We start from the raw sequence: 57,671 nt of genomic DNA, 5'->3' as shown, positions 1-57,671 counted from the left end.
GGCTGGGACCTGGCGGCGTTGTTCGACCCGGACAAGGACAAGGAAGGCACGTCGCACACGCGCGTCGGCGGCTTCCTGACCGGTGCAACCGACTTCGACGCCGACTTCTTCGGCATCTCGCCGCGTGAGGCGCTGGCGATGGACCCGCAGCAGCGGCTGTTGCTCGAGACCGCCTGGGAGGCGTTCGAGAGCGCGGGCATCGACCCGGGAACCTTGCGCGGCACCGCGACCGGCGTGTTCGTCGGCGGCGCACCGTCCGGCTACGGCGTCACCAGGTTCGCCTCCGGCGACGGCCTCGACGGGCACCTGCTGACCGGCAACGCCAGCAGCATCGCGTCCGGCAGGCTCGCATACACGTTCGGGCTGGAAGGCCCCGCCGTCACCATTGACACGGCCTGCTCTTCGTCGCTCGTCGCCCTGCACTTGGCGGCGCAGTCGCTGCGTTCAGGGGAGAGCACGCTGGCCATCGCGGGCGGCGTCACTGTCATGCCTGACCCAGGATTGTTCGTCTCGTTCAGCCGTCAGCACGGCTTGGCGGAGGACGGCCGCTGCAAGGCGTTCTCGGACAGCGCGAACGGAACCGGCTTCGCCGAAGGCGTCGGCCTAGTGCTGGTGGAACGGCTGTCCGACGCCGTGCGCAACGGGCACCGGGTGCTGGCGCTGGTCCGGGGCTCCTCGGTGAACCAGGACGGCGCGTCGAACGGGTTGATCGCGCCGAATGGTCCCGCCCAGCAGCGGGTGATCCGCACCGCACTGAGCGACGCCGGTCTGGCGGCTGCCGACGTGGACGTGGTGGAGGCGCACGGCACCGGTACGGCGCTGGGCGACCCGATCGAGGCGCAGGCCATCCTGGCGACGTACGGCCAGGACCGGGACCGCCCAGTGCTGCTCGGCTCGGTGAAGTCCAACCTCGGCCACACCCAGTCGGCGGCAGGCATCGCCGGGCTGTTCAAGATGGTGCTCGCGATGCGGCACGGCGTCGTGCCCGCCACCCTGCACGTCGACCGGCCGACCACACAGGTCGACTGGACGGCCGGGGCGGTCGACCTGGTCACCGCTTCCGTGCCGTGGCCGGATTCCACGACCCGCCGGGCCGCCGTGTCGTCGTTCGGCATCAGCGGCACCAACGCCCACGTGATCCTCGAACAGGCACCCGAAGGCTCAACGGACACCGCTCCCGACGGGGATCCGGAGCACGGGGTGCTGCCCTGGGTGTTGTCGGCACGGAACCCGGCCGCATTGCGTGCACAGGCAGAGCGGCTCAGCGAGTTCGCCGCGTCGGACGTTCCGGTGTCCGGTGCCGCGTGGGAGCTGGCATCGGCCAGGGCCGCGCTGGCACACCGGGCGGTGGTGCTCGCGTCGGACCGCGCAGGCTTCCGCGGCGGGCTGGCCACACTCGCGTCAGGCTCAGCCGGCTCCGAAGTACTGACCGGTGTCGTGTCGGAGAACCGCCGCATCGCGTTCTCGTTCGCCGGCCAGGGCAGTCAGCGGGCCGGTATGGGTCGTGCCCTCATGGCGCTGCCCGCGTACCGGGACGCCTTCGACGAGGTGTGCGCCGAGTTCGCCCGGACCGGGGCGGCGGTGCGCGAAGCCGTGCTCGGTGACGACGTGCCCGCGGACACGCTGCTCACCCAGGCGGGCCTGTTCGCCTTCGAGGTGGCGTTGTTCCGGCTGATGGTCGGCAGCGGGATCGTGCCCGACTACCTGATCGGCCACTCGGTCGGTGAGTTCGCGGCGGCCCATGTGGCCGGCGTGCTGTCGCTGGCCGACGCGGTCCGCGTCGTCGCCGCCCGGGGCCGGCTGATGCGGGAACTGCCCGAGGGCGGCGTGATGGCCGCGATCCAGGCGGGTCCGGACGAGACCGCCGAGTGGGTGGCCCGCGACCCCGAGAATGTCGCGATCGCCGCGATCAACTCGCCGACGTCCGTCGTGGTCTCCGGCGCACGCGACGCCGTGCAGCGGGTACTGGACCTCGCCGCGGAGGCAGGCCACCGGAACAAGTTCCTGTCCGTCGCCCACGCCTTCCACTCGCCGCTCGTCGAACCGATGCTGGACCGGTTCGCCGAAGTCCTGGCCGACGTGACCTGGCACGCCCCGCGTATCCCGATCGTGTCGACGGTGACCGGGCAGCCGGTCGAGGACGTCGGCGCGGACTACTGGATCCGGCACGCCAGGGACACCGTCCGGTTCGCCGACGGGCTTACGTGGCTGACCGGGCACGGCGTCACCGACATCGTCGAGATCGGCCCGGACGCCACCCTCACCACACTCGCCGCCGACCGGCTCGACGCGGTGGCCACCACGCGTCCCGGCGACGACGAGATCACCACCGTCACGCGTGCTCTCGCGCACCTGTACGTCCGTGGTTCGGCGGTCACCTGGCCGACGTTGCGTCCCGCTCCGAGGGTCGACCTGCCCACCTACGCCTTCCAGCGTGAGCGCTACTGGCCCACCCGGTCGGTCCTGGCCAGCACCGACGCGGCCGTGTCCGCGGTCGGGCTCGCCGCGACCGGGCACCCGCTGCTTGGGGCGAGCGTCGCCCTGGCCGACGGCGGCGGCACGATGTTCAGCGGCAAGATCGCCATCGTCGAGCAGCCCTGGCTAGCCGACCACATCATCCTCGGCACGGTCGTCCTGCCCGGTGCGGCCATGGTGGAGTTCGTGCTCCTGGCGGGCGAGGCGGTGGGCTGTTCCGTCGTCGAAGAGCTGACGATGCACACGCCCCTGGTCCTGTCCGCGGACGAGCCGGTCTTGGTCCAGGTCGTCGTCGGCGCCGAAGACGAGGATGGCCGCCGTCCTGTGTCTGTCCACACGCGACACCCAGACGCGCCACAGTGGACAAGCCAGGCGTCGGGCGTGCTCACCGGAGCCACCCCGCCGCCGCCCGCCGAATTCGTGCAGTGGCCGCCGCCCGGTGCGACCCCGGTGGACGTCGACAGCTTCTACGACCAGCTCGCGGCCACCGGAACGACCTATGGGCCCGTGTTCCAGGGCCTGTCAGCGGCGTGGCGCCGGGACACCGAGCTTTTCGCCGAGGTCGTGCTCCGCGACCAAGCCGGGGATCACGACCGGTTCGGCCTGCACCCGGCTGTGCTCGACGCGGCGTTGCAGGGCGTGGGCATGCTGCTCGGCAGCGACGTCCGTAACGGCCTGCCCTTCTCGTGGGCCGGGGTGCGGCTGCACTCGGTCGGAGCCACCACGTTGCGCGTACGCCTGGCTCCCGCAGGCCCCGCCGCCGTCAGCCTCACCGCGACCGACGAGCACGGCTCCCCGGTCATCACCGCCGACAGCGTGGCGCTGCGGCCCGCTGACCCCGACCACCTGCGAGCCGACCAGCGCGGCGCCCTGTTCTCGGTGGCCTGGACGGACTTCGTCGTTCCGGCCGATGCGCAGGCGGTGACGTGCGCCGAGTACCGGCCGGACGAGCCCGCAGACGGTCCAGTGCCGGACGTGTCTATCGCCAGGTGCCCACGGTTCGATGGTGTCGGCCCCGAAGCGGCCCGAGCAGCCACGCACTGGGCGCTGGACGTGCTGCGGTCGTGGACTGCCGACACCCGTTACAGCGCAGGCAGGCTGGCTGTGGTCACCGTCGACGCGGGCACCGACCCGGCAGGCGCTGCTGTACAGGGCCTGGTGCGTGCGGCACGGGCGGAGTACCCGGACCGGATCACGCTCATCGACGTGGACACCGAGCACGAACTGTCGGTGCTGGGCAACCTGGTGAGTGCGGCCGTGGCGCGGGACGAACCAGAGCTGGCGGTCAGCGGCGATGTCCTGCGCGTGCCCCGGCTGACGCGCGTGACCACACCTGAATCCCTTGCCACGCCGTGGGATCCGGATGGCACGGTGCTGATCACCGGCGGCACGGGTGCACTCGGTGCGGTGGTTGCCCGGCACTTGGCCGAACGCCACGGTGTACAGCACCTGCTGCTGGTGAGCAGGCAGGGCGAGGCGGCCTCTGGCGTGACCGAACTGGTCGCCGACCTCGCGGCGTCCGGATGCGCGGTCACCGTCGCGGCGTGCGATGTCGCCGACCGGGACAGCCTGGCAGGCCTGCTGAACAGCATGCCCGAGGACCGTCCCCTGCGCGGGATCGTGCACGCCGCAGGCGTTGTCGACGACGGCGTCGTGTCCGTCCTGACAGATGAGAGGGTCGACACCGTCCTGCGTCCCAAGGTCGACGCCGCCTGGCACCTGCACGAGCTGACCGCCGTGCTCGACCTGACGGTCTTCGTGCTGTTCTCCTCCGCCGCTGGCGTGCTCGGCGCCGCGGGCCAGGCGAGCTACGCGGCGGCGAACTCGTTCCTCGACGGACTCGCGCGTCACCGCGCAGGCCTTGGGTTGCCCGCACGGTCGCTGGCCTGGGGCATGTGGGAACCGCGCGGCGCCATTTCCGCCGGCATGACCGACCAGGACCTGGCCCGTCTGGCCCGTAGTGGGCTGTCGGCGCTGTCCGCTGCGGACGGAGTCGCGCTGCTCGACACCGCGATGGCGGTCGACGAACCGGTGCTGGTGCCGCTGCGAGTCGCCGCGGTGGCTGCCACCGTGCCCGCGGTCCTGCGGGACGTGGTCCGCGCCACGTCCCGCCCGGCGGCCCGGAGGTCGATGCCGGACTTGCGGGATCGGCTGCGTGCGATGGCGGCGCCCGAGCGGGACAAGGAGTTGCTCGACCTCGTCCGGCGGCACGTGGGCGCGGTGCTGGGGCACTCGTCGCCCGTCGACGTCGACCGGGCGTTCACCGATCTCGGCTTCGACTCGCTGACCGCCTTGGAACTGCGCGACCATCTGACCACGGCGACGGGGGTACGGCTGCCCGCGACGCTCGTGTTCGACCACCCCACCCCGCTGGCGTTGGTCGAGCGGCTGCGTTCGGAGCTGGTCGATGAGGACGAGACGCCTGTCGCCCCGGTCCGAACGGCCCCTGTGGACGAGCCGGTCGCGATCATCGGCATGAGCTGTCGCTTCCCTGGCGGGGTGCACTCGCCGGCGGACCTGTGGCGGTTGGTGCTGGCCGGGCAGGACGCGATCACCCCGTTCCCCGCCGACCGCGGCTGGGACGAGCCAGGCGGCACCTACGTGCGTACCGGTGGGTTCCTGCACGACGCGGCCGAGTTCGACGCCGGGTTCTTCGGGATCTCGCCGCGTGAGGCGCTGGCGATGGACCCGCAGCAGCGGTTGCTGCTGGAGACCAGCTGGGAGGCGTTCGAGCACGCGGGCATCGACCCGACCACCGCCAGGGGCAGCCGCGTCGGCGTGTTCGCCGGCCTGATGCACCACGACTACGCGAGCAGGCTGCGTGCCGTGCCCGACGAGGTGGCCGGCTTCCTCAGCAACGGCAACACCGCGAGCATCGCCACCGGCCGTGTGGCCTATGCCATGGGGTTCGAGGGCCCTGCGGTCACTGTGGACACTGCGTGTTCGTCCTCGTTGGTGGCGCTTCACATGGCGGCGCAGGCGCTGCGCAAGGGCGAGTGCTCGCTCGCGTTGGCGGGCGGTGTCACCGTGATGTCGACGCCTGCTGTGTTCGACGAGTTCGACAAGCAGGGCGGCATGGCCGGAGACGGCCGCTGCAAGCCGTTCGCCGCAGCGGCGGACGGTACGACGTGGGGCGAGGGCGTCGGCCTGTTGCTGGTCGAGCGGATGTCCGATGCCATCCGCAACGGACATCAGGTGCTGGCGGTCGTGCGGGGCAGCGCGCTGAACCAGGATGGTGCGTCGAATGGCTTGACGGCGCCAAATGGCCCGTCGCAGCAACGGGTGATCCGGCAGGCGTTGAACGACGCCGGGGTGTCGGCGGCCGAGGTGGATGTCGTCGAGGCGCACGGCACCGGCACGACTCTCGGTGACCCGATCGAGGCGCAGGCGTTGCTCGCTACTTACGGCCAGGATCGTTCGACCTCGCTCTTGCTGGGGTCCGTGAAGTCGAACTTCGGGCACACGCAAGCGGCGGCGGGCGCTGCCGGTGTGATCAAGATGGTCATGGCGATGCGGCATGGTGTTGTGCCGCAGACGTTAAATGTGGACGAACCGACTCCGCACGTGGACTGGACTGCGGGCGCGGTCGAACTGGCGACGGACAGCGTGCCGTGGCCGGAGACCGGCCGGGCGCGCCGGGCGGCGGTGTCGTCGTTCGGGATCAGTGGCACCAACGCTCATGTCATCCTTGAGCAGGCTCCAGCCGTGGAGTCCACTGTAGACATAGCATCGGTGGCCGGGCCTCTGCCGTGGATGCTGTCCGCCCGTTCCGAGTCCGGGTTGCGCGGCCAGGCCGTGCGCATGCGGCCGGTAGCCGGCGGCGATGCGGAGCTGACCGGCATCGGCTGGTCGTTGGCGTCGTCGCGCGCCGCGCTTGAGCGCCGGGCCGTCGTGATCTCGGACGACAGAGACGGTTTCCTGAATGGGCTTGACGTTCTTGCCGCGGGTGAACAGGCCGACAACGTCATCTCCGGCGCCGTCACAGCGGGCCGCTCACTGGCGATGTCGTTCTCCGGTCAGGGAAGCCAGCGCTCGGGGATGGGCAGCGACCTGATGCGCCACCCGGTGTTCCGGGATGCTTTCGCCGAAGCATGCGCTGCCTTCGACGGCAAGCTGGACCGGCCGCTGCGGGACGTCATGCTCTCTGCTCCCGGCTCGGCGGACGCGGATCTCCTGCACAGCACGGCGTTCACGCAGGCCGGCCTGTTCGCCTTCGAGGTGGCGATGTTCCGCCTGCTCACCTCCTGCGGACCTCAGCCCGGTTTCCTGATCGGGCATTCGGTGGGAGAACTGGCCGCCGCCCACGTGTCCGGTGTGTTGTCCCTCGCCGACGCCGCGACAGTGGTCGCCGCGCGGGGCCGCCTGATGGGGGACCTGCCTCCCGGTGGGGCGATGGCGTCGATCCAGGCCACGCAGGCGGAGGCGACCGACTGGATCGCCGGCACACCAGGGCGGGTATCGATCGCCGCCGTCAACGGACCGGCCTCGGTCGTGGTGTCCGGCGACGCGGACGCCGTGCAGCGGATCACTGGCCTGGCGAGGGAGGCCGGGCGGCGGACGAAGGCGCTGAAGGTTTCGCACGCGTTCCACTCCCCGCTGATCGAGCCCATGCTGGCCGGGTTCGCGGCGGTGCTGGATCAGGTGACCTGGCACGCCCCGCGGATCCCGATCGTCTCCACCCTCACCGGTGGCGTGATCCACGCCGAGATCGTCGGCAGCACCGACTACTGGATCCGGCACGTCCGCGACACCGTGCGGTTCGCCGACGGCCTCACCTGGCTGACCGACCACGGGGTCACCGACATCGTGGAGATCGGTCCCGACATGACCTTGACGACCCTCGCCGCCGACCACCTTGCCCAGGCCGTCACCCAGGTCGAGCCGGCTGCGGTGGCCACCTCACGGTCCGGCGAGGACGAGGCCGTGACCTTCCTCCGGGCGCTGGCGCACCTGCACGTTCGTGGCGAGGTGATCGAGTGGCCGGTGCCGTGGCAGGACAACCGGGTCGATCTGCCCACGTACGCGTTCCAGCGGGAGCGCTACTGGCTGACCGATCCCGAGGACAACACACAGGAGGACACTGTGGACACTGCCGTGGCGGACGACCCGTTCTGGGCGGCCGTCGACAGCGCAGACCCCGGCACTCTGGCCGAGACACTGGGCGCCACCGGGGAGGAGGACCGGGCCTCGGTGCTGGCCGTGCTGCCGATGCTGGCGGACTGGCGCCGGCACGGTCGCACGATGGCCGCCATGCGCGACCTGTACTACCGGGTGGAATGGCGCCCGGTGGTCAGGCCGGACGGTGTCCCGGCAGGCCGGTGGCTGGTGGTCACCGATGACGTGCCGATCGATCCGCCCGCGGTCTCCGCATGCCTGGATGCGTTGGCACGCAACGGGATCACGGTGGTCCGGATCGCCGAGGCCGATCCTGTGGCCACGGCGGAACGGGTACAGGCCACCCTTCCGGAGGCACGCGGTGTGCTGTCCCTGCTCGCGCTGTCGGGCAAGCCGTCCCTCGCGGCCACCGACGCGCTGGTGCGGGTGACTGCCGGAACCCGGCTGTGGTGCGTCACCCAGGGCGCGGTCACGGCGTCCGCAGGCGACGTTCCGGACCCCGAACAGGCACAGGTGTGGGGCTACGGCCGGGTCGCCGCGCTGGAGCACCCGGACCAGTGGGGCGGCTTGATCGACCTGCCCGGTGATGTCGACGAGCGTGTCGGCGACCTGCTTTGCGCACTGCTCGCCAACGACGCCGAGGACCAGCTGGCGATCCGTCCGTCCGGTGTCCTCGCGCGGCGGCTGACCCGGACTCGTCTGCCGGCGGCGGAATCGCGGTGGTCCACGCGAGGCGCGGCGCTGGTGATCGGCGGGACCGGCGCGCTCGGCGCACACATCGCGCGGTGGCTGGCCGAACGGGGTGCCGAGCACCTGGTGCTGACCAGCAGGCGCGGCTCGGCGGCCCCGGAAGCGGCCGCCATCGAGGCCGAGCTGAACGATCTCGGTGCCAAGGTGACCGTCGCCGCGTGCGATGTCGCCGACCGGGACGCCGTGACCGCGCTCGTGGCCGACCTGAACGCGGCGGGGATCGACGTCCGAACTGTGGTGCACGCGGCGGGAATCGCACAGACCACACCGATCGTGGACACCACGCCGGACGAGGTCACCGCCATCCTCTCGGGTAAGGCGGGTGGCGCGGACACACTGGACGCGTTGTTCCCCGACGTGGACGCGTTCGTGCTGCTGTCCTCCAACGCGGGTGTCTGGGGCGGCGCGGGCCAGGGTGCCTACGCCGCCGCCAACGCCCACCTCGACGCACTGGCCCAGCGCCGCCGGGCACGGGGCCTGGCCGCGACGTCGATCGCCTGGGGCTCCTGGGCCGGTGACGGCATGGCCGCCCGCGACGGCGCCGAGGAACATCTGCGCAGGCGCGGCGTCCGCCCGCTCGCACCGGACACCGCCCTCGCCGCGCTCGCCGAGGTGCTAGCACACGACGAGACCTTCCTGGCCATCGCCGACGTCGACTGGTCGCGGTTCGGCAAGTCGTTCACGGCGCTGCGGCCGAGTCACCTGCTCGACGAGATCCCCGGTGCGCGGCAAGAGGAAGAACCGGCGCAGCCGGTGGACCAACGGCTGGTCGGGCTGCCCGACGGCGAGCGGCGCCAGGTGCTGGCCGAGCTCGTCCGCACCCACGCGGCCGCGGTCCTCGGCTACTCCGGACCCGGCGCGGTCGAGCCGGGCAAGCCGTTCCGGGACCTGGGCTTCGACTCGCTCGCCGCGGTCGAGTTCCGGACCCGGCTCACCGGCGCGACGGGACTGCGGCTGCCGGCCACAGCAGTCTTCGACTACCCGACACCCAGGGAGCTGGCCGACCACCTGGCCGCGGAGCTCGGCGCGGACGACACCGACGTGCTCGCCGAGATCGACCGGCTGGAGAGTCGGCTCGCGGCGGTCATGGCCGGTATGGACGCGCCATCGGGAGTCGCGGCCCGGCTGACCGCACTCGCGGCCCGATGGGGTGGTGACGGGACCGCCGCGCGCCTGGACGGCGCCTCGCGGGACGAGGTCTTCGACTTCATCGACAACGAACTCGGCATCTGAGGGACATGGGAACGGACATGGCAGACGACGACAAGGTCCTGGGCTACCTCAAGCGGGTGACGGCCGACCTGCACACGGTCCGCGGTCGGCTGCGGGAGGTCGAGGACGCCGAGCGGGAGCCGATCGCCGTCGTCGGGATGAGCTGCCGCTTCGGGGGTGGGATCGACACGCCGGAGAGCTTGTGGCGGCTGCTCACTGACGGGAAGGACGCGGTAGGGCCGTTCCCGACGGACCGCGGCTGGGACCTGGACGCGTTGTTCCACCCCGACCAGGACCGGGCAGGCACGTCGGTGACCGGCCGCGGCGCGTTCCTGACCGACGCGGCCGGGTTCGACGCGGACTTCTTCGGTGTCTCGCCCCGGGAGGCGCTGGCGATGGACCCGCAGCAGCGGGTGTTGCTGGAGCTGGCCTGGGAGGCCTTCGAGCACGCGGGAATCGACCCGCTGCCGCTGCGGGGCAGCCGCACCGGTGTGTTCGTGGGCACCAATGGTCAGGACTACGCGACGCTCGCAACCGGCGACGCCCATGAGGTCGAGGGTTACCTCGGCACCGGGAACTCGGCCAGCGTCGCGTCCGGCCGGGTCGCCTACACCTTCGGTTTCGAGGGCCCAGCGATCACCGTGGACACCGCGTGCTCGTCGTCGCTGGTCACGTTGCACCTCGCCACGCACGCGCTGCGTCGCGGCGAGTGTTCGATGGCGTTGGCGGGCGGTGCGACGATCATGGCGACTACCGGCATGTTCACCGAGTTCAGCCGTCAGCGCGGGCTGGCCCCGGACGGGCGCTGCAAGGCGTTCGCGGCTGCGGCCGACGGCACCGCGTGGGGCGAAGGCGCGGGGATCGTGCTGCTCGAACGCCTCTCCGACGCCGTGCGCGCAGGACACCGGGTGCTCGCGGTGGTCAGGGGTTCCTCGGTGAACCAGGACGGCGCGTCGAACGGCCTGACCGCCCCGAACGGTCCCGCCCAGCAACGGGTGATCCGGGCGGCCCTCGCCAGTGCCCTCCTCGCGGCGTCCGAAGTGGACGTCGTCGAGGCGCACGGGACCGGCACGGCGCTGGGCGATCCGATCGAGGCGCAGGCCCTGCTGGCGACGTACGGACAGCAACGCGGCCAGGGCGGTCCCGCCCTGCTGGGATCGGTGAAGTCCAACATCGGCCACACCGCCGCCGCGGCCGGGGTGGCCGGGGTGATCAAGATGGTGCTGGCGCTCAGGCACGGCGTCGTGCCCGCCACGCTGCACGTCGATGCGCCGACACCACACGTGGAGTGGGCCGCGGGCGAGGTGGAGCTGGTCACCGAGACCCGTCCCTGGCCGGAGACCGGTGCGCCAAGGCGGGCCGCCGTGAGCGCGTTCGGCATGAGCGGCACCAACGCCCACGTCGTGCTGGAGCAGGCTCCGGCCCTCGATGCGCCGGTGGCGCGGGCCCCGGTTGCTCTTGGGACAGAAGGACTTCTGCCCTGGGTCGTGTCCGGCCACTCGGCCGCCGGGTTGCGGCGCCAGGCCGCGCGGTTGCGGCGGTTCGTGGCGGCGTCGGACGCCGACCCGGCCGACATCGGGTGGTCGCTGGCGGCGACGCGGGCAGGCCTGCCGCACCGTGCCGTCGTGTTCGCTGAGGACCGCGACGGGTTCCTCGCCGAGTTGGACGCGGTGGCTGCCGGTACGCCGGGTGCGGTCGAGGGCGTGGCCGGGCAGGACCGGCCGGGTGTCGTGTTCGTGTTCCCCGGCCAGGGTGCGCAATGGGCGGGGATGGCGACCGAGTTGCTGGCGTCGTCACCGGTCTTCGCGGCGGCGATGGGTGAGTGCGCGGCCGCGCTCGCGCCGCACGTCGACTGGGACCTGGTGGACGTGGTGCGGGACGCCTCGTCGCTGGAACGCGTGGACGTCGTGCAGCCGGCGCTGTGGGCGGTGATGGTGTCGCTCGCCGCGCTGTGGCGGTCGTTGGGCGTCGAGCCCGCCGCCGTGGTCGGGCACTCGCAGGGCGAGATCGCGGCCGCATGTGTGTCCGGTGTGCTGTCACTGGCGGACGGGGCACAGCTGGTTTCCTTGCGCAGCAAGATGATCGCCGAGGAACTGGCGGGCAGGGGCGGCATGATGTCGGTCGCCGCACCCGCCGCTGACGTGGCGGACCTACTCGGCCCGGGTGCCTGGGTCGCCGCGCTGAACGGGCCGGACGCGACGGTCGTCGCCGGAGACGTCGAGGCGCTGGCGGCGGTCGAGGCCGCGGCCGCGGAGGCCGGGCTGCGGACCAGGACCATCCCGGTCGACTACGCCTCGCACACCCCGCACGTCGAACCGTTGCGGGACCGGCTCGTCGCGCTCGCCGCGCCGATCACCCACCACGCGGGCACCGTGCCGATGTATTCGACCGTCACCCCCGGCCCCGCCGAGTTCGACGACACCTACTGGTACCGCAACCTCCGCGACCAGGTCCGGTTCGCCGAGACGGTCGAAGTGCTGCTCGCGGCAGGGAACACCACTTTTCTTGAGGTGAGTCCGCATCCCGTGCTGGCGACGGCGATCGCGGGGGACACGGCCGTGGTCGGGACACTCCGCCGGGACGACGGCGGTCCGCGCCGGGTGCTCACCGCGCTGGCCGAGCTGTGGGTCTCCGGCGTCGACCCGGACTGGCGCGCGGTGTTCGGCGACGCCATGACCGTCGACCTGCCGACGTACGCGTTCGAACGCGAGCGGTTCTGGCTCCGCGGCGGCCCAGCGCACGGCGTGCCCGCCGGCGTGTCCGCGCCGGAGCACCCGCTGCTCACCGCCGGTGTCGCGCTGGCGGACGACTCCGCCGTGTACACGGGCAGGCTGTCGCTCGCCACGATGCCGTGGCTGGCGGACCACACGGTCATGGGCGAGTTCGTGGTCGCGGGCACCGCCATCGTCGACCTGGTGCTGCGGACCGGCGGCGACCGGCTGGACGAGCTGGTCCTGCACCACCCGCTCACGCTGCCCCGTGACGGCGCCGTCGACCTCCAGGTTCATGTCGACGCGCCGGACGACGACGGACGGCGCGAGGTCCGGGTGTACTCCGGACCGGGGGAGTGGACCTGCCACGCGACCGGCCTGCTCACGGAGTCCACTGTGGACGCACCGGTGACCGGGCCGGAGAGCTGGCCGCCCGCCGGTGCCACTCCCGTCGACCTCGACGGCCTCTACGACCGGCTGGACGACCTCGGGTATTGCTACGGCCCGCTGTTCCGCGGCCTGCGCGCGGTCTGGTCGGCGGGCGACAAGGTGTACGCCGAGGTGGCGCTGCCGGCCGGGACCGAGACCGAGGGCTTCGCCGTCCACCCGGCCCTGCTCGACGCCGCACTGCACGCCCGGTTCGCCGCCGACGGCCACGACGGGCAAGGCGGGTTGCCGTTCTCCTTCTCCGGCGTGCGGGTCCACGCCTCGGGCGCCACGACCGCGCGGGTCCGGCTGGCGCCGGATGGGTCGGTCACGCTGACCGACACGGCCGGGCAACCGGTCGTCACTGTCGACGCCGTCACGTCCCGTCCCGCCGCAGCGCAACGCATGCCGGATGGTCTGTTCGAGCTGGACTGGACCGAGTTGTCCCTGCCGGACGGACCGGACCCCGATGTCGTCACCCTGAGCTGCCCACCTGGTGAGGGCGACCCCGTCCACGCGACGCGGGATGTGGTGGCGTCCGTGCTCGGCGAGGTGCGCAAGCGGCTGGACGGCGAGGAGACCCTCGTCGTGGTGACCAGTGGCGGCGTCGCGGTGACCCCAGGCGAACGGGTGCGCGACCTGTCTCATGCCGCCGCGCGTGGGCTGGTGCGCTCGGCCCAGTCCGAGCACCCGAACCGGATCGTGCAGGTCGACGTGGACACCATGCCGGAGTCGGCGGCGGCACTGCCGCGCGTGTTCGCCGCCGCGCTGGCCTCGGGTGAGCCGGAGGTGGCCGTCCGCGGCGGTGCCGGCTGGGTACCCCGGTTGCGCCGGGTCGTCGCGGATGCCTTGCCGGTGCCTGATGCCGGCGCGTGGTCGCTGGACCTGAACGCGGCCGGGTCGCTGGACGGGCTGGGGCTCGTGCCCTGTCCCGAGGTGACGCAACCGCTGGGGCCCGGCGAGGTGCGGGTCGGTGTGCGGGCGACCGGGGTGAACTTCCGGGACGTGCTCGTCGCGCTCGGGATGGTGACGATCGGCGACGACGTGTCGTTCCGCAGCGCGGGGTTCGGGTGCGAGGGCGCCGGTGTGGTGCTGGAGACCGGGCCCGGCGTGACGGGCCTGGCGGTCGGCGACCACGTGTTCGGGCTGCTCTCCGGCTCGTACGGCGGCCCGGTCGCGGTGGGCGACCGGCGGCAGTTGGCGCGGATGCCCGCCGGGTGGTCGTTCGCGGCGGCGGCCTCGGTGCCCACGACGTTCCTGACGGCGTACTACGGGCTGGTCGACATCGGCGGTCTCCGGGCAGGGGAGTCGTTGCTGGTGCACGCGGCTGCGGGCGGCGTGGGCATGGCGGCGGTGCAGTTGGCCCGGCACTTCGGTGTCGAGGTGTATGCGACCGCCAGTGAACCGAAATGGCCCGCGGTGCGCGAACTGGGTGTGCCGGAGGAGCGGATCGCGTCGTCGCGGTCGCTCGAGTTCGGCACGCGGTTCCCCACGGTCGACGTGGTGCTGAACAGTCTGGCGCGCGAGTTCGTCGACACGTCGATCGACCTGCTCGGCGACGGCGGCCGGTTCGTCGAGATGGGCAAGACCGACATCCGCGACGCCGACGCGGTGGCCGCCCGGTGGCCTGGGGTCCGGTACCAGGCGTTCGACCTGGGTGAGGCCGGACCGGACCGGGTACAGGACATCCTCGCCGAGTTGGTGCCGCTGTTCGAGCAGGGTGTGCTCACCCCGTTGCCGGTCACGGCATGGGATGTGCGGCAGGCACCCGAGGCGTTCCGCCACATGAGCCAGGCCAAGCACACCGGCAAAGTCGTGCTGACCGTCTCACCGTCCATTGCGGACGGGACGGTGCTGGTCACAGGCGGGACGGGTCTGGTTGGCTCGCTCGTCGCCCGGCACTTGGTGACCGCGCACGGCGTCCAGAACCTGGTGCTGGCGAGCCGTCAGGGCCAGAACGCGCCCGGCGCGGCTGAACTGACCATGCTCGGCGCGGGCGTTCGTGTTGTCGCCTGCGATGTCGCCGACCGGGACGCGGTCGCCGCGTTGCTCGCGGACATCCCGGACCTCCGCGGTGTCGTGCACGCGGCGGGTGCCCTCGACGACGGCGTTGTCACCGAGCTGACCGAGGAACGACTCGACGCCGTGTTCCGGCCGAAGGTCGACGCGGCGTGGCACCTGCACGAGCTGACGAAGGACCGCGACCTCGGCTTGTTCGCGTTGTTCTCGTCGGCCGCGGGCGTGTTCGGCGCACCGGGACAGGGCAACTACGCGGCCGCGAACGCGTTCCTGGACGCGCTGGCAGAGCACCGCCACCGCGCGGGCCTTCCCGCCCGGTCTCTGTCGTGGGGTCTGTGGGCCGACCGCAGCGCGATGACCGGCGACCTTGACCAGGCGGACCTGGACCGCATGGCCCGCAGCGGTGTCCACCCGCTCGGCGCCGACCATGGCCTCGCGTTGTTCGACGCCGCGACGGCCCACCACCGGCCGCACACCCTGCCCGTGGACCTGCGGCCACGACAGTTCACCGGAACCGTGCCGGCGCTGCTGCGTGCCCTGGTGCGCACGACGTTCCAGCCCGCCGCGGCCGAGCCTCGGACCGGGAACCTGGGTGACCGGCTGGCCAATCTGTCCATTGAGGACGGTATGCGGCTGCTGACCGATCTGGTGCGCACCCAGGCCGCGGCGGTGCTCGGCCACCACAGCCCGGACGCGGTGCTCGCCGACCGGCCGTTCAAGGACCTTGGGTTCGACTCGCTCACCGCGGTCGAGCTGCGCAACCGGCTCGGTACCGGCACCGGGCTGCGGCTGCCCGTCACGGTGGTGTTCGACCACCCGACCCCGGCCGCGCTGGCGGGGATGCTGCGACGGGAACTCGTCCCCGAGGTGGACCCCGTCCGGCTGGCGGCGAGCGCGATCGACTCGCTGGCCGCGCTGCTCACCGGTGTCCCCGCCGGCGACGAGGCCCGGCCGGAACTGACCGTCCGCCTCCGCGCCCTGCTGGCGGACTGGACCGCGACAGAACAGTCGGCGGACACCGACCTCGCCACGGCGACCGACGCCGAGCTGTTCGAGCTCATGGACAGCAAACCCTGGTCGGTCTGAGCCCCCGAACCCACCCGTGCCGCGAAAGAAGCAGTGATGTCACACGAGAGCAAGCTCCGCGAGTACCTCCGCCAGGCCATCGCCGAGGCCCGCGAGGCGCACCAGCGGCTGCGCGCGGTCGAGGACGCCGCGGCGGAGCCGATCGCGATCATCGGTATGAGCTGCCGGTTCCCCGGGGGCGTCGGCACCCCGGAGGACCTCTGGTCGCTCGTCGCCGACGGCCGCGCCGGGATCACCGGCTTCCCGGCCGACCGGGGGTGGGACCTCGATTCCCTCTACGACCCCGACGGCGAGCGCCCGCACACCTCGTACGTCCGCAGCGGCGGGTTCATCGACCGCGCGGGCGACTTCGACGCCGGGTTCTTCGACATCTCGCCACGTGAGGCGATCACCATGGACCCCCAGCAGCGGGTGCTGCTGGAGACCACATGGGAGTCGTTCGAGCGGGCCGGGATCGACCCCGGGACGCTGCGCGGCGGCAGCACCGGGGTCTTCGTCGGCGGTGCGCAGGCCGGCTACGGCTCGAATGTCCATAATGGACCAAGCGGTGTCGAGGGCTACCTGTTGACCGGGAACGCGTCCAGTATCCTGTCCGGCCGGCTCGCCTACACCTTCGGGTTCGAAGGTCCCGCCATCACCGTCGATACAGGATGTTCGTCGTCGCTTGTGGCGCTGCACCTCGCCGTGCGGTCGCTGCGTTCCGGCGAGAGCTCGCTCGGCGTGGTCGGCGGCGTGATGGTGATGTCGGTACCCGCCGCGTTCACGGAGTTCAGCCGTCAGCGCGGCCTGGCCCGTGACGGTCGCTGCAAGGCGTTCGCGGCTGCGGCGGATGGCACCGCGTGGGGGGAGGGCGTCGGGGTGCTGCTTGTCGAGCGCCTGTCCGACGCCCGGCGCAACGGGCATGAGGTGCTGGCCGTGGTGCGGGGCAGTGCACTGAACCAGGACGGCGCGTCCAACGGCCTGACCGCGCCGAACGGTCCCGCACAGCAACGGGTGATCCGGCAGGCACTGGCTGACGCCGGAGTGTCGGCGGCCGAGGTGGACCTCATCGAGGCGCACGGCACCGGCACGACCCTCGGCGACCCGATCGAGGCACAGGCGTTGCTGGCGACCTATGGGCAGGACCGGCCCGCGGACCGCCCGGTGTTGCTGGGGTCGGTGAAGTCGAACATCGGGCACACCCAGGCAGCGGCCGGGGTCGCCGGTGTCATCAAGACGGTCATGGCGATGCGGCACGGGATTGTGCCCGCGACTCTGCACGTGGACGAGCCGACTCCGCACGTGGACTGGGACGCGGGCGCGGTGGAGCTGGTCACCGAGGCGCGGCCGTGGCCCGAGGTGGATCGGCCCCGGCGGGCGGGAGTGTCGTCGTTCGGCATCAGCGGCACCAACGCGCACGTCGTCCTCGAACAGGCACCCCCGGCCGGCGAGGACGAGCCCGCTGTGCCCGGAGCGAGCCAGTCCGGCGCTGTCGTGCCATGGGTCCTGTCCGCCAGGACCGAACCCGCGTTGCGTGCCCGTGCCGCGCAGGTGCGTGACCTCGTCGGTGACCGGCCGGACGCCGAGATAGCCGCGGCTCTGGTGCACGCCAGGGCGGCGTTCGAACACCGCGCCGTCGTGCTCGCCACCGACCGGCCCAAGCACCTGGACGCGGTGGCCCGCGGCGAGGTGGACGGGACCGGTGCGGTGACCGGGCTTGCCCGGCCGGACGCCAAGATCGCGTTCGTGTTCCCCGGCCAGGGTTCGCAGTGGGCCGGGATGGCGGCCGAACTGCTGGCGTCGTCGCCGGTGTTCGCCGAGGCGCTCGGCGAGTGTGCGGCGGCAGTGCGCCCGTACGTCGACTGGGATCTGCTCGACGTGCTGCGTGACGCGCGGGAACTGGACCGGGTGGACGTCGTGCAGCCCGTGCTGTGGGCGGTCATGGTGTCGCTGGCCGCGGTGTGGCGATCCCTGGGGGTCACACCCGATGCCGTCGTCGGGCACTCGCAGGGGGAGATCGCCGCGGCTTGCGTCTCGGGGGCCCTGTCGATCGCCGACGGGGCGCGTCTGGTGGCGCTGCGCAGCCAGACCATCGCACGGGAGCTGGCAGGCCAGGGCGGGATGGCCGTCGTCGCCGCGTCAGAGGGCGAGGTCGCCGGGCTGATCGGTGCCCGGTCCAACGTGTGGGTCGCCGCCGTGAACAGCCCCGCCAGCACGGTGATCGCAGGCGCACCTGGTTCGTTGGCCGAGGTCGTCGCAGCCGCGGACCAGGCGGGTCTGCGCGCCCGGACCATCGCGGTCGACTACGCCTCCCACACGCCACACGTGGAGCAGGTCCGTGACCGGCTGCTGGACTCCGCGGCGCCGGTCGCGCCCACGTCTGCGGACGTCACCATGTACTCGACGGTCGCGGCGGCCACGGTCGACGCCACAGAACTGGACGCGGAGTACTGGTACCGCAACTTGCGCGAGCCCGTCCGGTTCGCCGAGGCGGTCGGCGCGCTGATCGCCGACGGCGTGTACACGTTCGTCGAGGTGAGCCCGCACCCGGTGCTGACGTCGGCGGTGGAGGAGATCGCGGGCGAGCGGGACGTGGTCGTCGTCGGCTCGCTCCACCGAGGCAGGCCCGAGCAGGCCGCGTTGCTGCGGTCTGCGGCCGTGCTGTGGACCAGGGGCACCGGCATCGACTGGCCTGGCCTCGACCGGCCGAGCGCACCGGCCGGCCTGCCGACCTACCCCTTCCAGCGCACGCGGTACTGGCTCGACCCGTCCCTGTCCACGGGCGACGTCGCGAGCGCGGGCCTCGACCCGGCCGGGCACCCGCTGCTGACCGGCGTCCTCACCGCGGCCGAGGCCGACACGGTCACATACACCGGTCGGCTGTCCCGGACGTCCCAGCCCTGGCTCGCCGACCACGCGGTCCTCGGTTCGGTCCTGCTGCCCGGCGCCGCGTTCGTCGACCTCGTCCTGCGGGCGGGCCGGGACGTCGGCTGTGACACGGTTCAGGACCTCACGCTGTCCGTGCCGCTGGTGCTTGACGACGAGGCTGGTGTCGCGGTCCAGGTCGGTGTCGCCGCGCCGGACGACACCGGGGCACGGACTGTGACCGTGCACTCCCGGTCCGACGGCGCGTGGGTCCGGCACGCCCATGCCACGGTCGTGCCCTCGCCGGGAGCGGCCGACGGGTTCACCGAGCTGGCAGGCACCTGGCCGCCCGAGGACGCGACCGAGGTCGACGGTGGCGACCACTACGCGGCGCTGTTCGACCGCGGGTACGAGTACGGCCCGGTCTTCCAGGGGCTGGGCGTGGTGTGGCGGCGGGGCGCGGACGTGTTCGCCGAGGTGACGTTGCCCGACGAGGCCGAGTCCCCCGAGGGCTTCGTCATCCACCCCGCGTTGCTCGACGCGGCACTGCACGCGCTGGGCGTGACCGTGCCCGACGACGCCGTGGCGGCGGTCCGGCTGCCGTTCGCGTGGACGGGCGTGCGGTCGTGGGGCGAGGCGACCCGGTCCGCCCGGGTGCGGCTGACGCCTGCGGGCGCGGACGGGGTGCGGGTGCTCATTGCCGACGCCGACGGCGTGCCCGTGCTCGCCGTGGACAAGGTGTTGATGCGTGCGGCCGGGACCACGTCCGGCGGGTCGCTGTACACGCGGGCATGGGAACCGTGGACGCCCGCTCTGTCCGAGGCGCCGACGGTGGCTCAGTGGGTCGGCGAACCGCTCGCCGAGGTTCTGGCCGAGCGGCCGGAGTTCGTGGTGCTGCCGGTGTGGGACGGCGATGTCCGGGACGTGCTGGGCTCAGTGCTGGAGCGGGTACGGGAATGGCTGGCACACCCCGATTCCCCGGCAGCACGCTTGGCCGTGGTGACCCGGGACGGTGGCGCCGATCCCGTCCACGCCGCCGTGCACGGCTTGCTGCGCTGCGCCCAGTCGGAGAACCCGGACCGGTTCCTGGTGGTGGACAGTGGTTCCGGCACCGTCCCGGCCGAACTGCTTGCCGCGGCGGCACTCGCGGGCGAGCCGGAGATGGCGCTGCGGGGCGACCGCGTGCTCGTGCCCCGGCTGCGCCGCGCGGGCCACGGACCGGCCGAGGCCGCCTGGCCCACGTCCGGGACCGTGCTGATCACTGGCGGCACCGGGGTGATCGGATCGGCGGTCGCCCGGCACGTGGTGACCCGGCACGGCGTGACCGACCTGGTGCTGGCCGGACGGCGGGGTGTGGCCGCCCCCGGTGCGGCCGAGCTGGCCGACGAGCTGCGGGCAGCGGGTGCCCAGGTGCGGGTCGCCGCGTGCGACGTGGCGGACCGGGCGGCCGTGACCGGATTGCTGGCCGGGATTCCCGATCTTCGTGGTGTCGTGCACGCGGCCGGGGTGCTCGACGACGGGGTCGTCACGGCGCTGACCGCCGAGCGGCTCGACTCGGTGCTGCGGGCGAAGGCGGACGCGGCCCGGCACCTGCACGAGCTGACCGGCGACCTCGACGTGTTCGTGCTGTTCTCCTCCGCCGCGAGCGTGTTCGGCACCCCGGGGCAGGCGAACTACGCGGCGGCCAACGCGTACCTGGACGCCCTCGCCGAGCGCCGCCGCGCCAACGGCCTGCCCGCGCGCTCGCTGTCATGGGGGCTGTGGGCCGAGACCAGCGAGCTGACGGGCACCCTCGGCGACGTAGACCACGCCCGTCTGGCCCGGGGCGGCGTCCGGCCCCTCGCCGTCGACAACGGCCTGGCCCTGTTCGACCAGGCGATGGCACTGGACGCCGCACACACCGTCCCCATCAACCTCGAACTGTCACGTGACGCCGAGATCCCGCGCCTGCTGCATGCCCTGCTGCCCACGGCGGTGCGCCGCACGACCGGCGGGCGGACCTGGCAGGACCGCCTCGCCGCCGCACCGGCAGGGGAGCGCGTCCGGCTGCTCGTCGAGCTGGTCCGCACCCAAGCGGCGCTGGTGCTCGGACATCCGGACGCCGAGGCCGTCGCGGGTGACCGCGCGTTCAAGGACCTCGGTTTCGATTCACTGACCGCGGTCGAACTGCGCAACCGACTGGCCGGCCTGGCCGGGACCCGGCTGCCCGCGACCGTGGTGTTCGACCACCCGAACCCCGAGGCGCTGGCGGCGTTCCTCGATACCGCGCTGGGCACGGCACCCGCCAGCACCGCGCGGCGCGAGCCCGCGGTGCGCGCGGTCGCGGACGAGCCGATCGCGATCGTCGGCATGAGCTGCCGGTTCCCCGGCGGCGTGGCCTCGCCCGAGGACCTGTGGGCGCTGCTCGCCGCGGGTGGCACCAGTCAGAGCGGGTTCCCCGCCGACCGCGGATGGGACCTCGCGAACCTGTATGACCCGACCGGAGAACGGCCCGGCAGCTCCATCGTGGACAGAGGAGGGTTCCTCCACGACGCGGCCGACTTCGACGCCGGGTTTTTCGGTATCTCCCCGCGGGAGGCCGCGGTGATGGACCCACAGCACCGGCTGCTGCTCGAACTGTCCTGGGAGGCCGTGGAACGCGCCGGGATCGACATGGGCACGTTGCGGGGCAGCCGGACCGGTGTCTACGGCGGGTTGATGTACCAGGACTACCTGTCCCGCCTGCGCACGGTGCCCGAGGACATCGCCGGTTTCCTCAGCAGTGGCAACGCGGGCAGCGTGGCGACGGGCCGGATCGCGTACACGTTCGGCTTCGAGGGGCCCGCGGTGACGGTGGACACCGCGTGCTCGTCGTCCTTGGTGGCACTGGACATGGCGGTCAGCGCGCTGCGGCGCGGTGAGGTCGACCTCGCACTCGCCGGTGGCGCGTCAGTGGTCGCCACCCCGGGCATCTTCACCGAGTTCAGCAGGCAGGGTGGCCTCGCCCGCGACGGCCACTGCAAGGCCTTCGCCGACGCCGCCGACGGCATGGGTGTCGCGGAAGGCGCCGGGATGCTGTTGGTGGTCCGGCTTTCTGACGCGTTGCGGGATGGGCACCGCGTGCTGGCGGTCATCCGCGGCTCGGCGGTGAACCAGGACGGGGCGTCCAACGGCATGTCCGCACCCAACGGGCCGTCCCAGCAGCGGGTGATCCGGCGGGCGCTGGCCGACGCGCGGCTGTCACCGTCCGATGTGGACGTCGTCGAGGCGCACGGCACCGGGACCAAGCTCGGTGACCCGATCGAGGCGCAGGCGCTGATCGCCACCTACGGCCAGTACCGGGACCGGCCCGTGCTGCTCGGCTCGGTGAAGTCGAACCTGGGCCACACCCAGGCCGCCGCGGGTGTCGCCGGGGTGATCAAGACGGTGCTGGCGTTGCGGCACGGCGTCGTCCCGCCGACGCTGCACGTCGACCAGCCGAGCACCCATGTGGACTGGACGGCGGGTTCGGTCGAGCTGGCGACCGCGCCGGTCGACTGGCCGGACACCGGCAGGCCGCGCCGGGCCGCGGTGTCGTCGTTCGGCATCAGCGGGACGAACGCACACGTGGTCCTCGAAGAAGCGCCACCCGCCGACCCGGTCGAGGTGCCTGCCGTGCTCGCCGACACCGCCGAGCTGCCGTGGTTGCTGTCCGCCAAGTCCGCCGAAGCTCTTGCCGCGCAGGCCAAGCGCCTGCTGGAGCGCGCACCTGCCGACGCGGGTGCGGTCGCGGCCGCGTTGATGCGCCGGGCGGCATTCGAGCACCGGGCGGTCGTGCACGGCGACGTCGTCGACAGGCTGACCGCGCTCGCCGACGGGGCACCCGGCGTTGTCGCCCGCCCACGGGACCGGGTCGCGTTCGTGTTCCCCGGCCAGGGTGCGCAGTGGGCCGGGATGGGCCGGGGTCTGCTGACGACCTCCCCGGTGTTCGCCGAGTGGATCGCGCGGTGCGAGACCGCGCTGGCGTCCTGTGTGGACTGGTCGCTGACCGACGTGCTGCGCGGCGTCGAGGGTGCGCCGTCACTGGACCGCGTCGATGTCGTGCAACCGGTGCTGTGGGCGGTGATGGTGTCGCTCGCGCAGGTGTGGCGGGCCGCTGGGGTCGAACCGTCTGTCGTGGTCGGTCACTCACAGGGCGAGCTGGCGGCGGCCTGCGTCGCCGGGGTGCTGTCGCTGCCGGAGGCGGCGCGGATCGTGGTGTCCCGCAGCGCGGTGATCGCCGGTGAGCTCGCGGGCCGGGGCGGCATGGTGTCCGTCGCGTTGCCCGAGAACGAGGTGCGGGCGCTGATCGGGTCGCACGCGGTGTCGATCGCCGCGGTCAACGGGCCGCGTTCGGTCGTCGTCGCGGGCGAGGAGGCGCCGCTGACTGCTGTGGTCGACGGTTGTGCGCAGGCCCGTCGAGTCGCGGTCGACTACCCGTCGCACTCGCCGCAGGTCGACCTGGTGCGGGAGCGGCTCGCGAAGGAGCTGGGCGACGTCGACGCCCGCGACGCCGAGATCGCCTGGCACTCCACGGTCACCGGCACCCTGCTGTCCGGTCCCGAGGCGGACGCCGGGTACTGGTTCCGCAACCTGCGGGAACGCGTCCGCTTCGCCGAGGTCATGACCGCGTTGCTGGCCGACGGCGTGGACACGGTCATCGAGGTGAGCCCGCACCCGGTGCTCTCCGCGCCCGTCGAGGACCTGGCGCAGAACGTAGTGGTGACCGGGACACTGCGGCGCGACACCGACGAGCGCGGGGCGTTCCTGCGGTCCGCGGCGACCCTGTGGACGCACGGCGTGGACGTGGACTGGCGGGCCGTCGTGCCCGCGCCTGCCGTCCCCGTCGACCTGCCGACCTACGCGTTCCAGAAGGAGCGGTACTGGCTGGACGTCCCGTCGGCATCGGGCGACCTGAGCGATGTCGGGCTCGACCCCGGTGACCACCCGGTGCTGAGCGCGGCGGTCGTCCCCGCGGGCACGGACACCGTCCTGTTCACCGGCAAGCTGTCCCCCTCGCCGGCAGGCCAGGTCGTTATGGACGACGCGGTCCTGCCCGGCGGTGCGCTGGTCGACTGGGCGCTGCACGCCGCCCGGCGTGTCGGCCACGCCTCGGTCGCGCGGCTGACGCAGGACGCGCCGCTGCCCGTCGCCGAGGGCGTCCGGGTGCAGGTCATGGTCGGCGCACCGGCCGACGACGGTACCCGCGAGCTGACGATCCACGCCCAGCAGGACGACGGCGACTGGACCCGGCACGCCACCGGCACCCTCGACCCGGCCCCGAGCGCGGAGCGCCCAGCCGGACTGGCGTCGTGGCCGCCGCCGGACAGCGACCCGGTCGACGTGACCGGGTTCTACGAGGACGCCGCCGACCGCGGCGTCGACTACGGCCCGGACCTCCGGGCACTGCGGGCCGCGTGGACGCGCGGGGACGACGTGTTCGCAGAGGTGGCACTGCCCGACGAGGCAGGCACCGACGCGGCGCTCCTCGACGCGGTCTGCCACCTCCGGCAGCTCAGCGCGCCCGAACTGCCCGTGTCCTGGTCGGGCGTGCGGCTGTTCGCGAGTGGTGCCACCTCGGTCCGGGTGTGGCTGTCGCCGACCGGACGCCTGCTGGTGACCGACGACCGGGGCGAGTCCGTCCTGGAGATCGAGGAACTCGGGTTCCGTCCTGTGCCGACCACTGGCCGGCGGCCCGTGCCGCGCTCCCTGTACCGGGTGGAATGGGAGCCGAGCCACCACGCGCCGCAAGCCCCGGGGGCCGACAAGGTTGTGCTGGAGTGCGCGTCGCCGCACGGGAACGTGCCGGAACAGGTCGCGGCCACGATCGCCGACGTCCTCGCCAGGATGCGAGAGTGGCTGGCCGACGATTCCGGCGGCCGGCTGCTGGTGCTGACCAAACCCGGAGACCTCGCGCAGGCGGCGGTCCGCGGCCTCGTCCGCTCGGCACAGTCCGAGCACCCTGACCGGTTCCTGCTCGTCGACGCCGAGGAACCCGTGGTGGTCCCCGACGAGCCGGAGATCCGGGTCCGTGACGGCCGCGTGTTCGTGCCGAGGCTCCGCCGCGCCGCCGTCCCCGCGACCCCGGTCGTGTGGCCGGACTCCGGCACTGTGCTGGTCACCGGCGGCACGGGCACCATCGGCGCCGCCGTGGCCCGGCACCTCGTCACCACGCACGGCGTCACCGACCTGGTGCTGACCTCCCGTCACGGCGCGGCGGCACCCGGTGCGACCGAACTGGCCGACGAGCTGACCGCGCACGGTGCCCGGGTCCGGCTCGCCGCCTGCGACGTCGGCGACCGCGACGCGCTGGCCGCTCTGCTGGCCGGCATCCCCGACCTGCGGGGCGTGGTGCACGCGGCCGGTGTCCTGGACGACGGCGTGCTCACCGCCATGACCCCGGAACGCCTGCGAACCGTGCTGCGCCCGAAGGTCGACGCGGCATGGCACCTGCACGAGCTGACCGAGGGCCTCGACCTGTTCGTGCTGTTCTCCTCGGCGGCGGGGGTGTTCGGCACTCCCGGCCAGTCGGGCTACGCGGCGGCCAACGCCTTCTTGGATGCCCTGGCCGAGCACCGCAGGGCGGAAGGATTGCCCGCGCATTCGTTGTCGTGGGGCCTGTGGGCCGAGGCCAGCGGCCTGACCGCCACGTTGACCGAGACGGACCATGCCCGCCTGACCGCGCGTGGCGTGCGTCCACTCAGGACAGAAGACGGACTCGCGCTACTGGACCACGCCGCGGCGTCGGACGATCCGCACACCGTCCCGGTCCGGCTCGACCTCAGCCGCGCCGACGGGGACGTGCCCGCACTCATGCGTGGCCTGGTGCGGGCGCCACTGCCCCGCGCGGCGAGTGCCGACTGGGTCGCGCTGCCGGACCGGCTGCTCGCCCTGCCCGAGGAGGACCGGCCCGACGCGGCCCTGGAGGTGGTCGGCACCCACGTCGGTGCCGTGCTCGGACACCGGCCCGGCACACGGGTCGCGCCGGACCGGACGTTCGCGGAGCTCGGGTTCGACTCGCTCCTCGCGGTCGAGCTGCGCAACCGGCTGTCCTCGGCGGCGGGCACCCGGCTGCCCAGCACGCTCGTGTTCGACCACCCCACCCCCGCGGCGCTCGCCGGGTACCTGCTCGGGGTGCTGGTGCCCGACGCGATCGCCGCACCGGACCTGCTGGACCGGCTCGACGCGTTGCTGTCCGGCCTGTCGGACACCGAGGAGGTCACGCGGGTCACCGTGCGCCTGGAGACCATCCTGTTGCGCTGGCGGGACCGGACCGCCACCCCGCTCGACACCGACCTCGACCTGGACGCGGCGACCGACGACGACGTCCTGCGCCTCATCGACGAAGAACTCGGGCTCAGCTGATGGGTCCGGTCATGAAGGGTGCCGACAATGGCTGACAAAGAGCAGGTCGTCGACTACCTGAAGCGGGTGACAGCGGACCTGCGGCGCACCCGGCAACGCGTGCGCGACCTGGAGGACGCGGCCCGCGAACCGATCGCCATCGTCGGGATGAGCTGTCGCTTCCCCGGGAAAGCCGCCACCCCGGAGGCATTCTGGGAGCTGCTCGCCGACGGCGTCGACGCGACGAGCGAGTACCCGGCCGACCGCGGCTGGCCGGTCGTTCCCGGTGGCCGGGGCGGGTTCCTCGACGGCGCCACGGACTTCGCCGCCGGGTTCTTCGGGGTCTCGCCACGGGAGGCGCTGGAGATGGACCCGCAGCAGCGGGTGCTCCTGGAGGCGTCCTGGGAGGTCTTCGAGCGTGCCGGTATCGACCCCGGCACGGTGCGCGGCAGCAAGACCGGCGTGTTCATCGGCGTGAACGGATCGGACTACGGCGCCCTGCTCAACCACGCCCGGCACGAGTCGCTCGGCTACCTGCTGACCGGCACCGCGGCCAGCGTGGTGTCGGGCCGGGTCGCGTTCACCTTCGGCTTCGAGGGGCCTGCCGTCACCGTGGACACGGCCTGCTCGGCGTCCTTGGTGTCGTTACACCTCGCGGCGCAGGCGTTGCGGGGCGGTGAGTGCTCGCTCGCGTTGGTGGGCGGTGTGACCGTGATGTCGACGCCTGGCGTGTTCGACGAGTTCGGCAAGCAGGGCGGCATGTCCGGGGACGGGCGTTGCAAGGCGTTCTCTGCCGGGGCGGACGGCACCGCGTGGGGTGAGGGTGTCGGTTTGCTGTTGGTGGAGCGGTTGTCGGACGCGGTCCGTAACGGGCATGAGGTCCTGGCGGTGGTCCGTGGGTCGGCCGTGAATCAAGATGGTGCGTCGAATGGCTTGACGGCGCCGAATGGTCCTTCGCAGCAACGGGTGATCGAGGACGCGTTGTCGGCGGCGGCGTTGGCTGCGTCCGATGTGGACGTTGTGGAGGCGCACGGCACTGGGACGACGCTGGGCGATCCGATCGAGGCGCAGGCGTTGCTCGCCACGTACGGCCGGGAGCGTGACATCCCGCTGTGGCTGGGGTCGGTGAAGTCGAACATCGGGCACACGCAGGCCGCGGCGGGTATGGCCGGTGTGATCAAAATGGTGCTGGCGATGCGGCATGGTGTTGTGCCGCAGACGTTGCACGTGGATGAGCCTACTCCGCACGTGGACTGGGCCGCGGGTGCGGTGGAGCTGGTCACCGAGCGGGTTTCGTGGCCGGAGACGGGTAGGCTGCGGCGTGCTGCGGTGTCGTCGTTCGGGATCAGCGGCACGAATGCCCACGTCATCCTCGAACAGGCAGCGGAAGCCGTTGAGACGTCCATTGTGGATGCTGAGGCCGCGGTGGGGCCGCTGCCGTGGGTGCTGTCCGCCAGGACGCCCGCCGAGGTTCACCTTCAGGCAGCCAAACTCGCGGAGTTCCTTGCTTCAGGCGATATCGAGGACGCCGCAGTGGTGGCGGCCCTGGTGCGCCGGCCTGAGTTCGAGCATCGGACGGTCGTCGTCGCACGGGATCGCGCCGAGCGTGATCAGGAACTTGCCGCGCTGGCCCACCAGGAACGGACCGGTCGCGGCACTGTCCATGGCGTCGCCCGTCCCGATGCCGCGCTCGCGGTCGTCTTCTCTGGGCAGGGCTCGCAATGGGCGGGCATGGGCAAACAGTGGTACGACGAGATCCCTGCCTTCGCCTCAGCCTTCGACGCGGTGTGCGCCGTGGTGGATCGTCAGCTCGACGTCCCGCTGGCCGAGGTCGTCTTCGGCAGCGACGAGACCCTGCTCGGCCAGACCAAGTACGCCCAGGTCGCCCTGTTCGCCGTCGAGGTCGCGCTCTTCCGCGCGCTGGCGGCGTGGGGCGTACAGCCGAATGTCCTTTTAGGACACTCAGTCGGCGAGATCGCGGCGGCCCACGTGGCGGGCGTGCTCACCCTGGTCGACGCGAGCACCCTGGCGGTTGTCAGGGGAGCGTTGATGCAGGACCTGCCCGCTGGTGGCGTCATGCTCGCCGTACGCGGGACCGAGCCTGAGGTCGTGGACTGGCTTGGCGGTAGCGACCAGGTCTCGATCGCGGCGGTCAACGGTCCGGACGCGGTCGTGGTCTCCGGTACCGCCGAGGCCGTGCAGGAGGTCGCGCGGCGGGCAGAGGACGCGGGGCGGCGTACTCGGTACCTGAAAGTCAGTCACGCGTTCCACTCGCCGTGCATGGAACCGATGCTGGCCGCATTCGAAACCGTCCTCGGTGGACTGAACTGGGCGCCGCCCGAGATCCCGATCATCTCCACGGTCACGGGGGCGCTGCTTACGGCGGACGAGGTGATGTCCTCTGCCTACTGGGTGCGGCAGGCCAGGGACACGGTCCGGTTCCGTGATGCCGTTGCCGCGCTTGAGGTTGACGCGGTCGTCGAACTCGGTCCGCATGCCGTGCTGACCAGCTCGATCGTGGACAGCGTGGTGGGGGAGAAGCCGGTCGTGACCGCCGTCGGGCACCGCGACCGGCCGCAGACCGCCGAACTGCTTCGCGCGGTCGGTGCGTTGTGGGCTGGCGGTGTTTCCGTCGACTGGCAGGCGGTGCTGCCGGCCGTGACCGAGCGGGTCGCCCTGCCGACGTACGCCTTCGACCGCAAGCGGTTCTGGCCGACTGTGTCCCATCGTGCCAACGACGTGGCCGCCGCTGGCCTGACCAGCGTCGACCACCCCCTGCTCGCCGCCGCGGTCAGCATGGCCGACGGCGACACCGTCGTACTCACCGGACGCATGTCCCCTCTGACCCACCCGTGGCTCGCCGACCACGCGGTGCTCGGCTCAGTGCTGTTGCCCGGGACCGCGTTCGTCGAGTTGGTGCTGCGAGCCGGGCAGGACGTTGGGTGCCCGTCGCTGCGGGACCTGATCGTGGAGACCCCGCTGGTGCTTGGCACCGGCGCCACCCAACTGCAGGTCGTGGTCGGTGCGGCGGACGCCGACGGCGAACGGGCCGTCAGCGTCCACTCCCGGCCAGACGACAGCCAGGCCGCCTGGACCTGCCATGCGAACGCCGTCGTGCGGCCAGCGACCGATGCGCCGGGCGAGTTCGTCGCGGTGACCGGTGCCTGGCCGCCACCCGGCGCGACACAGGTCGACATCGACGGCTTCTACCCGGCTCTGCGCGGGATGGGCTACGAGTACGGCCTGGCGTTCCAGGGATTGCAGGCGGTCTGGCGCCGGGGACACGAGATTTTCGCCGAGGTGACGTTGCCCGACGAGCCGACCGGGTTCGGCATCCACCCGGCTCTGCTCGACGCCGCTCTGCACCCGATGGGCGTTCTCGACGGTGCTGACACGGCTCGTGTGCCGTTCGCCTGGACGGGAGTCCGGCTCCTCGCGACGGGTGCCCGGTCGGTCCGGGTGGCCATCACCGCCGTCGCCGACGACGTGGTCCGGGTGCGAGTCGCCGACCAGGCAGGCGCCCCGGTCATCGGGATCGACGAACTGGTCGTACGGCCGGTCACCCGGATTCAGGCGGCCACCCCGATGGTCGCCGATGCCCTGTTCATCCGCCGGTGGGAGCCGTTCGTCCCGCTCGACGAGCCTGTTGATGACACCGGACTTTTCCTGCTGGACTGTGCTTCCCTGCCGGTCACGGCGACCGACGAGCCGACTCGTGCCGAAGAGACGGTCGCCGCCGTTCTCGCTCGTGTCCGCGAGTGGCTGGCCGACGACAACCAAGCAGGCACACGCCTTGCCGTGCTGACCCGGTTGGGCGCTGTCGTCGGCGATGACGACCGGGTGGATCTGGCGCAAGCCGCCGTCATCGGACTGGTGCGCTCGGCAAGCGCCGAACACCCGGACCGGTTCCTGATCGCCGACCTCGACACCGAAATACTTCCGGAAGGCGCGCTCGCCGCCGCCGTCGCCGCGGCCGAACCGGAGATCGCGATCCGCGGCGGCGCGGTGTTCGTGCCGCGGCTGGCCCGTGCGAGCGCCGCGCCTGCCGAGCCCGAGGCGCCCGTGGTCACCGGCCCGGTCCTGGTCACCGGAGGCACCGGCGTGATCGGGGCGGCCGTGGCGGAGCACCTGGTCACCACACACGGCGTGACCAGCCTCGTGCTGGCAAGCCAGCGCGGACCCGATGCCCCACGGGCGGAGGAACAGGCCGCGCGACTGCGTGACCTCGGGGCCGATGTCCGCCTTGTCGCCTGCGACCTGGCCGACCGGGAGCAGGTGACCGCGTTGGTCGCCGGGATCCCGGGACTGCGTGGCGTCGTGCACTCGGCCGGGATCGTCGACGACGGCGTAGTCGAGGCCATCACCCCCGAGCGGCTGGGTCGTGTGATGCGGCCCAAGGCCCATGCCGCGTGGTACCTGCACGAGTTGACCGCGGACATGGACCTCGACCTGTTCGCCCTGTTCTCTTCTGCCGCAGGGGTGTTCGGCTCTCCCGGACAGGCGAACTACGCCGCCGCCAACACGTTCCTCGACGCCCTGGCCGAACACCGCCGGGCGGCAGGTGTGCCCGCGCACTCGATGGCGTGGGGACTCTGGGCGGAAACGAGTGGGATGACCGGCACCCTGGGCGAAACCGACCGGCGGCGGTTGACCAGGGCGGGCCTGCGGCCGTTGTCCGGAGCGGAGGGCGGGGCGCTGTTCGACGCGGCTCTCCGGCTGCCCGGCCCGGTCGCGGTGCCGATCCGGCTCGACCTGCGCGGACCGGGTCGGCCACCCGCACTGCTACGCGGCCTCGTCGCGGCACCGCTGCCCAGCCTCACCGTGCGCGGAGTGGAGAGCTGGCACGACCGCATGCGCTCCGCACCCGACCTGCAGCTCGCGCTCACGGACGCGGTCCGCGAAGAGGCGGCGATCGTGCTCGGGCACGGCACGGCCGCCGACATCGCCGCGGGCGAGTCCTTCTCCAGGCTCGGGTTCGACTCGCTGACCGCTGTCGAACTGCGCAACCGGTTGACCGATCTGACCGGGATCAGGCTCCCCGCCACCCTGGTCTTCGATTACCCGAGTCCCGAAGCGCTCGCCGCGTTCTTGGGAGAACAGTTCGGCCCGGCCACGGTGGAGCTGCAGGCGCGCGGCCCGGTGCCGTCGGACGAGCCCATCGCGATCATCGGGATGAGCTGCCGCTACCCGGGCGGGGTGCGGTCGCCGGAAGACTTGTGGGATCTTGTCGTCCAGCGGCGGGAGGGGCTGGGCCCCTTTCCTGACGATCGTGGCTGGGACGTCGCCGCACTGCACGACGGCGATGGCACTGAGCTAGGCACCACCTACGTCCGGGAAGGCGGATTCCTCTACGACGCGGCGGAATTCGACCCCACGTTCTTCGGGATCTCCCCTCGTGAGGCTGCGGTGATGGACCCGCAGCACCGGCTGCTGCTGGAGCTGTCGTGGGAAGTCGTCGAACGCGCTGGCATCGACATCACTGAGCTGCGGGGGAGCAGGACCGGCATGTACGGCGGTCTCATGTACCACGATTACGCGGCCCGGTTACGGTCGATCCCCGCTGACGCGGCCGGTTTCCTCAGTGGCAGCGCCGGCAGCGTGGCGACCGGACGGGTGGCATACAGCTTCGGTTTCGAAGGCCCGGCGGTGACCGTCGACACGGCATGTTCGTCTTCGCTGGTGGCGCTGGACATGGCTGTGAGCGCCCTGCGCCGTGGCGAGATCGACTTCGCTGTCGCGGGCGGTGTCACCGTGCTCGCGACACCGACGGCGTTCACCGAGTTCGGCCGGCAGCGCGGGCTCGCGCCGGACGGCCGCTGCAAGGCGTTCTCCGCCACGGCGGACGGCACCGCGTGGAGTGAGGGAATCGGCTTGCTCATGGTCGAGCGTCTCTCGGACGCGCGCCGCAACGGGCATCCGGTCCTGGCCGTCGTGCGGGGTTCCTCGGTCAACCAGGACGGTGCGTCCAACGGGATGACCGCGCCGAACGGGCCGTCGCAGCAGCGGGTGATCCGCCGCGCGCTGGCAGGTGCCGGGCTCGAGCCGTCCGATGTGGACGTCGTGGAGGCACACGGCACCGGCACGAAGCTCGGCGACCCCATCGAGGCGCAGGCGGTGCTCGCGACCTACGGCCAGCGCCCGGCGGACCGGCCGGTGCTGCTCGGCTCGGTGAAATCGAACATCGGCCACACACAGGCCGCGGCGGGAACCGCGGGCGTGATCAAGATGGTGATGGCGATGCGCCACGGCCTGGTCCCGCCGACCCTGCACGTGACCGAGCCGTCCACGCACGTCGACTGGACCGCGGGCGCGGTCGAGCTGGCGACGGACACCGTGCCGTGGCCGGAGACCGGGCAGCCGAGGCGGGCGGCGGTGTCGTCGTTCGGGATCAGCGGCACCAACGCCCACGTCGTGCTCGAACAGGCACCGGAGGCCGAGCCCCGGCCACCCGCACCCGTGGTCCTCGAACCGGGACCGGTGCTGCCGTGGGTGCTCTCCGCCAAGTCCGCCGCCGGGCTGGCGGGACAGGCGGAACGGTTGCGGGACAACAAGGGCACGGCGGCGTCCCTCACGGACGTCGCCGCCGCGCTGGCCGGGTCCCGCACGGCGCTGGACCACCGCGCGGTCGTGCTCGCGCCCGACCGGGACGGCTTCGTCGCCGGGCTCGACGCGCTCGCACGGCACGAGTACGGCGACACCGTCCTCGGTGGCATGGCCCGCACGGGTACCAAGGTCGCCTTCGTGTTCCCCGGCGACGGCACCCGCTGGGCGACGGACCTGCTCACGCGTTCGCCGGTGTTCGCGCAGTCCATGGCCCGCTGTGGGAAGGCACTGGAGTCCGCTGTGGACTGGTCGCTGCTGGACGTGCTCGACTGCGGGGACGTGCCGGAGGCGGCGCGCTGGGCGGTCATGGTCTCGATGGCGGACCTGTGGCGTGCTCTCGGTGTCCAGCCTGCCGCGCTCATCGGGCACGGCATCGTGGCCGCGTGTGTGTCCGGAGAACTGTCCCTCGACGACGCCGCACGCAGGATCACCAGTGGAGAGCCGTGGGCCACGTCGTTCGACGATGAGGTGCGGGCGGCGCTCGACGCGGGCATCGACATGTTCCTGGCGATGAGCCCGCACCCAGCGCCCGCTGTCGAACGGCTCGCCGACGGCCCGGTGCGGGTCCTCGGCTCCGGCGATGTCCTGCGCACGGCCGCGATCCTGTGGACCAACGGCGTCCCGGTCGACTGGCCCGCGTTGCTGCCGCGCCAGACCGCCGAGGTCGACCTGCCCACGTACGCGTTCCAGCGGCAGCGCTACTGGCTCGACGCACCCGAGGAGCCGGGCGACGTCACCGGGGCCGGGCTCGACCCGGCCGGCCACCCGCTGCTGGCCGGCGCGGTGGTCCTAGCCGAGGCCGACACCCTGCTGCTCACCGGCCGGCTCTCGGCGGGCACCCACCCGTGGCTCGCCGACCACGCCGTCCACGGCACGGTTCTGGTGCCCGGCAGCGTGTTCCTCGACTGGGCACTCCACGCCGGGGAACGGCTCGGCTGCCCCGCGATCGCCGAGCTGACCACCGAGGCACCGCTGGTCCTGGACCCGGACGCCGCCGTGCAGGTCCAGGTGCACGCCTCGGCACCCGACCCGGACGGGACCCGGGCGCTGACCGTCCACTCCCGACCGGAACCGGCCGACGGCGCCGCCTGGACCTGCCACGCCAGGGCGGCGCTGTCCCCGGCGAGCACGGACCCGGCCGGGGCCGACGCGCTGGCGACCTGGCCACCGCCCGGCGCGGAACAGGTCGAGCTGGGCGACTTCTATGGCGACCTCGTCGAGCACGGCTACGACTACGGCCCGGCGTTCCGGGGACTGCGTGCCGCATGGCGACGCGGCACCGACGTCTTCGCCGAGGTGGTACTGCCCGGCGGCAGCGACGGTTACGGGTTGCACCCCGCGTTGCTCGACGCAGCCATGCACGCCTTGGGGATCGGCCCGTTCCTCGACCGGGACCCCGGCCACGTACTGCTGCCGTTCACCTGGACCCAGGTACGGCGGCACGCGCCAGCCACCGCCGCCCGCGTGCGGATCTCGGCGGTCGACAAGGACACGGTGAGCGTGCACCTCGCCGACGCCGACGGCCCCGTGGCCGAGATCGGCCGGGTGGCACTGATGCCGGTCCCGGTCGACCGTCTCGCGGGTGTGTCTCGGCAGAAGGCCGCCCGGCCCGCCGCGGCGTCCGACGAGCAGCGCACCCGCATCCGCGCCGCCGCGCAGGAGGAGCGGACCACACTGCTCGTCCAGTTCATCCAGAACGAGCTGGCGGTGCTGCGCCGCGACGCCACACCGGTCCACCCGGACGCCGAGTTCCTTGACGTGGGCGTCGATTCCATGCTCGGCATCGAGCTGACCCGACGCCTCGACGCTCTGCTGGGGCTGCGGCTGCCGAAGACCACGATGTTCGAGCACCCGACCACGGCGCTCCTCGCCGATCACCTGGCCGCACTCGTCGACGCGGAGCCCGTGGCGGACGCCGTGCCGCAACCGGTGAGGCAGCCCGCGGCGAACCCGTTCGCCGGGATCGAGGACCTCTACCGGGAGTCCTACCGGGTCGGCCTGGCCGGCTCGGCGGGCATGCAGCTGATCAGGGCCGCGTCCCGGCTCCGGGAGTCGTTCACCGCCGACGCCATCGCGGAGCACGTGCCGGAGCCGGTCACGCTGGCACAGGGCGGCAGCCGCACGAAGCTCGTCTGCCTCCCGGCCATCACCGCCACCGCGGGCCCAGTCCAGTACGCCCGGCTGTCACAGGTGGTCAAGGGTTCGCGAGACGTCGTGGTGCTGCCCAACCCGGGCTACGCCGATGGCGAGTCGCTGCCCGACTCGTTCCGGACCTTCATCGGCCTGCAGGTCTACGCGTTGCGGGCAGCCGTGGGCGAGGATCCGTTCGTACTGCTGGGCCACTCGGCGGGCGGCCTGATCGCCTACGCCGTCGCGGGCGCGGCCGAGCGGGCCGGACTGCGCCCGGCCGGCGTGGTCCTGCTCGACACGTTCGGCGCCGACGCCCGGTTCTCCGACCGGACGACCGAGGTGATGCTCGACGGGCTGTTCGCCCGTGAGCACATCCTCGGTGCGGACGCGCTGTCCGGCGTGCGGCTGACCGCGATGGGCCGCTACTACACGCTCATGGACGAGTGTGAGCTCGATCTCGTCGAGAGCCGCACGTTCTTCCTCCGCGCGGAGGATCCCATGCCGCACCAGGACGAGGGCACGGGCGACTGGCGGGCCACCTGGCCGTTCCCGCACACCCTCGGCTCGACGACAGGTGATCACTTCACGGTGATGGAGGACCACGTCGCCGAAACCGTCGCCGCAGTGGAGCGCTGGCTCACCAGCCACGGCATCTGAACAACCCCACGGACCACCAGCTCGCTGACCGGAGGAACAACCTGATGATCACCAGGACACCGCGATGAGCGGGGAGAGCCGCCCCGACGGCCGCGTCACGTGGCGCGTCGGCGTTTCGTCGCTCATGGAGGCCGCGAGCGCGGTCGCCACTGTCGGGGCGCTCGTCGTCGTCATCGAAGTGTGCCGGCGGCTGCTCGCCGGACCTGTGAACGGGGACGAGCTGACGAACCTGACATTCGTCGCAGGCGCCGTCGTGCTGGGCGGGGCCTGCGTCCAGTTCGCCGGTCGCGTGCTGAGCCGCCAGGCAGGCGCGCTGCGCCGGGAGGCATTGCGCGGCGGGGTGTTCCGCAGGCTCCGCGACGGCGGTGCGTCGACACCGGCGGCGTGGCGGGCGGAGGGGGCGAGGTTCGACTCCGATGTCGTGCTGGCGGGCACGGTGGCCGGCCGGTCCATCCCAGAAGCCGTGTCGAGCCTGCTGGTCTTCCTGCTGTCGGCCGGTTACCTGTTCTGGGTCGACTGGCGGATGGCGTTGGTGGCCCTGCTGCCGATGCTGCTCGGCTTCCTCGCGTTCGGCGTGATCGCCACACGGTTCAACCGTGACATGAAGGTCGACTACGACGCCGCGATCGCGGCGATCGACGAGGCCCGGCCCGTGGTCGACATGCAGTCACGGGTCCACCGCGCCGGTGCACACGCCCACATCGCGACTGTGGTGCGGCGCGCCGCCCGCGACCTGTCCGAGGTCGTCGACCGGTTCGCGGTGTACTTCCGCGCCAGGATCAGCGACCTGCTCGGTGGCCGGGCGATGGCCGAGATCGCGTTCTCCCCGCTGACCGCGCTGGTCATCGTCCTGATCGGCGGTGGGTTCCTGGTCCAGGCGGGCAGCCTGGCGCCTGCGGACCTGATCCCGTTCCTGACCGTCGGTGTCGGGCTCTCGGCGCCGCTGCTTACGCTGACCTACCTGGCCGAGGAGATCGCGGTCGGTAAGAAGGCCGAGGAGGGCCTGACCAGTTTCGCCACCGGACCGGCGCCCGCGACCGGGCAACCGCCGCTCGTCGACCTGCCGGAGCGGGGCGTGGTGACGGTCGCGGGCGACGCCGGGCCGGCGATCGACCGGATCGCGGCGGGCACATCGGCGCAGCGGCTGGCCCAGGTGCTGCTCGACCCGCCGCTCGTCCTTGGTCCCGTCGGGGCTTTCATCGCCGGGGACCCGGCGGCGGCCGAGAGGGCGGCCAGGATCGCGGGTGTGCACGACGCCGTCGCGTCGTTTCCCGGCGGCTACGACTCCGAGGCGGGCGCCGACGTGTCGTTGTCGCTCTCGGAGTCGCGACGGCTCGCCCTGGCCAAGGCGGTCGCGGGGGACCACGACATCGTGCTGCTCGACGGGCGCGTCTTCGCGGACGACGTCGCCGCGTTGCGTGCCGCGGTCGATGAGCTGGCTCCCAGGGCGGTCGTCGTCTGCGTGTCGCCACCGCCCACGTTCATCGACGGGCGCGTCGTGGTGCTCGACGCCGAACCCGGCGTCACCACCGTCCCGGAAGAGGTCGCTCGATGACCGGCCCGCTCACCAGATTCATGGCCGGTGCCGACCGCAAGGCTTGGCGGCCGGTGATGGTGTTCCTCGTCCTCGGCGCGATCACCCAGGGCATCGGATTCGCCACCGCGGTGCCCATTGTGGACGGTCTGCTCGGCGACGGCGGGCGGATCGCGTGGGGGTGGACCGCGGTGCTGGTGGCGGTCACCGTGGTGCACTCCGTCCTGCACCACCGTAGCGTGCCGATGTGCAACGAGCTCGGCGCCGATCTCGTGGTCGACGTGACCCGGTCGATCGATCGGCGGGTCGCGGCGCTGCCCAACCGGTCACTCCGCCCGGAACACGCCGACCGGCTCGGCACGCTCAGCGGCTACTCGGTCGTGGTCCTCATGGGACTGCCCGCGCACGTCCTGCGGCCGCTGGTCGCCGCCGTGGTCACTCCGCTGACGGTGATCGTGGTCATCGCGTTCGTCGAACCGTTGCTCGCCGTGGTGGTGGCGGGCGGCTCGCTCGTCGTGGCGGTCGTGACCTGGCTGGCCATCCGCCTGCTCGTCGCTGCGGGCGACCTGGACGGGGCCCACTGGCTCGACCGCATCCCCGCCCGGTGGTCGCAGACCCCGCCGTCACGGGTGGTGCGGCTCGCGGCGGGTGACGTGTTGCCGTGGCGGTTGCTGGAACTGCTCAACTGCGTCGCGGTCGTCGCGTGTGTCGCACTGGCGTCCGGCGGGACGTCCCCGGCCATGGCCGTCGCGCTGATCGTGCTGTCGGTCCTCATGGTCCGGCCGATGATGGAAGCGGTGCTGCTCACCAGCACTGTCCTGAACTCCCACGACGTCCTCAGGAGGATCGAGCCGCTCACCGGCACGGACGACCCGGTGCCGACAGGCATGCCGTGGCCTGCGGCCTGCGACGTCGAGTTCGCCGGGGTGGAGTCGGCCGGCGTCGGCACGACGGTGTCGTTCCGGCTGCCCGCGAACTCCACGACCGCGGTCGTCGGTGCTCCCGACGGCCTGCGGCTGACCCTGTCCGACCTGCTGGTCGGTGACGCGCTGCCGACTGCGGGATCGGTGCGGATCGGTGGTGTCGAGATCACGGACCTGGCGCCGGACGAGGTCGCCGCGCGAGTGGCTCGGGTGTCGGCGACGTCGCCCGATCTCACCGTCACCGAAGCGGAACGGCTCATTGAGACGGCATCCGAGCACGCCACGCTCGCCCTGCCCAAGGCACAAGAGGAACTGGCCAGGCTACGGGATGCGGTGGCTGCCGGCACCGACCTCGTCGAGGCGGATCGCTGGCGGCTGGCGTTGCTCCGGGCCGTGGCCCAGGAACCCGCGGTGGTGATCGTGGACGCCACGGCGGGTGCATCGGTGATGCACGACGACGGTCTCGTCGAGTTGCTGGATGTCCTGCGGCGCGACCGGACGTGCTGGCTGCTCTGGGGACCGGGCTCGGCGCAGCCGGAATGCGACCAGGTGCTCGTGGTGGACGGCGGATCCGTCACACCGGGCACAGCAGAGGAAGGAAGTCGGCACATCCGTGTCCCATGAACTTGATTCTCGAGCCGATGGCGGTGTTCGAACCCGTGTACGCACCGACGGAACGCCTGCCGACACAGGAGATTCGGTGACGGCAGTTCGGCCGGCGGACCGGGTCAGCGCCGCTGTCGGCGACCAGGCAGCCGCTTGGGACCTGGCCGGCCGGATCCCTGTCGACCTCGTCCGTGAACTCGGTTCCGCCGGGTTGCTCTGCACGCAGGTGCCCACCCGGTACGGCGGCCTCGGACTGTCCAGTATGGACACAGGAGAGCTCGCTGCCCACACGGGAACCCTGTGCAGTTCGTTGCGCAGCCTGATGACCTCACAGGGCATGGTGGCGTGGACGATCCAACGGTACGCGACACCCGAGCAGCGCGCGGCTTACCTGCCGAGACTCACCGGAGGCGAACTGGCGGCTGCGGCCTTCAGCGAACCGTCCGCGGGAAGCGACCTGTCCGCGATGCGCACCGAGATCGTTCCCGACGGCGACTTCGTCGAGGTGCGGGGACACAAGGTGTGGTCGACCGGTGCGGCGTACGCGGACATGATTCTCGTGTTCGGCAAGTACGAGGACGGCGCGGCGGCGGTCGTCGTGCCCACCTCGGCTCCCGGCGTACACATCGAGCGGATCAGCGAACCAGTGGGGTGCCGTGCCGCCGGTCATACGAACGTCCGGCTGGATTCCGTCCGGCTGCCGGCCGACGCTGTTCTCGGCGGCGGATCCCAGGCACTGCCGTTTCTCGTGACATCGGCGCTCGCGTACGGGCGGATCTCGGTGGCATGGGGATGCGTCGGCATCCTGCGTGCGTGCCTTCGTGAAGCGGCACGGCACGCGAGCACCCGTGAGCAGTTCGGCACACCACTGGCGAAACACCAGCTTGTCGCACGGCACTTGGCCGAACTGCTGGTGTCCGAGCAGGCGGCGACGCGTGCGTGCGAACACGCCAGCCGGTGCTGGGACGACAACAGCCCGGACATGGTGATGGCGACGGTAATGGCCAAGTACGTCGGCTCCACCCAGGCAGCGCGGTCAGCGCAGACGGCGATGCAGGTGCTGGCTTCCGCGGGTGCCCACGACGGGCACCCGGTCGCGCGCGCACTTCGCGACGCGAAGCTGATGGAGATCATCGAAGGCAGCAGTGAGATATGCCAGCTGATCCTGGCGGACCACGTCACGGCGGGCGTGTGAGATGCGACCTCGAGGTGGAGGCGGACAAACGGTGAGTGACAGCAACGCATTGGTCAAGTGCCTGGTCTGGGACCTGGACGAAACCCTGTGGCACGGCACGGTTCTGGAGGATGGCGAGGTACGCCTCACCGACGAGATCAGGGACGTGATCGTCGCCCTGGACTCCCGCGGCATTCTGCAGGCCGTCGCGAGCAAGAACGACCACGACGTGGCATGGGCCAAGCTCGAGGAGTTCGGTCTCGCGGAGTACTTCGTGACCAGCCGCATCTGGTGGCATCCCAAGTCGCAGTCCGTGCGGGAGATCGCGGAGCAGTTGCAGTTCGCACACGGCACGATCGCGTTCATCGACGACCAGCCCACGGAACGCGCGGAGGTGGCATTCCACCTGCCTGAGGTGCGATGTTACCCCGCTGACCAGGCGACGGCGCTGACCGGGTTGCCCGAGTTCAGCCCCGAAGTGGTCACCGTGGACGCACGACGGCGAAGGCAGATGTACCAGGCGACTCAGCGCCGGGAGGCGGAACGGTCGGACTTCAGCGGTCCGGACGAGGAGTTCCTGCGGTCGCTCGAGTTGGAGATGCGAATCGGACGGGCCGGCGAGGAGGAGCTGACCCGCGTCGAGGAGCTGACGCGGCGCACCAGCCAGATGAACGCGACCGGCGTGCACTACTCGGACTCCGTGCTACGCGGCCTGCTGGCGGACTCCCGCCATGAGGTGCTGGTCACGACGATGCGCGACCGCTTCGGACCGCACGGCGCGGTCGGCGTTCTGCTCGTGGAACGGCACCCTTCAGTCTGGCATCTCAAACTGCTGGCCACCTCGTGCCGGGTCGTGTCGTTCGGCGCGGGCGCGGTGATCCTGAACTGGCTCGTCGACCAGGCCGCCCAGGACGGCTGTCACCTCGTGGCGGACTTCCGGGCAACGGATCGCAACCGGATCATGGAGGTGGCGTACCGGTTCGCTGGCTTCGCCGAGAACGACTGCGGTTGCCGGGACGACATTCCCGCAGCCGACGGCCCGGAAGGGTTGCAGCGTCTGCACCTCGTGCCCTCCGCACGGCCGTCAGCGACGACCGTGCGTCTGGAGGCGCCCGACCTGACAACCCTTCCCGTATGACAGGGTCCGCGTCACGGCTGGACGGTGTCGGTCCTCTTTCGTGCGATCGTCATGCCGTCGGCCACGGGAAGCACGCAGACCTCCACCCGGTCGTCGGTCCGCAGCAGTTCGTTGATCTTGCGGATCCCAGCCGTGTCGCGGTCCTGGCATGCCGGGTCGACGACCCGGCCGAAGAACAGCACGTTGTCGAACACGATGAGACCGCCGGGGCGGACGAGTGGGAGCGCGTTCTCGAAGTAGTTCCGGTAGCCGGCCTTGTCGGCGTCGACGAATACCAGGTCGAAAGGCTCCGCCTGTTCCGCCAGGAGGTCTCGGAGGGTCTGGGCCGCGTCGCCGATCCGGACCTCGACGCGGTCGCCGACCTCGGCGCGGTTCCAGAACTCCCTGCCGATGTTCGGCCATTTCGGATTGATGTCGCAGGTGACCACACGCCCGTCGGGGGGAAGAGCGCGAGCCATGCAGAGCGTGCTGTACCCGGTGTACGTGCCGATCTCGAGAATCCTCCTGGCGTCGAGCAGACGCGCCAGGATCGCCAGGAGATCTCCCTGCCCCGGCATGAGAAGCATGAGCCGGCCGCCGGGGAGCTCCATGGTGAGCTCGCGGAGTTCGGTGAGTATCTCGTCGACCGGAGGAGAGATGTCGCGAATGTAGTCGAGCAGATTTTCGTCCACCATTGTCTGGTTGGCCATGGTTGACATACTAGCGTCGATCTTCAGGAAATTGGATTCCTACGGGAAAGAAAATATGTGGTCGTCCACAAGGGACTGGGGGTTGTCTGCGTGTGTCGAGACGACCGTCCCAAGTGGTGCGCTGATCAAGCGCAAGTCCTTTGGCAGTGCGCGCATCGCGCTGAACTCCCGCTCGCGCGACGGGCCAGGACGTCACGGTAGAGGTCTCTTTGTGGTGGAGTGGCTGGCGGGACGTCACTTCATCTCCGACGCACACGAACCGCCTGGCTTCCAGGCGCAACAATTGTTTAACCGGGGTCAAGACAATGATTGATCTACAGAGTTTTGGGTCACTCCTGCGCGCATACCGGTTGCGCGCAGGAATGACCCAGGACGAACTGGCTGAGACGTCAGGCGTGTCCACACGAACCATCAGCCTGCTGGAGACAGGCAAAAGGGATAGGCCGCGACTGGCGTCGGCCCGCCTGCTCGCAGAAGCGTTCGGTCTGGCTACCGAGGAACGGGCGACGTTCCTCGGTACTACGACGAGCCATACCGTGGGCCACAGGGGGCACTCACATGCGCCTACCGCAGCCACGTGCGGCTCGTTTCTGCCCCGGGACGTCCCCGACTTCGTTGGGCGGAGTGTCGAGCTGCGGCGGTTGCTGCGCTCGGTACCTGCGGGGCGGGACGAGTCGGTCCGTGTCACCACGGTCGACGGGATGGCAGGCGTTGGCAAGACGGCGTTCGCCATCCACGCGGCGCACGCGCTCGCGGACCGGTATCCGGACGGCCAGGTCTACGTCGACATGCGCGGGTTCACCCCGGGGCGCGACCCTGTGGAGCCGGTCTCGGCGTTGGAGTCGTTGCTGTACATGGTGGGAGGCCCGCCGTGGCGGATCCCGCCGACGCTCGACGAGCGATCCGCCGCGTGGCGCGCGGCCCTCGCCGGACGACGGGTGCTGGTGGTTCTCGACAACGCCAATGATCCAGACCAGGTGCATCCCTTACTGCCGGGCACACCGGGCAGTCACGTCATCGTCACGTCACGCCGCCGGATGCCCTCAGTGGACGCGTCGGTGCCGGTGTCGCTCGACGTCCTCGAACAGGGTGACGCGATCACCCTGTTCGTCGAGGTGGCCGGTTACCACCGAGTACGCGGTCAGCTGGACGTGGTGGCCGATATCGTGCAGCTGTGCGGCTTTCTGCCGCTGGCGGTCCGGACCGCCGCCGCCAAGCTGCTACACCGTCCAGGGTGGACGGTTGAGTGGCTCGCCGACCAACTGCGCGAGCAGGATCGACGGCTGTCGGAGCTCAGTGTCAACGGGACAGTGGGGGTGGCAGGTGCGTTCTCGTTGTCGTGCAGGCAACTCGACGCCGAACAGTTGCGTCTGTTCACACTGCTCGGCACGTATCCCGGTGCCGACTTCGACGCCCACTCCGCGGCGGCGCTGGCCGACGTGCTGCCGAGGGTGGCTGAGAGCCTGCTGGAGGACCTCGTCGACCACCACCTCCTGATACAGCCTGTGGCTGGGCGGTACATGTTCCATGATCTGCTGCGCGACCACGCCAGGGCGCTGGCGACCGAGTTACGGTCGCCGGACGAAGAGGCCGGAACTTGCGCGCCAGCTGCACGGACCGGAGTCCGGGCGACGTGCTCAGGTGATGGATCCTGGTCACCATCGAAGTCAGGGCACACTGCCAGATGAGTTGGCAACACGCGGCCGAACAGTTACTGCCGCAAGACCATCAACAGCGGAGCCGGCCGCCTCACTGACCCTTGGTCTTTGCTGCGGCTGCCCGGAGCCGCAGCACAAGCTCGACCATGGCGTCGACCGTTCGGAAGTTGTCCAGCCGCAAATCCTTGCCGACTATGTCGATCTCGTAGGTCTGTTCCAAGTGGATCACCAGCTGCATGGCGGCCATCGAGGACACCAGACCGTCGGCGAAGAGGTCCTGGTCGGGAGCCACCGCGGTTTTCAGCCCCGAGGACAGGTGATCGACCAACTCCGCCCGGACCACGTCCGTGCCGGTGGTGGCCGTCTGGTCAATGCTCACGCGAGTGCCTTCCCGTATTCGTAGAAACCCCGGTCCGTCTTGGCGCCGAAGTCACCGGCAGCCACCTTGCGGCGCAACAGGTCGCACGGCTCGTGCGCCGGGTTGCCGGTGCGTTCGAACAGCACGTCGAGCGCGTCGACGAGGTTGTCGAGCCCGATCATGTCCGCGGTGCGTAGCGGCCCGGTGGCGTGTCCGAGGCATCCCCGCATCAGCGTGTCCACGTCCTCCGCCGACGCGACGCCCTCGTCTACCAGCCGTGCGGCGTCGTTGATCATCGGGTGCAGCAGCCGGCTGGTGACGAAACCCGGCGAGTCCCTGACGACGACCGCCTTCCTGTCCAATGTGTCCAGGAGTGACATCAGCGCGGCGATGGTCGTGTCGCTGGTGCGAGGTCCGCGGATCACCTCGACCATCCGGATCAGGTAGGCCGGATTCATGAAGTGGGTGCCGATGAGTTCATCGGGACGCGGAAGCGCTTCGGCGAGCTCGTCGATCGGTATACCGGAGGTGTTGGAGATCACCGGTGTGCCAGGCCGGATCAGCGCGCCGATCTCGGCGAGCGCCTTCGCCTTCAGCGCAGGGTCCTCGGTGATGGCCTCGATCACGGCCGTCACGTCGGCGTCGTGGCTCGACAGGGTGGTGACCAGTTCCCCTGGCGTGCGGTCCGTCGGCAGCGCGCCCATCAACCGGGCGTGCCGCAACTGCCGGTCAATGGTGGCTCGTGCGTGGACAAGCGTGTCCTCGTCGATGTCGACCAGGACGACCGGAACACCGTGTCCCAGCGCCATGGTCGCGATGCTTGACCCCATCACGCCGGCGCCGAGCACGACGAGCCGGTGCGACGTCGGATCGGCTTGCATGACGTCCAAGATCCTCGCCAGGCCGTGTTGGCAACAGGACGTAGAGGAGACGTTCACTCGTCGCTCTCGTCACGACAGCGCTCCGTTGGCCCTCTTTCGCCGAGTGGAGCTACTCGTAGCGTCGTGCCACGTCAGCGGAAGTCTTCGGCGTGGTCGCGGGCCCACTCGGCGAAGGTGCGGGCCGGGCGGCCGATCGCGTCCGGCACCCCGGGCCATGGCGTCAGCAGCGCGGAATCGTCCTGTTCGGACATTCCGTCCTCGCCTGCGGCCTCGGCGCCGCCGTTGCGCTTGCCGAAAATGCCATCCGTGCAGGTCACGCGGCATGGTGGTACTCGTTGAGGATGCCTGTGCCGCTCGAAAAGTCATCGCTGCACGTCAAGCCGCATGTTGGTCTTCATTGACGACGCTATCGACGACCGGGCGACGCTCGCGGAAATCGCGGCCGCACTTGCCGCGCTGACCGGCGAGTCCCATCCGCTGGCCGACTTGAACGGCGGTGAGGCGCATGTCTAGCACCGTTGACATCGAGCCGGATTTGGCAACGGCGGCCGGTCCGGAAACGCTGCGGGCAGAAACCACAGGGACTCCTGACGCCACAGTGGACACTGCAGTAGGTTTCGTGCCGACAACACACAACGCGGTACAAGTAACCACTGTTGTTGCGGTGAGCGTTGTTGCCGCAGTTGCGGCTGTCGTGTCGTTCATGCACATGTACGAACTTGCCGTGCGTGCCGGCGAGGGCTGGCGAGCGTGGCTCGTGCCGTTGGCCATCGATGGGTTGGTGGTGGCGGCAAGCATGACCATGGTTGTTCGCCGCCGTGCCGGTCGACGGGCCGGCTGGCTGGCGTGGATCAGTCTCACGCTGGGCATCGCGGCATCGCTGGCGGCCAACATCGCGGCAGCCGAACCCACCCTGATCGGCAGGACGGTCCGCTGCCTGGCCACCGATCGCGCTGCTACTGGCCTACGAACTGCTCATGAGTCAAATCCACGTAGCCACCAAACACCCTGGCACACAGGACATCGCGCACCCGGCATCTGTCCCTGCTGTTGTGGTGCCGCAATGGGCGCCGTCCACGGCACACGACCGTGCCGCCATGCCGTCAATCACGGTGCCGACGGCAACGCCTCGGCAAGATGGCACGGCATCGACAACCACGGCACCGAGCAACAGCCCGAGCGCGGCAGACGTGTTGGCACGCTCGCCGATTCTGGTGGCCGTGCCCGACCGGGACGAGGGTTCCGGTGAGACGGTCCGGCAAGTGGCTCGGCAGCGATATCTCCAGACCGTTGCCGACGGTTTGCCGTGTACCGGCAGAGAACTTGCCGACATGTTCGGCATGAGCGAACGCTGGGGCCGCTACCAGGTCCGCGCTGCCCGACGCACCCTGACCACTGCCGATTCGGCACCCGTACCGGGGTCTTGATCACTGGACGGGAGTTGGACCCATGACGGACATCATTAACGAGCCATACTCACCCGAGAAGTCACAGCAAGCCGATAGGTGACAGTGCCCAGCTGTTGCAGGCCAACGCAGTCAGCGACTGGCACCTAGTCGGTACCGCCTGAACCTCACCGGCCTGGAGGCAGCCGCCGGATTCACCAGCTGGCTGGGTAGACGCACCTGTACCGGCAGACAGGGATCGGAGTAGCCCCGGGCGGGGCCGAACATCTCGCCCGCCTGGCTGATGCGGTCGCAGCATAGGGGACCTTGGACATGCCGTCGTTGCCGCCGTGTGCTTGCCGCCGTGACGGCAACGACGGCAATCCAGCGGACTGGTGAACTCGGCGGCGCGGCACGCCGGCGGGTGGGCGCCAGTCGAACCGGCGTCAGCTGCTGGACGAGCGCGTGGGCGGAATTCCTCGCACCGTACGGAAGTCCTTCAGCAGATCCAGCGCGGTCGACGGATTGGCGCTCACATACCGGCGTATTCGCGCCAGTGCCTCCAGCCGGCCGCCCACCCTCTGCTCATCGTTGAGTAGCTCCATGGCCTGCTGGTCCAGGCCGTCGTTGAACAGGGCCACCAGTGCCGCCAGATAATCGGCCCAGGCCGCGATACCTTCGGCAATTTTTGCGGCCTTCGAGTTCCTCGCGACGTTGGCCTTTCGCAGTTTGCTGGCGTAAGTCGTCAACTGTTGTTCGTCCACCTTGCCGAAAGGATGTTCATCCAATAGTCGGATAAGGCGGCCAACGCCCTTCCCGTTTTCGGGAGAGTCCGCTGCGATAATGGCGTTCCGCGCCTTCCGGCAGTTTTCAACGAGTTCTTTTGCCGCCAGACACGCGGTCACCGACGACAATCGCGGCTCGGGTTCGTTCTGCCCGATCGCCTTGATGTCGCGCGCGACTCTCGTCAACTCCCACGCCAGGCCGCCCGACAGGGCGTAGGCAAGTGCCAGGAACTGCTCAGAAAGGCCGACCACATACTCGCGCAACAGCTTTTTGGCGCTGTCGAAATCGAGGTACTCCACTCGGACCGTCTCGTGGAACACGAACGGCGGCACGGCATCCTCGGACACCGACACCAAGAACAGGCAGTTCCTCGCCGCGAAGATCGTCTTGACTTCGTCCAGGAACTCTCTGGCCTGCTCGGCTGACTTGATCCGGTCCACCTCGTCGATCTCGATGAGGACCCGCCCGCCTCCCCGCTGCCCGGCGACCGAACCCAACGTCGCCACGATATGTTCCAGAAAAGTGACAAGGTCCGCGACTACCTCCGGAAACGTCATCGGCTGGGCGGCGATCGCGATCGAACGCTTCCCGCTGAGGTCGCCGCTGACCACGGGCAACACAAGTTTTCCGGCGATCTCCGTCGTCACCGTCTGCAATTGCCGGATGCCGTCGCCACGATCCCAGCTTTCTTGGGCCAACGCCCGCAGTCGAGCAGACGTCACCCCGCCACGGCGTCCCCACCGCAACACTCGAGGTGACCGCGGGCCCTCAACCGGAGCCAACGTCGAGTACGCGTCGACGTAGCGGCGCACCTCCCTGCACACCTCGGAATAGAGGTGCAACACGAAGTCCCTCGATAGGTACCTGGCTGAGGCATCGACTCTGACGATCAGGTCAGGCGCCCGGCCGGGCTGGCTGTATCGACCGTCGCGCAGCGCCTTCATCAGGTTGGTCTTCCCGGCGCCCTGCGGTCCGACCAGGGCGATGGTGTTGCCGAACGGAGCCCTCAGCGCCTGTACCAGGTCTCCGGCGGCGGCGGTCTTCACATGACGCACCACCGGCTGCTCAGGACTATCGGACGCGCGCAACCGCACCGAGTATCGGGCGGCGTGCTCCCGGTTGAGGCGTTCCCGCAGGAACGGCAGCACACCGTGTTGCAGCAGGGCTTGTCGCCACTGCTGAAAGACGGCCATGACGTCCTGATCGGTGAGTTTCATGTCATGCATCAACTTCGCCAGGCGTTTGTCGAGCCATTTCCCCAGATAGAAAGCCAGTATACCTCCGACAACTGGAACGATGAACATCGACAGAACTCCAGCAGCCAAGTCGAGCTCATCTGGAAGCGGAGGCCACAATGTCGAGATCGCCGCAGACACCGCGCCGCCAGTCATTGCGATCGCAGGTATCACGACAGGCAAAATGAGATGAAAAAAGCTCTCAGCCAAATCTTCGGAGAATGTGTCTTCAGTAGGATTCCGGACGGCGTAGACCACCGGTGTCACCGAAATCGCGACGGTGAGGCCGATCATGAACAGGATACCGGCCCAGGAGTTCGTGAGCGCCGGGTAGGCGAGCGCCAACCACAGCGGGCTCGAGCCAAACAGCAGCCACAGGTAGAACACCGGTAGTCGCCGCCGCCAGCCGACCCGCCAATCCACTGACAGATAGCTGTTCAGGTCCTGGCTGTACCTTGAGTACTCGACAGATGCGGAGCGCAGGATACCTGCCTTGTTCAACAGGGCGGTTATCCGCAGGCCATGCGTGTTCAACTCCGGGCATATGATCAACCCGTTCTTGATCTCGGCGGAGCCCAACGCTTCTTCGAGCACCTCGTGCAACAAGCGATCGGGGTCATCCCGCCCTGCAAACCAGGGTGCCTTCTCACGCGGTTCTGACACACCCTCGCTGCTCAAGCCCACATTGGTGAACGACGTGCCGTGATATTCCCGCTCCGGCCAGGGATCCATGTCTTTATCATTGCATCGTTTGACGGGGAGAGTGAAGCCATCATACTGGGACAATCCATTGTGATCTTGACATGCCTATTCGTCCGGCCACAGCCCGGCGGGCAGGGAAAGGCCTCCCCTGTGCGGCCGCCGCACCATGAGTCCAACGCTCGCTCATCCCGCTGATCGATCGCCAACGCGGCCGGTCGGGCGATCACTCGCTTCCGCCGATGAGCGTCGCGACACGAGGTCGCACGTGGTGAGCGACTCCTGTTGATTGGTCCTTCGTCAGGTAGCCGAATCCACTGTTCAGTCTCGGATTGGTTGTTCAGCGCACTCACTTGGAAACTGGCCGTGTCCCGTCCGGGTTCAGCCCAAGGTCGTCCAGCCCACGGACTTGGTGGACACCTTGCTTTGCGGCGGACAGGAGTTCGCGGACGGCCGCGACGCTGGCAGCAGCCGCACGTCGTTGTATCGCGGGATAGTCACGTAGATCGCAGAGATGGCGGACATACTCGATGTCGGCATACCGATTGCCCCGGTCCGCCTGGTCGCGCAGTTCGTCCCACATCGACAGGTCGGCCATCCTGGATGCCGCCCGGGACTGGGCACTTCGGTCTCCGTTCGTGCTCATGCCGACGGCTATCGCGAGTGCTTCCTCTGTCTGGTTGAGCTCGTGCAGGACGTCACCGAGTTGCTCGCGGGACCGGCCAGGATCCTTGATCGCGGCGGTCTTCCAGAGGGAGACGGCCTCTCCAAGCCTGTCTTGGAGGCGGAGAATGTTGGTGAGGACCTGCAGCGAGTCGAAGTCGCCGCGCTCAGCCCGCGTCGTGAGCGTGGACAGGGTCGCCGGTGCGACGGGAAAGACCGATGCCCACCGGCGGCGAGGGATGAGCCTGGCCAGGGCGCTGAGCCAGAGCCGGTCCGCGGGCTGATAGCGCGGGCGCTGTCCGAGTTGGCGGCGCAGTATCGAGTTCTGGTGTCTCAGGACCAGGAGCTCGGCGTCCCTGCTGGTCTCACGGCGAAGCAGCGCTCCGGGAATCGAGAGCAGATGCCGGGTCACGCGGTTACAGCAGCGAGACGATCATGCAGGGATTGTCTCAACCTGACTAGCAGGCCCGTTGACCAGCAGCGATGAGTATTTGAGCGCCACAGGATCCACTCCGTTGGCATCGATCGGATCGTTGCCGAGGCGAAGGTGACCCGGGCGACGCTGTACCGGCACTTCCCTGGCAAGGGCGACCTGATCGTCTGCTAGCTGCAGGAAGCCGACCAGGCCATGCGGAGCCAGGTGGACACCATCGTGGCCCGGGGGTTGCCGGCGCCCGAGACCCTCCAGGCCATTGCCAGGTCCATCGCGGAGGGCATCCGGTCTCCCGGCTTCCGTGGCTGCGCCTTCCTCAACGCCGCGGCGGAGTATCCCGACCCGGCCCACCCCGTACACCAAGCTGTCCTCGCGCACCGCCAGTGGTTCTCGCACACGATCACCGAGGTGCTGGCCCGCATCGGGGACGCACCGGCTGAACCCGCCGCCCGGCACGTCGTCATGTTGCGAGACGGAGCGATGGCCACCGGCTGCCTGTCCGACCCCGAACCGATCTGTGACACGTTCCTCCTAGGGGTCGATGGTCTGCTACAGCTTCACGCCGCGTCCATGTCTTTGCCGGGCACGGACACGGCACAAGCCTGACCCACTGCCAAGATCGCGTGCTCAGCGTGCGAGCCGCCGCAGCGGAGCGTCGCAACGAACGCATTGTCATGCCGACGACAGGATGATGTCGACGTGATGTGGTTGAGCAATCGGCACACGCTCGGTGGGCGAACGGTTCCGACTGCCTGTGCCGCTCGAAAAGTCATCGCTGTACGTCAAGCGCCGTAGTGGTACTCGCATGCGGAGCAGTGTTCGGGGTAGGTGATATCCCGGATTGGTTAGCTCGTCACAGTTTGGTCCCGGGCTTGGTAAGGAGGTTCCGGGGGATTGGCTACTTGAGGAACTGTTAATGTGCTTTGCGGTGGCCAGAAGATTTTCGGCGATTCACCGGAAGATCTTGGTGCGCGGTGCCGTGCTCAATCCGTTATGTGGGGCCGTTCTGCTGTTCGGGTGACAGTTGGGGTTGTGCCGTAGCAATGCGGCGGATGGGCCCGACAGTGTGGCGTGCTGGACCGGATGTCGTTCTGCTCGTGTGCACCCACCAGAGTGGAATCTGTTACAGAGATTCTGATCGCCGGTGGGGTCGGTATGGTCGAGGCGTCCTGCGCGCCCGACGGGATCGGGCTCGGTGAGCTCGTCCGGATTGCCCAACGGCGTGGGCATGGCGAACAGTTCGTCGTCGTCGAGTGGTCGACGGGGTGGTGGCGTGCCCCGAATGGTACGAGCGCGTTGCACATTGCGGTGCCACGTAAGAAGCTGGCCATCACCGATTACGTGTTGTCACGGGTGATCGGCCCGCATGATGCCGGTGGTGTCACGGTTTTCGACGCTCTCGTACGGCCGATGATGGCCGGGCTGGTCGGCAAACTGGGTGAGCTGTCGAAAAGTTCAGTGGCCGAACTTGGAACGGTGTGGCCCGCGGTGGTGACGATGTTGCTCCGTGCGTTGGAAGACCGGCATTCTGTCGCACCGGACGACACCATCGCTCGGCGTAATGCCGTGATGCGTTACATAGAAATCCATCTGTCCGATCCGGCGCTGAGCCCGGACACGATCGCCGCCGCTTTGCACATGTCGCGGCGCACACTGTACAAAGTGCTCACTCCCGAGACCGCTGACGGCACAGGCGTTGCGGCGGTCATCCGTCGTGAACGGCTGGTGCGGGCGCGGCGAATCCTTGTCGATCCGGCGTACGGTGACCGCACAATCGGCCAGATCGGTGCCGATGTGGGCATTCCGTCCGCTGCCCGGTTCAGCAGGCTCTTCCGGGCCGAGTTCGGGGTGGCTCCGCGTGATCTGCGTACCCGTGAACGGTTCGCCCAGCGTGCCATTGACGATCTGTGCACCAGTCCGGCTCGTTTTGACGTTTCGTGCCCTTCTTCACCCACAACCGCCTGACAGCCGGTCTACTCGCCTGCAGCCCGGCTGCTACCGCCTCGCTTCACACAACCTCGCAGACCTAGAGGGGGAAACGCATGTCCAGTGAGAGCTCTCTGCCCAGTTACGAGGAGCTTTTCGGCGATCTGAGCTTTCGTCCGGCCGACGAGTCGCGCTCGGTGCTCTCGCCCGCCGCGTACCTGGCCGACCTGCTCGAGCTGATCGATGACAGCTTCGAGGTCTTCCCGCTGACACAGCGGCGCCCGGGCCTGCAGGGTGTGCCGCTGGACACCGAGAACACATACACCGTCGTGCCGTACCTCGACATCGTCAACGGCGTGCTCGAACCGCGAGTCGGCGAGTCCGCGGAAGCGGCCTACGAACGGCTGCGAGGTCTGCGTTTCCCGCTGAACCTGCCGTTCTCGTTGCAGGACGAACGGTTGAAGAAGTATCTCGGGCGGTTCGGGGTCACCGCCGACGAGCTCTACCGCGCGTTCGCCACGCGCCCGGACAGCGATGTGGTGACCAGGGCCTTCCTTGGTCTGTCCACAGACGACATCGACGCGGTGGTTCTGCCGGTCAGTGGTGATCCCGGGCGTTTCGCCGGTCTCCAGGACGCTGCGGAGTTCCGCCGGGCCACGACGCTCACGGCGGCCGAAGTGCGGGAGTTGCTGTACGGCAACCTCGGCGTTTCCGAGCGTGCGGCCGCCGCGGAGTTCTTCATCCACCAGGACGGTCCGCGCGTCACCCTGGACGATGCCGAGAAAACCCTGCTCTGGGGCGGAGATGGGGAAACCGTTCCCGAGGAGTGGTTCGATCGGACGGCTCGGTTCGTCAGGCTCGCCCGTAAGACCGGGCTGCGGCTGCTCGACCTCGATCTCGTGCTGCGCAGCTGCTGCGGGAACCGGATCGACCTGGCTGCGCTGCGCATCCTCGCTGCGGTCGTGTCCCTGCAGCGCCGCTTCGACCTTCCCATTGACGTGGTGTGTTCCCTTGCCGCGCCGATGACAATGCTCGGATCGGGCGACGAGGACCGCGAGCGCCACCTCTACGGCCGGGTCTTCGGCACGCCGCCCAGCTACTCCGGCGACATCCTCGCCACCTGGAACAAGGCGTACCGCGAATGGGTCGCCCGCGCGCTTTCCGTCCCTGAGAACGACATTGTCACAATCGTCACGCGGTTGCGTGCTGAGGTGCCGCAAGGTCCGTTCGGCACCGACGAGCAGAGCAAGGACCTTTCGCTGCTGCACCGGATCACCCGGTTGGCCGCGGCCCTCGACATTCCGGTCAGCGAGCTGTTCGGCGTGTTCGACGCGATCGAGAGCGACCCGGCGATCCTGACGCATCCGTTGCCGTTCGGCACGGCCACCCAGAGCATGGACCTTTTCGGGATCCTCGCCGGCACCGATGCCGGCTCGCGGCTGTGGCTGGTCCAGTTGCTCGACGTGATCGTCACGTGGATGACGACCTACGGTTTCGGCGCTCAGGAACTGATTCAACTGCTTGGGGGTGCCGCGGCGAAGGTGAGCGAACAGGACACCGCGCAGCAGGCCGAGGTCGTGGCGAACCTGCGGCGGGAGTTCCGGAACGTCGGTATGGACCGGGACGTGTTCGTCTCCGAGCGGTTCTCGCGGCGGGCGGCCGAGATCATCCACGACGTGCTCACCACGCGCGACGACGGTGTGGTCTCCGGACTTCACCCACGGCTGCTGCGAGTGGACCGGCCGACGGCGAAATCCGCCGCCTACGACGCGCTCGTGCGACTGTCCGGGATCACCGACGAGGACTTCACCGGCCTCGGACTCGACGAACGGCTCACCGCGAAGATATTCACCAACCTGGTTCTCGCCGGGTACGTCGACGCCGACGGCGTGCTGGCCGAAAACCGGCTGCCCAGTACCGACTTCCGGCTGGCGACCGACTTCGAACCGTACCGCGCATCGCTGTTCATGCTGTTCAGCGACGCGGCCGCGGCCGAAGTCGGGGCGGTGTTCCCGTCGGATCTCGAGCAGCTCGGCGACCTGACTGCCGAGACGCTGGCCGAACTGTACGACAACCTGATCCACAACCTGCACATCGACGCCGAGGGCAAGATCCTGGCGCCGGACTTCTTCGCCGTGCCCGAGAACATCCTGGACTTCACCGTCAACACCTGCCTGGACGAGCTGACGCCGGCCGTGTCGGACCGGCTGCACGAGCGGGCACGGCTCTTCGGCGAACAGGTCATCGCGCTCGACCCGGACTCGTTCGCCTCGCTGGACTTCACCGACGCGCAGCTGACCGACCTGCTGGAGTCGTTGCGGTTCAACGGATATGTCAACAAGGACGGAAACTTCACCGACCCGGTCGCGATGCTGGGCCTCGGCCTGGCCGACTTCGGTGTCGCTCTGGAGTTCTACCCGCGTCGCCGCGCGATCCTGGAGGCGATGCAGGTCCGGCTGCAGACTGCCAGGACCCAGTGGAACACCTTCGTTCCCGAGGACTTCCAGGACATCGCCGATCGGGCCGTGGCCCAGACCGTCGCCCGTCTGCTCGACGGTACCTACCTGGTCGACGACCACGTGCCGGAGGACCTGCGGGCACTGCTGTCGCAACCGGCCCCCGGCCTGCGGGTCGGCCCCGGGTTCACGGCGGGCGAGGAAGCCATGGTCTTCCAGCAGCTCGCCGCGATCCTCCGCGAGCAGCAGGCCTACCAGCTGGACTTCACGGCGCTGGCAGAGCTCGGGTTCACCGATGAGGAGAGCCTCGGGCTCGCCGAGCTGCTCGTCGACAACCGTCACCTGACCGACGAGTTCACGGTGCCCGCCGGTCGCCTCGGCTGGTTCGGCAACGTCCACAATGCACTGAAGTTCACCGTGCCCGGCTACGAGGACTACGGCAAGGAAGTGTTCTTCCTGCTGCACAAGGTGGCCATGGCGACGACGGCCGGGATCGCCGAGATCGTCGGCGTCGTCGCCGACCTGGAACAACGGCAGCGGGAAACCCTGTTCAGCGTTCTGCAGGACGCGTTCGGCGTGCCGGCGGCAACGGTCGAAGCGATCTGCACCGAGGTGGCCGGTGGCGCAGCCGAGGCTCTCGACCTTCTGGTCGCGCCGGTCCTGCTCGCCGAGGACACCGTCAAGGACGTGCACTTCCTGCTCGCGTACCGGCGGATCCGCAGGTTCTCGATGCTCGCCGGCAAACTGGCGCTCGAGCCGGCGGAGGTCAGCGTCGCGTTCCACGACCAGGATCTGGCCGGAAAGTACCCTGAGACGCTGGTCCTTCCGCCGGGCGTCGAGGCGTTCGACGCTCTGCTCGAAGACTGGGACGGCAGTGTCTACCTGTTCGGGGAGCAGGGCTACTGGGCCTACGCACCGAAGACCCGCGCACTGGTCAGCCCGGTGGCCAAACCGCTGGCCGAGCTGTCGAGCCGGTTCACCGGCCTGGTGAGGATCGATGCGGCCTTCACCGACAACATCGGCACCGGGTGGATCATCGGCCGGGACGGCAAGGGCGGCTCCCACGCGTTCACCAAGGACCGTGACAGTCTCGTGTGGACACGACGGGAGCAGGTCTGGGGCAAGATCGCGAACAACTTCACCGACCTGGCCCGGATCGACGCCGCCTTCACCGACGACGAGGGGCGCACCTACCTGTTCTGCGGCAACCAGTACGTCCGCTACTCGGGCGCCGACTACACCCAGGTCGACGAGGGCTATCCGCGGACGCTGGGGGAGTGGCGCGAGGACGAGGGCCCGCACGTCCGGCTGGCGGTGAACTTCCAGTTCGCCCTCGACGCGGCCTTCCAAAGTGGCGACGGCAAGGTCCACCTGTTCAAGGAGCACAGCTACCTTCAGGTCGGATCCCCGCAACGCCCGATCACCGAGGTCTGGGGGCGCGTACGCGACTCGTTCAGCCAGGCCACCGGCATCGACGCCGCCTACGTGGACAAGTCCGCGGTCGTCCTGTTCGCCGGTAACCAGCTCGTCCAGGTGACCGGCGGTATCGAGAACCCCGGTGTGCTGGCCGACGACGGTTGCCTGCAACGGATCGAGTCGCGCCTGGGTGACGTGCCATCGGAGTTCGAGGGCGGGGTCGACGCCGCCCTGGTTGACGGATCTGATGTCGTGCACCTGTTCAAGGGCAACATGACCGTTGCCCTGACCGGCGACCGCAAAGCGACCCCGACGGCCCGCAAGTGGGGAGTGCTCACGCCTGTCCTGCCGGACGGCATTGTGGACGCCGCGTTCGTGGGCTTGGACGGCAAGACCTACATCTTCAGTGGGAACAGGTACATTCGTTACTCCGGCGCCGACTACACCACGGTCGACGTGGGTTACCCGCGTACGATCGCCGGCGACTGGGGCGGACTGACTCGGGTCGACGCGGCGTTCGTCCTGGACAACCGGACCTACCTGGTCGGCACGGCCGCCGAGGACGGGCCGGGCACGTACGTCCGATACTCCACAAAGGACTACAAGGCCCCGGACGAGGGCTACCCCAAGGCGATGCCGGACAGCTGGTGGAGCCTGCCGGCGTGGCCTGCCCCCGACAGTCCGGGGTTCACCGTGATCGACACCGTCCTGACCGGGCGTGACGGTCTGATGTATCTGTTCTCCGGCCAGGACTTCATCACCTTTGATGCCAGGCATCGCTGGTGGTCGCAGCCGCGCAGGCTGGCGGAGCACTGGGACAGCATCCCGTTCGACCGGGTCGAGGCCGCTTTCCTGGGCAGCGACGGCAGGACCTATGTGTTCTCCGGTGGAAAGTACGTGCGTTACTCCAGCGCCGACTACACCGCGGCCGACGACCAGCCGGCTCCGGTCGGCACCTTCTGGGGCAAGGTCGTCAACAACATCACGCGTACCGGCAAAGTCGATGCGACACTCGTCGTCAACTCGCCCGAGCGTCACACGTACCTCTTCTCCGGCAATCAGTACGTCCGTTACACCGGCGACAACCTGGCGGAGATCGACAGCGGCTACCCGAAACTGCTCTCGTCGCTCAAGGACGAGCCACGGCTGATCAAGCTCTCCGTCTCCATCGACCACGTCGACGCCGCTTTCTCCGACCAACGCAACGTGTACCTCTTCTCAGGCAAGCAATGTCACGTGGTGTCGGACACTGCCTACCGGCGGTACGACGATCTGGCGAGCGCCGGCTGTGTCCTGCTTGAGGACGGCTCGCTCGTACTGGAGCAGGGCGGCGAATGGCTCCGATGCGGCTCGATCGAGGGCACCGAGGTCACGAGGACAAGAATCCGGCCACGAACGCTTCGTACTGTTCCCAAGGAGTTCCGTAACGGCCTGGACGCGGTACTGTCCGGCCCCGACGGGAACACCTACCTGTTCCAGGGCACCCAGTGCTTCGACAAGCAGCTCAACCGTGCCTACCCGCTGGCCGAGGAGTGGGGGCGGCCGCGCAACACCGTCTACCACAACAACCGTGTCGATGCCGCGATGGTCGGGCGGGACGGCAGGACTTATGTGTTCACCGACGACCAGTTCGTGGTATACGAAGGTTCGGCCTACGACGGCGACATCGTCGGCGAGCCGCGATCCATCAAGGAACACTGGACGGGCCTTGCGACAGTGACCCTCGCCTACGTCCAGGACGAGAAGACCTACCTGTTCGAGAAACCGGCGCAGGACGGCACCATCCGCTACGTCGTGTACTCCGGTACCGACTACAGCGGCCCCGGCGAGCCCGGTATCACCGACTCGGGTTTCTGGCAGATCCCGGCCGAACAGCGGCCGGCCGGCTTCGTCGCCCCGGATGCCGTGCTGTTCGAGGGCGACACGATGTTGCTGCTCACCGGCAAGGAGTGCGTCCAGTACAACGAGAGCACCCGGAAGTGGTCCTACCCGAGGCTGATCAACCGGCTCTGGCGGGGGATCGGCCAGGACGACGATACGATCACCGCCGCGTTCACCGGTGTGGACGGCGCGTCCTACTTCTTCTTCCAGGACGAGTTCACCAGGTACCACGAGCGCGCGTTCACCCAACGGCAGCAGATCCGCGACGTGTGGGCCCGGCCGCGCAACGAGTTCGCCAAACGGGACGGCAGCGGCCGCGTCGATGCGGCTGTGGTGGCCGGTGGCCGGACGTTCCTGTTCTCCGGCACCCAGTACGTGCGCTACTCAGGTTCCACCTACCAGTGGACCGATCCGGGCTACCCCAAGCAGATCGCCCGCAACCTCCGCAAGGAGGAGATGTT

General features: G+C 70.1%; 18 protein-coding genes and 4 pseudogenes (2 of these 22 running past the window's edge). 16 read left to right on the top strand and 6 right to left on the bottom strand.

Annotated elements, in window-relative coordinates; translation table 11 throughout:
* From JOF56_RS47065 to JOF56_RS47035, 8 genes and pseudogenes are all read left to right on the top strand, one after another.
* On the top strand, positions 1 to 9,573 hold the 3' portion of the coding sequence (locus JOF56_RS47065; protein WP_209646000.1) for a type I polyketide synthase. 6,351 nt of this gene lie to the left of the window's left edge; only the last 9,573 of its 15,924 coding nucleotides appear in the window; its start codon lies beyond the left edge, outside the window; its stop codon occupies positions 9,571 to 9,573.
* A gap of 56 nt (positions 9,574 to 9,629) precedes the next feature.
* Complete coding sequence (locus tag JOF56_RS47060; protein ID WP_443667652.1) at positions 9,630 to 15,794, top strand: type I polyketide synthase; 6,165 nt, start codon at positions 9,630 to 9,632, stop codon at positions 15,792 to 15,794.
* Between the two features lie 129 nt (positions 15,795 to 15,923).
* Positions 15,924 to 26,000: pseudogene (locus JOF56_RS47055) on the top strand (SDR family NAD(P)-dependent oxidoreductase); the annotation flags it as partial.
* A gap of 45 nt (positions 26,001 to 26,045) precedes the next feature.
* Positions 26,046 to 35,369: pseudogene (locus JOF56_RS47050) on the top strand (SDR family NAD(P)-dependent oxidoreductase); the annotation flags it as partial.
* 64 nt (positions 35,370 to 35,433) lie between these two features.
* A complete protein-coding gene (locus JOF56_RS47045) occupies positions 35,434 to 36,924 on the top strand; it encodes an ABC transporter ATP-binding protein (RefSeq protein WP_209645996.1) in 1,491 nt (496 codons plus the stop codon).
* Positions 36,921 to 38,450 carry an ABC transporter ATP-binding protein gene (locus tag JOF56_RS58930; protein ID WP_245378694.1) on the top strand — a complete coding sequence of 510 codons (1,530 nt, stop codon included), beginning with the start codon at positions 36,921 to 36,923 and terminating at the stop codon, positions 38,448 to 38,450. The genes JOF56_RS47045 and JOF56_RS58930 overlap by 4 nt, the downstream gene beginning before the upstream one ends.
* Before the next feature lie 76 nt (positions 38,451 to 38,526).
* Entirely contained in the window at positions 38,527 to 39,627 is a 1,101-nt protein-coding gene (locus tag JOF56_RS47040; protein WP_307855578.1) for an acyl-CoA dehydrogenase family protein, read from the top strand.
* Position 39,628: 1 nt separating this feature from the next.
* On the top strand, positions 39,629 to 40,744 hold the full coding sequence (locus JOF56_RS47035; RefSeq protein ID WP_209645994.1) for an HAD-IIIC family phosphatase: 1,116 nt from the start codon (positions 39,629 to 39,631) through the stop codon (positions 40,742 to 40,744).
* A gap of 11 nt (positions 40,745 to 40,755) precedes the next feature.
* Here JOF56_RS47035 and JOF56_RS47030 read toward each other — a convergent pair whose 3' ends face one another.
* On the bottom strand, positions 40,756 to 41,433 hold the full coding sequence (locus JOF56_RS47030) for an O-methyltransferase (protein WP_209645993.1): 678 nt from the start codon (positions 41,431 to 41,433) through the stop codon (positions 40,756 to 40,758).
* Positions 41,434 to 41,738: 305 nt separating this feature from the next.
* On the opposite strand from JOF56_RS47030, the gene JOF56_RS47025 reads away from it, so the two are divergent.
* On the top strand, positions 41,739 to 43,121 hold the full coding sequence (locus JOF56_RS47025) for a helix-turn-helix domain-containing protein (RefSeq protein WP_209645992.1): 1,383 nt from the start codon (positions 41,739 to 41,741) through the stop codon (positions 43,119 to 43,121).
* 61 nt (positions 43,122 to 43,182) lie between these two features.
* Here JOF56_RS47025 and JOF56_RS47020 read toward each other — a convergent pair whose 3' ends face one another.
* From JOF56_RS47020 to JOF56_RS47010, 3 genes are all read right to left on the bottom strand, one after another.
* Positions 43,183 to 43,470: an acyl carrier protein gene (locus tag JOF56_RS47020; protein WP_307855577.1), complete on the bottom strand. Its 288-nt coding sequence runs from the start codon at positions 43,468 to 43,470 to the stop codon at positions 43,183 to 43,185.
* Positions 43,467 to 44,330, bottom strand: a complete 864-nt coding sequence (locus JOF56_RS47015) for a 3-hydroxyacyl-CoA dehydrogenase family protein (protein ID WP_209645991.1) — start codon at positions 44,328 to 44,330, stop codon at positions 43,467 to 43,469. The genes JOF56_RS47020 and JOF56_RS47015 overlap by 4 nt, the downstream gene beginning before the upstream one ends.
* Before the next feature lie 131 nt (positions 44,331 to 44,461).
* On the bottom strand, positions 44,462 to 44,647 hold the full coding sequence (locus JOF56_RS47010) for a hypothetical protein (RefSeq protein ID WP_209645990.1): 186 nt from the start codon (positions 44,645 to 44,647) through the stop codon (positions 44,462 to 44,464).
* A gap of 67 nt (positions 44,648 to 44,714) precedes the next feature.
* Here JOF56_RS47010 and JOF56_RS59805 point away from each other — a divergent pair, with 67 nt between their 5' ends.
* From JOF56_RS59805 to JOF56_RS58925, 3 genes and pseudogenes are all read left to right on the top strand, one after another.
* Positions 44,715 to 44,843 carry a hypothetical protein gene (locus JOF56_RS59805; RefSeq protein ID WP_281065595.1) on the top strand — a complete coding sequence of 43 codons (129 nt, stop codon included), beginning with the start codon at positions 44,715 to 44,717 and terminating at the stop codon, positions 44,841 to 44,843.
* Positions 44,836 to 45,285, top strand: a pseudogene (locus JOF56_RS60945) (DUF2637 domain-containing protein); the annotation flags it as partial. The gene JOF56_RS59805 and the pseudogene JOF56_RS60945, both read left to right, overlap by 8 nt.
* Before the next feature lie 22 nt (positions 45,286 to 45,307).
* Entirely contained in the window at positions 45,308 to 45,757 is a 450-nt protein-coding gene (locus tag JOF56_RS58925; protein WP_245378693.1) for a hypothetical protein, read from the top strand.
* Between the two features lie 404 nt (positions 45,758 to 46,161).
* Here the strand turns inward: JOF56_RS58925 and JOF56_RS47000 are convergent, their stop codons facing one another.
* Positions 46,162 to 48,468 carry a hypothetical protein gene (locus JOF56_RS47000; protein ID WP_209645988.1) on the bottom strand — a complete coding sequence of 769 codons (2,307 nt, stop codon included), beginning with the start codon at positions 48,466 to 48,468 and terminating at the stop codon, positions 46,162 to 46,164.
* Positions 48,469 to 48,784: 316 nt separating this feature from the next.
* The gene (locus JOF56_RS46995) at positions 48,785 to 49,510 is read right to left on the bottom strand and encodes a hypothetical protein (RefSeq protein WP_209645987.1); all 726 of its coding nucleotides are present in this window, start codon (positions 49,508 to 49,510) and stop codon (positions 48,785 to 48,787) included.
* 87 nt (positions 49,511 to 49,597) lie between these two features.
* Here JOF56_RS46995 and JOF56_RS60940 point away from each other — a divergent pair.
* The 4 genes and pseudogenes from JOF56_RS60940 to JOF56_RS46980 form a co-directional block, all read left to right on the top strand.
* Positions 49,598 to 49,705, top strand: a pseudogene (locus JOF56_RS60940) (helix-turn-helix domain-containing protein); the annotation flags it as partial.
* Positions 49,706 to 49,726: 21 nt separating this feature from the next.
* Positions 49,727 to 50,137, top strand: coding sequence for a TetR family transcriptional regulator C-terminal domain-containing protein (locus JOF56_RS46990; protein WP_372448323.1), 411 nt, complete (start codon positions 49,727 to 49,729; stop codon positions 50,135 to 50,137).
* Between the two features lie 507 nt (positions 50,138 to 50,644).
* Positions 50,645 to 51,496: a helix-turn-helix domain-containing protein gene (locus JOF56_RS60475; RefSeq protein ID WP_209645986.1), complete on the top strand. Its 852-nt coding sequence runs from the start codon at positions 50,645 to 50,647 to the stop codon at positions 51,494 to 51,496.
* A gap of 77 nt (positions 51,497 to 51,573) precedes the next feature.
* A protein-coding gene (locus JOF56_RS46980; protein ID WP_209645985.1) for a Tc toxin subunit A-related protein crosses the window boundary here: on the top strand, positions 51,574 to 57,671 show its 5' portion. 6,448 nt of this gene lie beyond the right edge of the window; only the first 6,098 of its 12,546 coding nucleotides appear in the window; it begins with the start codon at positions 51,574 to 51,576; the stop codon falls past the right edge of the window.

The organism is Kibdelosporangium banguiense, assembly GCF_017876405.1.
GTDB classification, from domain to species: domain Bacteria; phylum Actinomycetota; class Actinomycetes; order Mycobacteriales; family Pseudonocardiaceae; genus Kibdelosporangium; species Kibdelosporangium banguiense.
The sequence above is the reverse complement of the archived record's forward strand: the minus strand, read 5'-3'. Positions and strand labels throughout refer to the sequence as shown.

Excerpts from the sequence above, each read along its gene's own strand:
- JOF56_RS47025 (WP_209645992.1), top strand. The coding sequence starts at position 41,739 with ATGATTGATCTACAGAGTTTTGGGTCACTCCTGCGCGCATACCGGTTG.
- JOF56_RS47030 (WP_209645993.1), bottom strand. The coding sequence starts at position 41,433 with ATGGCCAACCAGACAATGGTGGACGAAAATCTGCTCGACTACATTCGC.
- JOF56_RS47015 (WP_209645991.1), bottom strand. The coding sequence starts at position 44,330 with ATGCAAGCCGATCCGACGTCGCACCGGCTCGTCGTGCTCGGCGCCGGC.
- JOF56_RS47045 (WP_209645996.1), top strand. The coding sequence starts at position 35,434 with ATGAGCGGGGAGAGCCGCCCCGACGGCCGCGTCACGTGGCGCGTCGGC.
- JOF56_RS46990 (WP_372448323.1), top strand. The coding sequence starts at position 49,727 with ATGCGGAGCCAGGTGGACACCATCGTGGCCCGGGGGTTGCCGGCGCCC.
- JOF56_RS59805 (WP_281065595.1), top strand. The coding sequence starts at position 44,715 with ATGTTGGTCTTCATTGACGACGCTATCGACGACCGGGCGACGCTCGCG.
- JOF56_RS58925 (WP_245378693.1), top strand. The coding sequence starts at position 45,308 with ATGAGTCAAATCCACGTAGCCACCAAACACCCTGGCACACAGGACATC.
- JOF56_RS47035 (WP_209645994.1), top strand. The coding sequence starts at position 39,629 with ATGCGACCTCGAGGTGGAGGCGGACAAACGGTGAGTGACAGCAACGCA.
- JOF56_RS47000 (WP_209645988.1), bottom strand. The coding sequence starts at position 48,468 with ATGGATCCCTGGCCGGAGCGGGAATATCACGGCACGTCGTTCACCAAT.
- JOF56_RS58930 (WP_245378694.1), top strand. The coding sequence starts at position 36,921 with ATGACCGGCCCGCTCACCAGATTCATGGCCGGTGCCGACCGCAAGGCT.